This is a genomic window from Vibrio sp. T11.5, assembly GCF_027587155.1.
Classification (GTDB): Bacteria; Pseudomonadota; Gammaproteobacteria; order Enterobacterales; family Vibrionaceae; genus Vibrio; species Vibrio neptunius.
This window is the reverse complement of the sequence record NZ_JAPPTP010000019.1, coordinates 1-57,671: the sequence shown is the minus strand read 5'-3', so window position 1 is coordinate 57,671 and position 57,671 is coordinate 1. Positions and strand designations below refer to the sequence as shown.

The following is a 57,671-nucleotide window of genomic DNA, read 5'->3' as shown; positions in this document are numbered from 1 at the left end:
TGTGTCGCGAGTGGCCATTCTTTTCCACCCGGCTCGGCATGCTCGAAATGGTGTACACAAAATGTAACCTCGAGATCTCACGTTACTATGATGAACGCTTAGCTGATCCTAAACTGCTTCCTCTAGGCGATAAGCTGCGAGCACAGCTTCAGCAAGATATCAAAGCGGTGCTCAACGTTGAAAATAATGAGAACCTGATGCAAAGTGACCCGTGGGGCCAAGAGTCTATTCGCCTACGTAACATTTACGTCGAACCATTGAACATGCTGCAGGCTGAACTGCTTTATCGTACTCGTCAGAACGATACTGCATCACCCGAGCTAGAGGAAGCATTGATGGTGACTATCGCTGGTATTGCCGCAGGGATGAGAAACACCGGTTAAACTTGTAACCAAATATGAAATAGGCTGTCAGATTCGACAGCCTTTTCTATATCTGATTCTAAAAACATCAAATCATTCAGCATCATCAAAATGAAAAATAGGTCTAATTACAAAAAAACAGAATAATTAACCAAAATATTTAATTATTGAGAAAATTATCAGTTTTTTGATTTATTTTACCCTTCTATTCTACTTTATGCTTATTATTTAGATATACTAATGCTCCCTAGCGGTAAACAATAACATCAACATATCGCTCTAGGTGATAAAACGGCTTTTAAGGTGACATGGCCAACTTTGTTGGCGCTGCTTAAAAAATTCACTGATGACAAGTGCCACAGAAGCACAACAGTAACTAAGCAGTTGTTAGTAGTTATTTGACCATTTGGATTGAAGACATGTCATTACCACACGTTATCCTGACAGTTCTGAGCACACGCGACGCAACTGGATATGATATCACCAAAGAATTTTCTGCCACTATTGGCTACTTTTGGAAAGCAAGCCACCAACAAGTATATCGCGAGCTCAATAAAATGGCTCAAAATGAGTTGGTTACCTGCGTTCTAGAACCTCAAGAAGGTAAACCAGACCGTAAAGTATATTCCATCACAGACTCTGGTCGCGTCGCACTGGGCGAATGGTTTGATCAACCAACAGCACATCCGACCGTTCGGGATGAATTCTGTGCGAAATTGATGGCTTGTGCTGTTCAACCTTCCGCACCTTACCGTGAACAACTCGCTGAACTTGTAGAAGAATCGCGCAAGTTGGTTGCTCACTATCAGGAAATAGAGAACGCGTATTATTCGACGCCCTCTACCCTGGACAAACAACAGCGTTTAGAACGTTTAACACTCCGTCGTAATCTACTAGTCCGCCAAGCGTGGGTAGAATGGGCTGATGAAGTACTCCATGAATTATCCTCTCTAGGCTAACGGTACAAAAAAGGGTTGAAGCCAATGCTTCAACCCTTTTATTTTCCTTACCGAGCAGCTTAGTTAAATACCATCACCACCAATAAAGCTCTGTGAGCGACCGTTGAACTGCTGGTCCATATCCAATGAAGGCTTATCTGTTTTAGGTCGACCTACAATCTTAGCAGGCACGCCCGCGACGGTGGTATGAGCGGGTACTGGTTGTAAAACAACAGAACAAGACCCGATCTTCGCACCTTGACCCACCTCAATATTACCAAGGATCTTAGCACCAGCACCGATCATCACACCTTCACGGATCTTCGGGTGTCGGTCGCCACACTCCTTACCTGTACCACCTAACGTGACGTCTTGCAGAATCGAGACGTCATTTTCCACAATTGCTGTTTCTCCAATCACAATACCTGTTGCATGGTCTAGCATGATACCGTGGCCAATTTTTGCTGCTGGATGAATATCAACTTGGCACGCTACCGAAATTTGATTTTGCAGATAAGTGGCCAGCGCAATGCGTCCTTGGCGCCATAGCCAGTTCGCCACGCGATAACCTTGCAAAGCATGATAACCTTTCAAGTACAGCAAAGGCATTGAGTACATGGAAACCGCAGGATCTCGATTCACTGTGGCACAGATATCACAAGCCGCTGCCTCTGTGATCGAATGTTCTGCGTTAAACGCTTCTTCGACCACTTCACGAACTGCCATCGCGGGCATAGACACTGTATTAAGCTTATTGGCCAAAATATAGCTAAGTGCAGCGGCTAGGCTTTCATGCTTGATGATCGTCGCATGATAAAAGCTTGCTAGCATCGGCTCTTGCTCTGAAAGCTCTCGAGCTTCTCGAACGATGGCTTGCCATACTTTCTGTTTTTCACAATGTTTCATTTCTCAACCCTTCACCTAAGCCTGCTTAAGTGTTGTTTGCTTTCCATGCCTTTGGACGCTTACACTTCTGATTTCTTATCACGAGCAAGCAAATCTTTTGCTGCAATATGTGCATCTTTTCCTTGATACAACACTTGATAAATTTGGTCAACAATTGGCATCTCGACTCCCATGCGCTGTGACAGTAGCCAAACTTCTTTAGTGTTACGATAGCCTTCAACGACCTGCCCAATCTCATCCTGAGCCGTATCTACATCTTTACCTTGCCCTAGAGCTAGGCCAAATCGACGGTTACGTGATTGGTTATCTGTACAAGTCAGAACCAGATCGCCCAGCCCAGCCATACCCATAAAGGTTTCTGGCTGAGCGCCTAATGCAGCACCAAGACGCGTCATTTCTGCGAGGCCACGAGTAATAAGAGCTGTTCTAGCGTTAGCTCCAAAGCCAATACCGTCTGACATTCCTGCACCGATCGCAATCACATTCTTAACAGCTCCACCTAACTGCATACCTGTAAAGTCACTGTTGGCATAAACACGAAACGTCTTGCTGCAATGAATTTTCTCCTGCAGTTCAGAAACAAAACTCTCATCAGGAGACGCGACTGAAATCGCCGTAGGCATACCTAGCGCTAGCTCCTTGGCAAACGTAGGCCCTGATAGCACAGCTAAAGAGTACTCTTCCCCTAACGCTTCTATAACCACGTCTTTCAGTAGGCGTCCTGTCTCTGGCTCAAGACCTTTCGTTGCCCAGCAAATGCGTGTGTCTGCTCTGAGGTGAGGTTTAATGTTGTTAAGCACGATGCCAAACACATGACTGGGTACCACAACCAGTAAATCACGACTTGCCTGGACCGCTTTTTCTAGATCTGACTCAACGATCAGTGATTGTGGAAAATCAATACCCGGTAAGAATTCGTGATTCGCTCTATCTGACTGCAAACGTGTCATATGCTCAGGGTCATGGCCCCAAAGCACCACATTCGCGCCATTTCTCGCCAGTGAAATAGCCAGAGAGGTACCGTATGAGCCAGCACCAAGCACCGTCATAGCAATTGCTTTCCCGTAGCCGTTTTGAATGTCTGAGTCCGTCATTAATCCGTCCGATCGTATTAAAAATTTGGAAGTTGGAGCTTCGATTGATTTCAATGTAAGGCACTATTGTAGGCAATAAACAAAAAATGCACATCACATCCTTTGATGCTCTGTGCATTTTGTTGATACCAAGAAACAGCGATAACGTAATTAAGCTTCCGCAGTACCTTCTTGCTGAGCTTGCTGCTGCAGGTAGTTCATAAACAATGCGTCAAAGTTAACTGGCGCTAAGTTCAATTGCGGGAATGTACCTTTAACCACTAGGCTAGAAATCGTTTCACGAGCGTATGGGAATAGAATATTAGGGCAGAATGCACCTAGACAATGCGCAAGCTGGCCTGCTTCCATTTTATCAGCAGTAAAAATACCACCTTGTTGAACTTCACACAAAAACGCAGTTTCTTCTTCGTTCTTCACCGTTACAGTCAGACGTAGAACAACTTCATAAACACCTTCACCTAGCTCACGGCTTTGGGTGTCTAGGTCTAGTTTCACATCTGGGTTCCACTCTTTTTGGAACATGTTTGGTGAATTAGGCGCTTCAAAAGAAACGTCTTTTAGGAAGATGCGTTGAATCGCAAAGTTTTGTGCGTCTTGTTGTTGTGGTGCTGCTTCAGCCATTTTGAAATCCTTTAATAATCAATTTTCTAGGAGACTAGACGAGAGAGATTGCTATTACTAGGCTTCTCATAAAATTCGTGGAAATGTCCACACCTCTCTTTAACAAACGCTGTTTTTCAATCAGCGTTTGCAGAAAAACCACTCAGTTTATTTTTTGCCTTTCACTAACGGCAAGTTTGCTTCACTCCAAGCAAGCAGGCCATTCTTCAGCAAACTGACATTTTCAAAACCAGCTTTGACGAGAAGATTAGCACTCTCTGGCGCCGTATTACCTGTTTTGCATACCACTATGATTGGGTTAGATTTTTGGTTTTCAAGGCTGCCAAAGTTACCGGCTTTGATATCAGAAGGTAAAATGTGAACTGCATCAGTAATATGTCCATTGCGGAACTCATCTTTACTACGGATATCAACAACAACACCATTTTCACGGTTCATTAGGTGCGTCGTTTGTGATGCAGTGATCTCTTTGTACGCTGCTGTCGTTGACTTAACAATATTCATAATAAGTGCAACTAGTAGACCAACCCATACTAGAGAGAGAATCATGTTCTCTTGAAAAAATGTGATGTATTCTTGCATGTCCTGTGCTCTTCAATAATAGAGCTGCTTAATTCTAAGCAGCTCTGGACTAAAAATCAGACTGGGAGTATAGCGGGGATAAGAACTTAAGGCGAGAGTGCCTTAAGTAATACGAAGAATAGCTAGTCATTTTCTCGACGAGATGCGTAGCGAATAAGAACAATCGCAACACCCAGCATTCCCCCAAGCAATATTGATAATATGCATATCAGGGCCCTTTTAGGGCCTACCTTTTCTTCCGGCACTACTGGAGGATCGATTACTTTGAACGCGTATTCATCTTTCACTTCCGCTAGCATGAGAGTTTTTGTTTGCTCTTCAATGAGTTGGTAGAACACGTTCTGCATATCGACGACTTTGGTTCTGTCCAACTGTTGTTCAAGGTATTCAATATTACGATTGGTGTCTGTTAAAGATTCTTCTTTCATCCACAGATTAAGCTCTTTGACCAACCATTGGGTCCACTGCTGCGCTACGTATGGAGATAGATGAGTAATGCTAACAATTACAATCCCCGTATCTTTATCTTCAGAAATATTTAAGAGGCCCTTAAACGCCGAGTAAGCTTGCCAAGCTGTTGGTTCCAATGACAGCTCTGAGTTATCAGGATCACTTAGCCAACGAATACCATCATAAAGTTCTGGGTCAAGTACAAGCTTATTGCTCTCTTTATCCCAAGATTGGGTTGCCATCAAAATAGGTAGCAAAGCATATTTATCAATAAACGCATTGATAAACTTACGAGATTCAAGCGTTGCCAAAGATAAAGATTTATCATTTGTGTTCCCACTACGGACATTAATCCCCGCTAAAGAGGCCAAGCCCCCAAACTGACTTGCCATTGCTGCAAGACCGCCAACTTTTTCATCATTTGAAGCAACCAAAGTGGCAGATGCTTGGTAAGTATTCGGTTGCGATAAAGCAAATAAAACACCGCCTATCGCAAATAGCACGGTGGTAACAATTACCACCCATTTGCCCCTCCATAAGGCAAGGAACAATTCCCCTAAATCTATTTCATCATTAGTAATTGTCAGGTCTTGCACTTGGGTAAATTTTTTTTCATGAATAATTGGCTTGTTCATAATATCTTCTTGAATATGAAAGCCCCCTCAATTTGAGAGGGCTTATAAACTAATTAATTCTTGACAGCACTCCAGGCCACACCAATTTGGTACAAAATTTGTGTCGCTGAAGTCAATGTGCTCAAGCCATCTAGATAATCTGTATCTAGCGGTACGATGATTGTATCCCCAGGTTCCAGAGGGTGAGTTTTACGACTGAACCAAAATGAATTGTTGGGCAACATAACAGAGCCATCAGCCCGAACAACATAAATACGGTCTGTATCCGCCTGCTTTTTGGTCCCACCCGCAGAAGAAATATAATCTTCGATCGTCATTCCAGGAGTAAAAGTGTGGTTCGAGGTAAACTGAACTTCACCCATGACGCTAACAATTGGCTGCCTAGCTGGGACATACAATTTATCGCCTTTCTCTACGATAATGTCAGCATTGATATTTCCAGCTAGCGCTTCAGGCAAGTTGATAACCAAGCGTCCGATGGCTTCCGTAGATGCCAACTCATCAGCAATGGTCATCGCTTCCGTTGGGCTAGTGGTATAAGTAGCGCTTGAGTTCTGGCGACGAAGCGCTAAATTACCTATTTCTTGTTTCAATTGTAGGTTGAGTAGCTTTAACCGTTCTTCCTCTTGGCGACGCAGATTTTCACGACTGAATACAGCTCCTTGTGCGTACGCAAACTGAGTTAATCCACCTGCTCGCTCTATAAGATCTTGAATCGTCTCACCACGTTGGAACGTATAGGTTCCCGGAAAAACGACTTCACCTTGTAATTCAATTGAATTACCGCGCTGCCAGTTTGGTTGAGTCTTGATAACAATGTGATCTTGCGCCTGAATATCAAGTTCTTCTTGACCACCTAAAATCTCATTGGGGGAAAAAGAGTGATGTTCGACAACAAAATCTTGTTTTATCTTCTTCGAACGGCTCAACTCAGCACTGTATAAAAACGCTTGCTCTGCAAAACCACCAGCAGCAACGATTATTTTCTCAAAGCTGGTATTCTCTGTCAGCGGGTAGACACCTGGGTATTTTACCGCTCCAGTCACTTCGATGATTTTAGCTTGCTCGGTAAGACTAGCTTGTGCCTTGAGCCTTTCAATAATTGGTTTTAACAATGATTCTCGACTCGACAAGCGAAAATCATCCGCTGCGGCAAATTTATCATCGTCAGCAATATCGAGTTTCTTTTGCTGCTCTTTTTCTACCAGAGCACCGGTTGCTGAGTCCAGTACCACAACGCTCTTGGAATTATAGGATGGTAATGGCGTTCTCAATTGCGATTGAGCTTGTAGCTGTGTTTGGGCTTGTAATGACTCAGTTGGGAAAGATTGAGCTTGGAATTGCTCGCTAGCGTTTTTCTCAATATCCTCAGTGCGCTTAGTCATTCGTTTTAAATTGGTAGATTTTTGCTCTCTGTACCAGTAGTCAACATTAAGGCCATTGTCAAATACAAATAGTTGGTCACCTTTTTTCAGAGAGAAATTGTCGCTTGTGCTCGGTGAATTGAAAATTTCACCTAAATCAAACTGCCACACGCTGATATGACGACTTTCGGGTTCTTCTCTAACGAGCAAGGCATAAGATAGATCGGCATTCTCTTTAACGTCAACACGACTGATCACATCACTGATCCTAAGACCCTTTTTATATTGATATGCACCTTGGCGGAATAGTTCACCACGAAGCGCAATCGCATTCTCTAGCTTTTTCCCTGTGGGTAATAAAGAGATTTCATCGCCTGCTTGTAGCTTAAACGTTTTCCCATGCTGTGATGATAAGTCTAGTGTCAGCTGCTCAATACCCTTTGAGGTACGTCTTTTTACGCTCACTTTTGATAAATAGGCACTAGGCAAAGCACCACCAGCGATATTGATTAAGTCATTTAAACGACTGTCTATCTTAAGCTCATAATGAGCAGGACGAAGCACTTCTCCTTTGATAACAATATCAGATTTCTTTGCTGGGACGAGAATGGTGTCTCCAGCTTGTAAACGAATATCTTGACGAGAATCACCATAAACTATCAAGTCATAGGCATCAAATGTGACAACCGTTTTGCCAAGTCGTTTTAGTTTAATGTCTCTCAAACTACCGGTTAACTTTATACCTCCTGCTGCAATCAAAGCTTGAGATAGAGTAGTCAACCCATTGACATTGTAGGCGCCCGGCTGCTTAACACCACCTGTCACAAACACCTGCATTGTTCGCATAGCACTTAACGAGATAACCGCTTCTACCCCAATAGACTTGCGTTGAATTAGCGACGCCACATAGGTTTTCAGCTCACTAAAAGTTTGCCCTGCCACATATTCAGGACCGTATTCGGGGATATTGAGTTTGCCCTCTCTATCTACTTTTAACTTTAAGTCGCTATAAGATTTTCCGTAGAGTTGAATTCGGACTTCATCCCCAGGAGCGATAATGTAGTCATGAGGAACAGGCAAATGTTTGACTGGCGTAAAGTCGAGTGGATTACCAGCGAAAACATCATAACCAAAGTGAGGCAATTCAGTTGAACTCCCTCTATTCTCATATTCAATATCAGTTTTAATGCCTTTTTTAAAAGCTTCTGTTGCTCTCTCAGGCTTCTTAATTTCAGGTGTATCGAGTTCTGAACTCGAAGAAGGCACACCAAGAGAATCAATTAACGAAAGATCCACACCCAACTGCCTAGCAAGCTGTTCTTGTTGGGCCTTAGGAAGAGATTTGAACTGATTAATCTGCGCTTGAGTTGGCGTTGCAGCATTGACACTCGCACTTAGGAGTATTGAGCCGGCCAACATGTGTGTATTAAACTTCAATGTTGTGGTACTCATTAAATTATATAATCTTCTCTGGTGTTTGCGACACAATTAAAACCTGAATTCATACATAGAACCAAATACCATTTCACTTCCACGGGTATCTTTATTGAGATAGTCGGCACTAAGGCTAACTCTTCCTTGTAGCGCTGGAAGCTGATAAGCCAATTGGTATTGTTCTTGTTTGTTATTTTTGTCATCCAACAAATGTTTAGTTACAAAGGTTGCGGAAACCTGATGATCATTGGCCAGTTGAAGGTAACTACTAAACGACCAACTGCTGTCATTCAAGTAACTCGACTGAATGTAATTATCAATTTCTTCACTTACAATTAACTTGCGCTCCTCTGAAGTCACTGACTGATATTCAACTGCCACACGTAATGAGTTGTTGAATACAGGCTTATGACCACTCCAGCCTATTAGATAAGCACCTAAGCCATGATCCTTTTGAGCTGACGCTACTTCAGCATACAAACCATGTTGCACATTATGTAGACTTGGCAAAGTGAACTTTACATCAACAGCCGTTTGCTTTTGATGGCTAGAAACTTGCTGCTGGCTCGCATCAAACCAATAATGTTGTGTCAAGCCCAATTCTAACCACGAATTCAGTTTACCAGCATATCTCAATGAAGTTCTGTAATCATAGTCCAAGTCTTCTAACTTTGAAGTCACTATATTCAGGCTCCACACTCCTAGAAAAGGATTGTCTCCTATCCAGCTAAGACCAGCATCTAAATCACTTCCAGACGTTGCTAAAATGAGACTGTGATTCCAACCGTGCCCCCACCACCTAGGTAACATACCCACATCGAATAATGTACGACCAGCATTCAGGGCAATGTATGTGTTTTTAAAAGAAAGCTCTTGATCGCTAGCGTTGTCTAGATACGAAGAACTAAGCCGGAATGCATAGCTGTTAGCGAGATGTTCATAGCTCGCTTCCATCACCCACTTATCTCGGTCCACGTCAGAAAACCAGCCATTGTCTAGATCTTTGTTTCCACCAGAAATAGCAAAGCGACGATTGCCTCGATTAAGCTTGGCGGTCTGTAGAGCGTAGTTAAAGTGGCCAAGTTCAGCATCTAAGTAACCAGAGGTATCAATGACATGATCACCATCGGCAATAGATGACCAACGTAATGGGAATGTACTAGTCACTCCGTTAATCACGCCTCCATCACTTAGCGCCAACATAGAGGACCTTAAAAACGGATCGCTGGCTTCGATCCAAGGAGAAGAATAGACATAGGTATTCATTAAAAAGATAGATGTCAGTGATATGGATACCCTAAGCCTATCAATCCTTCGCATATGCCCTTCTTTTGTCTCTGCATCGATATGAAATACGAGCAATTCAATGTTAACTGCCTTCGTTTTAGCTCATTATAAAGGGCGTTATGGATTAAGCAATCCACCATATTGTGATCACTTTGCATTAAAGAAATTTAAATTTTTACAGATATAACAAAGTGAAATAGAATCAAAAATGGAGCAAAATAATTTGTTCCTACATCGATGTTAAATTGTAAATTTGCAAGGAAGACTCAATGAAGAAAATAGCTCTAACCATGTTAGTTGCATTATGTGCATCAGCTGGTGCTTTCGCTGAAGAAAGTTCTGCTGCAAGCACAGCAGGTAGCTCTGCTGGTGGCTCTGCCGCTGGTGGTACGGCTGCTGGCTCTACTGCTGCAGCTTCGACAGCAGCAGCAGGTGTCGCAACAACAACAGCAGTAGCAGTTGGCGCAGCAGTTACTGTTGCCGCTGTTGCCGTAGCTGCATCAGATAATGATGGGACAGACGGTACAACTAATTAATTTAGTTTAACCAACAAACACCCTTAGCGGAGCTAAGGGTGTTTTTTTTGCGATATTTATTAGTTCGAGCTTTCATCATGACAAATAAACTACTTGCCCTATCTATAGCTGCTCTTTCTGCCTTCTTAACTGGGTGCACACAACGTTTTTCAGATACTAACGACACACTAAAAGAAGCATTCTGGGGCTTTGAGGACGTAATTTTAGACAAAGAAACAATTGAAAAACTTCCCTATGCTAGCAGCTATTTTAAGATTAATGATGGGCCACAAATTTTTATGGTGCTGGCATTTGTTGAAAAAAATCCGCAATCCGGAAAAACTCAGCATAAGTGGCTATCCAGTGACAAAGCGATGATTGTTACCGAAGAGGGCCGTATCGTTAAAACATACAACCTTCCAGACGCAAACCTGAGCAGTAAAACCTCTTCTGAGAACATTGCACATTTTGATAATCCTCAATATTCTTGGACTTCTGTTTATGACTGGCAGCCTGATTATCAATACAATCATCAAGCGAAAATCACCACCGAATCTGTGGCCACATTACAATTGAACTCTGTATTGTGGTCTCAAAAAGTCAATCTCTGGCAAGAATACATTTCATTTGAAAAATTGGATAAGACCATGCAAAGCACTTTTTGGGTGGATAGCAATGGAAATGTTCTGAAATCAGCCCAATGGGTTATTCCAGACCAGCTTTTCATCGAGCAAGAAGTACTCAAGCCATACAAAGGATGATCTTGATGACACGTAGCCTTTTATTTCTTTTCACTTTAGTCGCTTTTACAAGTGCCGTCGCCAGTAGCGTCAAAGTAGAACTGCCCAGTGAGCAATTAGTGATTGACTATACTGCACCCGTCCGCCTTGAGAGAGCCATTGTTGACACTATATTACATAGTGAAAACAATGCTCCATTTAGTTACCCACTGAATAATGCTCTATTCAACATAGACAAGCAAAGAGTCGCCAACAATAAAAAACAAGCCGTATTGAATTTACTCGATAAACTTAAAAAGCAAGATTCAGCACTTTATGAAAGTCTCGGCATCTTACACGAACAAGTGAAAGCTTGGCCTATAGGTTATAGAGAAAACCTTGCACTAGATCTCGACTTTATTCGCCTTACTCCTTCTGCCAACCCTATGCTTTCTGGTCATTATCAATTCGAATATCTAGATCGCCCTAAAACCATAAATATAGAAGGGTTAGTTTTCAGTACCTCTCGACCAGACGCAAAACCAGATTGGACAGTCAAAGATTACTTATCAACGTCTAGAGTGCTTTCTAGTGCCAGTAATAGTTATGCTTGGGTTATCTACCCAGATGGCAATTATAAGCAAGTTGGCTTCGCTTACTGGAATGATGAGAATACCCCACTACCTCCAGGTTCTAGCATCTTCGTGGGATTTAACAATCCATCAACAGAGCTTTCTCAGCTTGAACAAGACATCGTCTCTCTAATTGCCTGGAGAAGAAATTACTAATGAAACTTAATGTCATCACCTCTTTATTCCTCTCTCTTGGTTTCGTTTTAACAGTTCAGGCAAGCGATAGTTTCAAAGTGTCCCAAACTGACTTTGGTGGCGTCGGTCTAATGCAAGTGCCTTCGGGACGTATGGCGAAAGAAGGGGAGTTCAATATAGGCGTCAGTGTAAACGACGACTATCAACAATACACAGCATCAATCCAGTTAATGACTTGGTTGGAGTCTACAGTCCGTTACACAAGGGTGCCAGACTTACTGTTTAGTAGCGATCCGTCTTACAGTGGAGACAATTTATATACTGATAAAGGCATCGACTTCAAAGTCCGCCTTTGGCAAGAAGGTTACTGGTTACCTGAAACGTCAATTGGTGTTCGCGACTTCGGCGGCACTGGCTTGTTTGACGGTGAGTTTGTTGCTGCGACAAAACGCTTTGGCAATTTAGATGTAACCCTAGGTCTCGGCTGGGGCTACTTAGGCCAGCGTGGTAATGTGACCAACCCTTTCTGTAAAGCAAACGATGAATACTGTACTCGCAACGCTGATTTCAGGGGTACAGGCGGCAGTGTCGATTACGAGCGCTGGTTTAAAGGCCCCGCTGCTATATTTGGCGGTTTGGAGTACCAGACGCCTTATGCGCCACTTCGCTTAAAGCTTGAATATGATGGCAATGATTATACAGAGGATTATCCGTCAAGATCAGGTAAACCGATGCCTCAACACACGTCCTGGAACCTAGGGATGAACTATCGTTTAGGAGATTGGGGAGACGCCAAAGTCAGCTATCAACGTGGAGATACCATCACTTTTGGTATCAATCTCTACACCAATTTTAACGATATGAAAGCGACATGGCGTGATGAACCCAAACAGGCTGTCACCAACGTGGATAACAATAATCCTGACTGGCAATCGGCAGCAAAACAGATTGAGTCAAACGCAGGCTTTGAGCAAAACTCGATTACATTGGATGGCGATACCGTCATAGTCAAAGGCCAGCAGAAAAAGTACCGCGACAGAGAAGAAGCTCTTGACCGAACCGCAGCAATCTTATCTAACCATTCAAATGATCTGATTCGCGTATTTAAAGTCGTTGAACAGCAAGATGGTATGGACCTAAAAGAAACCACCATCGATAAACAGAAATACCTTACTGCAGCGAATTACTTATCCACGGAAGCAAAAGCCAAAGACAGTTTTGAAGAATCAGAGCCTAAGATTATTGCAAAAGCACCCGTAGTAGAAAACAAAGAACGCTGGGATTATGGCTTCGAACCCGTATTAAAGCAGAGTATTGGTGGTCCTGAGTCATTCTATTTGTACAGTTTAGGCGTCAGCGCAAATTCGAACTATTGGCTCACTGATAATCTTGAGTTTGGCGGTTCAATCATCTTCAACTTGGTCGACAACTACGACAAATTTAACTACATTGAAAACTCTCCACATGTAAGAAATTACTCAACACCTAGAGTCCGAACCATGTTCCGTGCCTATGTGCATGATAATCCAGTCAGGCTCAACCACCTTCAGCTCACATGGTTTGAACAACCATTTGAAGAAGTTTACACCCAGATGTACGGTGGCTACCTAGAAATGATGTTCGCTGGTGTCGGAGGTGAAGTACTATACAGACCAATGAATAAGAACTGGGCAGTAGGTTTCGATGCTAACCTAGTCAGCCAACGTGACCCGGATTCATGGTTTGGCACATACAGTGAAGATTACTTCTTCTATGATGAGGCCACCTGTAATGACCCAACACCTTCTTGCCAAGCGTATGTTTTGAGCCAAGGTACAACAGGGCATATCACAGGTTACTACATGCCAAATTGGAACTTCCTAAGAGATACGCTATTTAAGGTCAGCGCAGGTAAGTTCTTGGGTGGAGACATGGGGGCTCGCTTCGATTTTTCTAAACAGTTCAAATCTGGTGTGATTGTCGGTGCTTATGCTACCTTTACCGACTTGACAGCAGAAGAATACGGGGAAGGAAGCTACAACAAAGGCTTCTATATCTCAATTCCTCTGGACATCATGACGATCAAACCAAGCACCAATCGCGCAGACATTTCATGGGAACCTATAACCCGAGATGGCGGACAAATGCTGAACAAGCAGTACAATCTGTTCGATAAAACAGACGTTCGCTCTCAGTGGTATCAAAGACCAAGTACTGTTGAGTAGAATGAATAATAAAAAGGCTGACAGCAATGTCAGCCTTTTTACTATTAGGCCCTTGGGAAAGGGAATGCAGTTACCTTATCAATATGATCATTGCTGGTCGCTAGCATGATGAGACGGTCGATACCTAATGCAACACCCGCGCATTCAGGTAAACCAGCTTCTAGCGCTTTGATCAAATGGCTATCAATAGGTTGAGTGGCTAACCCCGTTTGTTCTCGTTTGGTATTATCTGACTCAAAACGTTTAAGCTGTTCTGTTGCATTGTCTAGCTCATGGAATCCATTTGCTAATTCTATTCCTTTAAAATACACCTCAAAACGGTCCGCAACGCGACTGTCTTGGCGGTTTATCTTTGCCAATGCCGCTTGTGAAGCAGGAAAATCGTATACAAATACGGGGACCTGCTGGCCAATTTCAGGTTCAATCCCAACACCAAACAATAGCTGCAACAAAGTGTCTCTATCCTGCTCAAGTTGAGCAATATCACTGAGCCCTAGCTTACCAGCCGCCACTTTAAGCTCTTCCATCGACGCCTCTAAAGGGCAAACATTTAATATTTTCAGAAAGGCCTGCTGATATGTCATACGCTCCGCTGCGCCAACTTTCAGAAGTCGCTGTAACAGGTCATCCATTTCATTCATCAACTGATGATGATCAAATCCGACACGATACCACTCAAGCATAGTGAATTCAGGGTTGTGATATCGACCATTTTCTTCATTTCGAAAAGACTTACAAATCTGGTAGATACAACCACTTCCCGCCGCAAGTAAGCGCTTCATATGGAATTCAGGGCTGGTCATCAGGTAAAGCTTCTTACCGTCCGCATAGCCTGGGCCAATAAATTCGGTTTGAAACGTATGAAGGTGGATATCCGTCACTGTCGCATGACTCATCGCTGGCGTATCAACTTCAAGGACACCTCTATCATCAAAAAACTGGCGCACTTCTCGAATCAAACTAGCTCGCTGCTTTAACTGCTCAACACTTGCTGTAGGTTGCCAATCTGCCTGCATACTTAATCTCTCGTGATGCTTTAATGTGGCGAAAATTAGCATCTTTTGCTCAAAATGAAAATGAGTTGTACTTAACCTGAAGCGCTTAAATAACGTCTTACAGCCAATAATTCATTCAATGAATCATTGATGATATTAATTCCCCGCAACAGCTGGTACGTAGGAGGATTTGAGCCGATATGGATTTGCCGTGATAGTAATCACATAACCTATATTTTCTATGCCCTTGCATGCATTACCGGAGCAAAAACCTAAATACATCAATTTTTCTGCCAATAAGCTCTTCTACACTAGCCCTATCAACTTTGGGGACTTACCCCATGTAATTACAACAAGCGGAACAATCCGCAAATTCACACTGGAGGATAACTGTGCAAACTATCACCACAGATATCGCAGTCATCGGCGCAGGCGGCGCTGGTCTTCGCACTGCTATTGCAGCAGCTGAAGCAAACCCTGATTTAGAAGTCGCACTCATTTCTAAAGTTTATCCAATGCGTTCTCACACGGTCGCAGCGGAGGGTGGCTCGGCAGCAGTTATCAAGGATGAAGATAGCCTAGACAACCATTTCAACGACACTGTTGGCGGTGGCGACTGGCTATGTGAACAGGACGTTGTTGAATATTTTGTAGAAAACGCGACTCGCGAAATGATCCAAATGGAGCAATGGGGCTGCCCATGGAGTCGTAAAGAAAACGGTGAAGTCAACGTACGCCGATTCGGTGGTATGAAGGTTGAGCGCACATGGTTTGCGGCTGATAAAACTGGCTTCCATATGCTTCACACCCTATTCCAGACATCAATGAAGTACGACAACATCAAACGCTTTGATGAGTACTTTGTCGTAGATCTGCTTGTCGATGAAGGCGAAGTGCAAGGTCTTATCGCTATCCATATGTCAGAAGGTGAACTCGTTACGATTAAAGCCAAGTCTGTTGTTTTAGCAACAGGTGGCGCAGGTCGTGTTTACCACTGTAATACTAACGGCGGTATCGTAACAGGTGATGGTATGGCAATGGCTTACCGTCATGGCGTACCTCTACGTGATATGGAATTCGTTCAGTACCACCCAACCGGTCTTCCAGGTACTGGTATCCTGATGACCGAGGGTTGTCGTGGTGAAGGCGGTATCATCGTTAACAAGAATGGCTACCGTTACCTACAAGATTACGGCATGGGCCCTGAAACTCCAGTTGGCCAGCCAAAGAACAAATACATGGAACTGGGTCCTCGCGACAAAGTTTCACAGGCTTTCTGGCACGAACAGCAGAAAGGCAACACCATCAAACACCCTCTAGGTGATGTGGTTCATCTAGACCTTCGCCACCTTGGTGAAGAGTACCTGCAAGAGCGTCTACCGTTTATCTGCGAGCTAGCGAAAGCATACGTTAACGTTGACCCTGTAAAAGAGCCGATTCCAATTCGTCCTACTGTTCACTACACCATGGGGGGTATTGAAACTAACGGCGAATGTGAAACGCGCATTAAAGGTCTATTCGCAGTAGGCGAATGTGCTTCTGTTGGTCTTCACGGCGCTAACCGTCTGGGTTCTAACTCACTGGCTGAGTTCGTGGTGTTCGGCCGTGTTGCTGGTGAACACGCAGTGAAGCGTGCAGCGGAATTCAAGGGCTGGAACGAAGAGTCTATTGCCGCTCAAGTCAAAGATGTTGAGCAGCGTATCGCAGCATTAATGAACCAAGAAGGCGATGAAAACTGGGCTGACATCCGTACTGAAATGGGTCACACCATGGAAGCGGGCTGTGGTATCTACCGCCAAGAAGATTTGATGCAAGCCACCATTGATAAAATCACTGAGTTGAAAGAGCGTTACAAGCGCATCAGCATCAAAGACAAAGGCAAAGTGTTCAACACTGACCTTCTGTACGCTATCGAAGTCGGTTACGGTCTAGAAGTGGCAGAAGCTATGGTTCACTCTGCGATCCTACGTAAAGAGTCTCGTGGTGCCCACCAGCGTCTGGACGATGGCTGTACTGAGCGTGATGACGTAGAGTTCCTCAAGCACTCGCTGGCTTTCTTCCAACCAGACGCAGCGCCAACTATCGACTACAGCAAGGTGACTATCACTAAGTCACAGCCTAAAGCTCGTCTATACGGTGAAGCCGCAGAGAAAGCAGCCGCTGAGGAAGCAGCAAAAGCGGCACAGAATAACGCAGAGGAGCAAGCATAATGTCAGCAAATCGCATCCAAAAAGTAGAGATTCTGCGTTATGACCCAGAGAAAGACGCAGAACCGCATTTCCAGACCTTTGAAGTGCCATTCGACGAAACTATGTCGACCCTTGATGCACTTGGTTACATCAAAGATAACCTAGATAAAGACCTGTCTTACCGTTGGTCTTGTCGTATGGCGATCTGTGGTTCATGCGGCCTCATGGTGAACGGCGTACCAAAACTTGCTTGTAAAAGCTTCCTGCGCGATTACCCAAACGGCGTGAAGATCGAGCCATTAGCAAACTTCCCAATCGAGAAAGACTTGATTGTCGACATGACACCGTTCATTGAGCGACTTGAAGCTATCAAGCCTTACATCATCGGTAACGATCGTAAACCTGAAGATGGCACGAACCTACAAACGCCAGAGCAAATGGCTAAGTACAAGCAGTTCGCAGGTTGTATCAACTGTGGTCTGTGTTACGCAGCGTGTCCGCAGTTTGGTCTAAACCCTGAGTTTATCGGCCCTGCCGCACTGACTCTTGCCCATCGTTACAACCTCGATAGCCGTGACAATGGTAAAGCTGAACGTATGGCGATGATTAATGGCGAAAACGGCGCTTGGGGCTGTACCTTCGTAGGTTACTGTTCTGAAGTGTGCCCGAAGAACGTCGATCCTGCGGCTGCAGTAAACCAAGGTAAAGTCGAGTCTTCTATGGACTTCGTGATTGCTATGCTGAAACCTGACGGCACACCAGCAAAAACAGCAGAGGAGGCATAAGAATGAGTAACCGTAAACCTTACGTTCGTGAAGTGAAACGTACTTGGTGGAAAGATCATCCTTTTTACCGCTTCTACATGCTTCGCGAAGCGACTGTACTGCCTCTGATCCTATTTACTGTCTTCCTGACTTTCGGTTTAGGTTCACTAGTGAAAGGTCCTGAAGCTTGGCAAGGCTGGCTTGAGTTTATGGCCAATCCAGTGGTCATAGCGATTAACATCGTTGCGCTAGCGGGCAGCCTACTGCATGCTCAAACGTTCTTCAGCATGATGCCTCAGGTAATGCCGATTCGCTTAAAAGGTAAGCCAGTGGATAAGAAAATCATTGTGCTGACTCAATGGGCAGCCGTGGCATTTATTTCTCTGATCGTGCTGGTAATCGTTTAAGGAGCTATGACTATGAAACCTAATTTTTCTGTGGATAGAGCCCCTAAGCGTTCTGATGAGCCTATTTGGTGGGGACTGTTTGGCGCTGGCGGTACTTGGTTTGCCATGATTACCCCAGTGACTATTCTGGTTCTTGGTGTACTTGCTCCATTGGGCATCATCAATGCAGAAGCTCTAAGTTACGAGCGAGTGGTTGATTTTGCAACAAGCATCATTGGCGCTCTATTTATCATTGGTACGCTAGCGCTACCGATGTGGCATGCAATGCACCGTGTCCATCATGGTATGCATGATCTCAAAATTCATGCTGGACTAGCTGGGAAAGTCGGCTGTTACGCCTTTGCAGGGCTCATATCGGTCTTGAGCGTGATTTTTATCTTTATGCTCTGAGCAAAACCTGAAGATAAAAGCTGGCTTAACGCCAGCTTTTTTATTGCTCGCAAGCCATCTATTCCATGAAAGTTGCTATATCAGATAAAGGTTTCTTATGAGTCGCATGTTCAGGAATCGTTGCATCTTCAGCAGGATAACCCGTCACAATCAACATGTACGGCCTGTCGACATCGTTATCACGGCCACAAATCTTACTCAGAAAGCTCATTGGTTTAGGGGTATGCGTTAGTGTTCCTAGGCCAGCGTTATGCAATGCTTGGAGTAAAAAGCCCGTTGCTATGCCGACCGACTCATGCACGTAATAATTGGTTTGCTCCCCATCATTGCTCACGCCGCCTTTCTTCTGTGAAAAAACCGCAATTAACCAAGGCGCTGTCTCAAGATAGGGTTTACTGGCGTGAGTCCCTAAGGGCTTTAAAGCATCCAGCCACTCCTGCCCTGCTCTCCCTTCGTAGAAAGAACGCTCTAACTCTTCTGCAGCCTGGCGAATTTGACCTTTCACTTCCGCACGACTGATGGCGACAAAATGCCAAGGTTGATGATTCGCTCCACTAGGCGCGGTTCCAGCTGCAAGGATACAGTTCTCAATGACATCTTTCGCTACTGGTCGATCTGAAAAGCGGCGAATCGAATGGCGGCGTTTGAGCTGTTGGTAGTTTTGCTCAGCACGCGCTGACATTTCCTCGGCAGGAAATTCAATAAAATCATTCAAAGGCGAATGGGATTCTGTGGTCGACATGTTGCTTCCTTGCGCAGTTAGAGTCATTCCAATATAGCGTTATTTGTCTATCTCGCGAGTTAGCAAATGGAGGAAAACCAAAGAGTGAGAGTGAACGCAAACTTCCCTCAACGATTAATAACAAAAAAGCCGATCTTACGATCGGCTTTTTCTTCAAGAGTAGATCAAAGAATGAAACGACTTAGGTCTTCATCTTCTATTGTTTCGCCTAACTTAGCTTTAACGTATTCGGCATCAATCGTCAGTTTCGAACCTGATTTGTCTGTTGCTTCAAATGAAATCTCATCCATCAAGCGCTCCATCACCGTATGCAGGCGGCGAGCACCGATATTCTCAGTGGTTTCATTCACTGTCCATGCCGCTTCTGCGATTTGAGTGATACCCTCTTCAGTAAACTCAACATCGACATCTTCTGTCTTCATTAGCGCAACGTATTGCTCTGTCAGTGATGCTTTGGGCTCAGTTAGGATACGTTTGAAGTCGTGACTTGAAAGCGCTTCTAGCTCGACACGAATTGGCAGGCGACCTTGCAGTTCAGGGATCAGATCCGAAGGTTTGGCTACCTGGAATGCGCCAGATGCCACAAATAGAATATGGTCTGTTTTCACCATGCCGTGCTTAGTTGAAACTGTGCTACCTTCAATCAGTGGTAGTAGGTCACGTTGCACACCTTCACGAGAGACATCAGGGCCAGAACTTTCGCCACGCTTACAAATCTTATCGATCTCATCGATAAACACGATACCGTTATTCTCAACGTTAAAGATCGCCTGCTCTTTCAGCTCTTCTTGGTTCACAAGCTTAGCTGCTTCTTCTTCGGTCAATGCTTTGAAGGCATCTTTGATCTTCAGTTTACGCTTCTTCTTAGTATCTCCCGCTAGGTTTTGGAACATACCTTGAAGTTGGTTAGTCATCTCTTCCATGCCAGGAGGCGCCATGATTTCTACACCCATCTGAGGCGCGGCTACATCGATTTCGATCTCTTTGTCGTCTAACTTGCCTTCACGAAGCTTCTTGCGGAAGATTTGACGTGTATTAGAAGCGCTATCATCTTGCTGCTCGTTTTGCCCCCAAGCATCGCGAGCAGGCGGTAGCAGAGCATCAAGAATACGTTCTTCAGCTTGCTCTTCAGCGCGGAACTTTACTTTTTCCATCGCTTGTTGATGAGTCATCTTAATTGCAACATCAGTAAGGTCACGGATAATCGTTTCCACTTCCTTACCAACATAACCGACCTCAGTAAACTTAGTCGCTTCAACCTTGATAAACGGTGCATTCGCCAGTTTCGCTAGGCGGCGAGCAATTTCAGTTTTACCGACACCAGTAGGACCAATCATTAGAATGTTTTTTGGTGTCACTTCAACACGCAAGCTCTCTTCAAGCTGCATACGGCGCCAACGGTTACGCAGCGCAATCGCCACTGAGCGCTTTGCGTTCTCTTGGCCGATAATATGGCGGTTAAGCTCATGAACAATTTCGCGGGGAGTCATTTCAGACATAATCAAATTCCTTAAATTCAGTAGCCACTATCCGGGGTTATTCAGCGTTAAGTTCAACTGGGATTTCTAGTTCTTCGATAGTGTGGTGATGATTGGTAAATACACAGATATCACCAGCAATTTTTAGTGATTTCTCCGCGACATCACGAGCATCTAGCTCTGTGTTCTCAAGTAAAGCCGTCGCTGCTGCTTGAGCGAAATTACCACCAGAGCCAATCGCAATCAGATCGTTCTCAGGCTGTACCACATCACCATTACCAGTGATGATAAGCGAGGCTGTTTCATCTGCTACCGCGAGTAGGGCTTCAAGTTTGCGTAGTGCGCGATCACTGCGCCAGTCTTTGGCCAGCTCAACAGCCGCTTTGGTTAGATGGCCTTGGTGCATTTGCAGTTTGCTTTCAAACTTTTCAAACAGCGTAAATGCGTCTGCGGTACCACCAGCAAAGCCAGCAAGCACTTTGTTGTTGTACAAACGACGTACTTTACGTGCGTTGCCTTTCATCACAGTGTTACCCAGTGATACTTGTCCATCGCCGGCAATGACGACTTTGTTGTTTCGACGTACAGATACAATAGTAGTCACGAGTAGGGCCTCATAATTGTTTTAATCTCAGTGTTAAAGATTATATGAGGTTATAGCGAGAGGAATTCAAGGGGTGGGATGCGGGATGCGGGATGCGGGATTTTTTATCCTTTCCATAGCGAAGCGTTCCATAGGACGTAGTCCGTTCCAGTTATCCACAAGCGGAGCGTTCCATAAAACGCAGCCAATAAAAAACGAACCCATCAGGGTTCGCTTTTAATATCTTTACTGCGCTTCTTTCCAAATTGCACAAGGTTCAATCTTGGCGCGCTGAAGTTTGTGTTTGTCTCGCTCAGCGTCACGCTTGAACTTATATGGTCCGAGCACTACCCGATACCATTTGCTACCTTCTTTTTTACGGATCTTACTGTTTATGCCTTGAAAAGCGATATCAAGCTTACGTGCTTCAGCCTGCGAGGCATTGGTATACGCGCCACACTGCATTATGTATGGGATCTCAGACACCACCTGCTTTTTGGCTGTCACTTCAATTTCGCGGCTTGGTAAAGACTCAACATAGTCCCATTTTTCCTCCGGAGGAGGTGGCAATGCTTTTTCAGTTTTGGGTTTAGATTTCGGCTTAGTTTGCTTTACTACAGGCTGCGACGGTTGAGGGTCATTACTGAGCGCATATAACCCATACCCAAATCCACACACCAGCAGAATCGCCAGCAATCCACTGCGCCAAGGCCTTCTCTTTGGCGCCGACTTCTTACGCGCTGGTTTTCGCCCACTGTTTCCGCGACCACGTTTTACATAATCTCTATTTGCCACTGCTGTACATCAACATCTATTGCCTCTTTCGCTATGGTAATGCAGTTTGCGCCCTGATTACAGAGGGGAAATGGAAGCGGCGCATCAAAATGCGCCGCGGATAGAGAAGGTTTGGTCAGATGATTCTTGGTGGAGCCGCACTTTCCCTCACAATCAGCTGAGTTTCCAGCAACCTTGAGCCAGCGCGGACGTCATGTCCTCTAAGCAATTCGAGCATCATCAGCATCGCCTGACGACCAATTTCGTAACGTGGCTGAGAGATGGTGGTCAACGGTGGATCACAGTACTGGGCAAATTGAATATCATCGAAGCCCACTACAGAAAGGTCTTGCGGAATACGTAAACCCAATTTCTTGGCTTCCTGAATCGCTCCAATTGCCATCGCGTCATTGTGACAGAAAATAGCCGTTGGTGGCTCAGGCAGGGAAAGAAGCTTGCGTAATGCTTTTGCACCATCTTCGAATGAGAAATCACCATAAGTGCAGTAATTTGGGTTCATCGTGATGCCCGCTCGGCGAAGTGCCTGCTGATAGCCTTGATAGCGGAACTGGCATAACACCGCCGAGTCCGGACCAGATATCTGCGCGATGCGCTTATGACCCATTTGCGTCAGATAATTAACAGCTTCAAATGCTGAAGTCAGATTATCGATGTGGACCGTCGGCAACTCTAACTCCGGAGCAAACTCACACGCCATCACCATAGGTGGTAAGTTTTTCTGCTCTGGTTTGCTTACATCAAATGGGAGATCAGTACCAAGCAGCAACATCCCATCCGCTTGCTTAGTAAAGACAAGATTGACAAAAGAGCTCTCACGCTTTTTCTGCTGGCCACTGTCTCCGAGAAGTACGATGTACCCATGCTCCATCGCCGCATCCTCTATCCCACGGATAATCTCTGTATAATAGGGATCACAGATGTCCGGAATAATAGCTATGATGGTCTTTGACTCATTTCGGCGCAGGTTGCGCGCAAGAGAATTTGGTGAATACCCGGCTTCCAAAACTGCATCTTCGACCCGCTTCCGTGTGGCTGTAGATACTTTTTCCGGGTTCATTAGAGCACGCGATACTGTTGCTGTTGAAACGCCTGCTAGTTGAGCAACATCCTTCATTGTCGCCATATATTAATTACCCTCTTCATTTTCTAAACATGGTAGCGCTTGGTGCCACCTAAACCGATTTTGATGAGCTGAAACTCATTCTTATGTTTATTGCCTAGAGCAATCGTTTACCTGTCTTATATCAATCAATTTATTCAATCGAGCTAATCCATAGTTTATTCATTTCGAAACATAAAGTTACGGGAAGATTAACAAAATTAAACCCGGTGATGAGATGCTAATCACAATTAAATGAAAAAGATGCAAATCAACTCAAGTCCTGCGGCTCAATATCTAGAGACCAGCGAACTCTCTTCGCATTTGGCAACATTTGGATCGCTGGCTTTGCACTCCCTAATAGTTTTTGCATCGTTGATCGAGTTTGCGTCTGCAACATTAGCTGCCAGCGGTATTTGCCTGACCGCTTCGCCAACGGGGATGGCGTAGGACCTAGCACCTGACAGCAATCATCAAATAGTGGGTGCGCTTCCAACGTATGGCGTACTTGACGCAAAAATGCTTCTACATAGTGAGAGTCATTCGCCTCAGCACGGAACAAGGTTAAGTAAGAGTATGGAGGCAACATAGCCAGTTTACGTTCCTGCAAGGCGGTCTCGGCAAAATATCGATAACTTTTCGTCAGCAGAGCTTGAAGTAAACTATGTTCAGGATGATGGGTTTGCAGTATAACTTCTCCTGGCTTACTGGCTCGCCCTGCTCGTCCTGCAACCTGAATAAACAATTGAGCCAAACGCTCTGAGGCTCTAAAGTCACTGCTGTATAGTGATCCATCGACATCCAACAACGCCACCAATGTCACATCTGGAAAATGATGACCTTTCGCCAACATTTGCGTACCAATCAATATTTGGTATTTACCGCTGCGAATAGCTCCGAGAGCTGATTCAAGACTGCCTTTACGTCGGGTACTGTCGCGATCAATACGAATGGTTTGATATTCAGGAAAAATCTCACCAAGCTGCGCTTCGAGCTGCTCAGTCCCTACACCCACCGTGACTAAATTGGACGATCCGCATCCTTGGCACTGATGAATAGTGGGCTGCTGGGAACCACAATGATGGCAACGGATCTCATTGCTGTATTGATGGTAGGTATAGTAAGCATCGCATCGTTTACATTCCGCAATCCAACCGCAATCATGGCACATCAAGGCTGGCGAAAAACCGCGACGATTGAGGAATAACATCACCTGGTTACCGGCACTGAGATGATGACGCATCTCCGCAATCAGAGAGGCGGATAAACCGCTCTCCAGATACTGGCCTTTCACATCCAGTACCTTGTTTGTCGTCGGAACAGCATTACCAGCGCGCTCGGTCAGTGTCAGATGGTGATACTTGCCAGATAAAGCATTATGTAGAGTTTCCAGAGCTGGTGTTGCCGATCCGAGTACAATTGGAATTTGCTCTTTGCTAGCTCGCATCACAGCAACATCACGCGCATGATAGCGAAGGCTGTCTTGCTGCTTATAAGAAGCATCGTGCTCTTCATCAACAATGATGATGCCGAGATCAGCAAAAGGCGTCAGCAGTGCTGAACGTGTACCAATAACGATGCCAGCAGCTTGATCTCGGGCACTTAACCAAGCATTCAATCTTTCGCTGTCGTTAAGCCCCGAATGAATCACTTCGACTGGCACATCAAACCTGTGGCGAAAACGGTTAATGGTTTGTGGTGTCAAGCCAATTTCAGGCACTAATACTAGGGCTTGCTGCCCTTTCTCCAGCACTGGCTTGATAAGGTTAAGATAAACTTCCGTCTTACCTGAACCGGTCACTCCGTCCAGTAAGAAACAACCAAAGCCATCAAAGCTATTAACAGTCGCAATAGCGATAGCCTGCTCTTCATTAAGCTTTGGCTTATCCACATCAGCTTCAACCTGCCGGCTCCAATCGCGAATCTCCGGTTTACACTTTATCGACTCAATCCAGCCTTTCTCCTGCAAGGTTTTGAGAACGCTAGAGCTGACTTCTTGATCAATGAAATGCTGGTGTGGTACTGAACCACTTTCAAGCATATGCATGACCTTAGCCTGCTTGACTGCTCGGCCAAAACCTAACATCAGTTGGTTACGCCCAGTATTAGTCAACTGCCACTCCACCAGCGTTGCAAAATCGGCTTCTTTACCTTTACGAAGTGCACTTGGCATCGCATTGATCAGGGTGTCTCCAAGAGGGTACTGATAAAACTGACTGCACCATTGCAACAACTCATAGAGGCTATCTGGCCAAACAGGCTGAGAGTCCAGCACTTTTTTTAGCGGTTTGAGCTTGTCAACACTGAACTCGGACTGATTCACCAACGCCGTGACCACGCCGACCAGCGTCTGACGACCAAACGGAACAGACACACGCCCACCAATAATAGGAAACAGGTGAACAGGAATCTGATAATCAAACTGTTTGTCGAGTGGTACAGGTAAAGCCACTCGGGCAATTGTCGGTCGCATATAGACTTAAAGCACAATGAAAGGAACTCAGTTAGTCTAAGGGAAAAGCACTAAGCGCGAAAGTCACAGCATTGCTAACCCGATTTCTAGCACGGATAAAGACCAGTGGCTAAAAAAGTAGCAATTTTCTTAGTAAATCAGTTGATCCCTAAGTCTGTATTCATTACTATATCGCGCCTTAGAGATATGGCTTGCTTTTGAGCAGCGGTATCCAAAGGAAATTTTATTAACTACGTGTGGTGTCCGGCATAGAATCGGATAGCGACACGGCCTATTTTAGAGGTTCTCCCATGAAAGCTGGTATCCACCCAGAATACAAAGCCGTTAAAGCAACTTGTTCTTGCGGTAACTCTTTCGAGTTCAACTCAACTCTAACTAAAGAGTCAATCCACCTAGACGTATGTGACAAATGTCACCCATTCTACACTGGTAAGCAGCGTATCGTTGATACTGGCGGCCGTGTAGATCGCTTCAACAAGCGTTTCGGTGCTCTTTCTTCTAAGAAGTAATTTCTTTTTAGATGAAGAGAAAAGGACGCTACGGCGTCCTTTTTTGTTCCCTACATCCCCAGCGAATCATTCAGAGTAATATCTTCCACTGTTTGATATTCGCCAGCCACATCTCTAACCATCTGGTCTTATCTCCTGTCATTTAGCACATTTTATTGCTTTAGCTCGCATTCTGACCTTTGCAGCTTGACTTAGTTACTCTAGAATGGGTTCCCCCCTATCCTAATTATTAATAACGAGTACCTACACCTATGTCCGATGACAATCACCAAGAACTATCCCCTGAAGAACAATTCCGTCAGCAAGCATTGGATTACCATGCCTACCCTACAGCAGGCAAGATTTCGGTTGAGCTGACAACACCAGCTGAAACGGCAGGTGATCTAGCGTTAGCATACAGCCCAGGCGTGGCTGAGCCAGTACGTGAAATTGCTCAGAATGCAGATAATGTCTACAAATATACCTCTAAAGGTAACATGGTAGCGGTTATCTCCAACGGAACAGCTATTCTTGGTCTTGGAAACTTAGGTCCGCTGGCATCTAAGCCTGTCATGGAAGGTAAAGCTCTCCTGTTCAAACGCTTTGCAGGTTTGGACTCTATCGACATTGAAGTCAAACACCGCACGATCGAAGAGTTCGTCGATACCGTCGCTAACATTGCCGATACCTTTGGAGGTATCAACCTCGAAGACATCAAAGCACCAGACTGTTTTGAGATTGAAAAACAGCTGATCGAGCGCTGTGATGTACCGGTTTTTCACGACGACCAGCATGGTACAGCTATCGTCACCGCAGCAGGTATGCTTAACGCAATTGAACTCCAAGGCAAAAAGCTAGAAGATGCTACGATTGTTTGTCTTGGCGCCGGTGCTGCAGCAGTGGCTTGTATGGAACTACTGATTAAATGTGGTGCGATGCGTGAAAAAATTTACATGCTTGACCGCAAAGGTGTTATCCACACTCGCCGTGATGATCTCAACGAATACAAGCAACTATTTGCCAACAACACTGACAAGCGTACACTGGAAGACGTAATTGAAGGTGCTGACCTATTCTTGGGCGTATCTGGCCCGAACTTACTCGCACCTGAAGCACTAAAACTGATGGCTGATAAACCTGTGGTCTTCGCATGTTCAAACCCAGACCCGGAAATCAAGCCAGAGCTGGCACACGAAGTACGTGATGATTTAATCATGGGTACAGGCCGTAGTGACTACCCGAACCAAGTGAACAACGTGTTGTGTTTCCCATTCATCTTCCGCGGCGCTCTAGACGTTCGAGCTAGCGAAATCAACGATGAAATGAAGCTCGCTGCCGTAGATGCCATTCGTGAACTAGCGAAAGAAGACGTTCCAGCAGAAGTATTGAAAGCCGCTGGCGTAGATAAGCTGGAATTTGGCCCTGGTTACATCATTCCTAAACCGATGGACTCTCGCCTATTGCCACGTGTCGCAAAAGCGGTTGCTCTTGCAGCAGTAGAGTCGGGTGTGGCTCGTATTGAAATGCCCGAGAATTACATGGAAGCGTAGGCCTTCCTCTCTAGCAACAAAAAACCGCTGAACATTCAGCGGTTTTTTAGTTTTCAGCAAAATAAAAACAAGGCGCGCCGCCAGTTATTACTCTTCGTCATAGGCTTCGAATTCAATACCCATCTCAGTCATGAGTTTTTTTACTTCCGCCGGGATATCATCTGGGCGATCTTTACGCAAATCTTCATCAGTCGGTAATGGTTGGCCAGTATAAGCATGTAGAAACGCTTCACACAGCAGCTCACTGTTTGTCGCATGGCGCAAGTTATTGATCTGACGACGCGTTCGCTCATCAGTTAAAACCTTCAATACTTTCAATGGAATAGAAACTGTAATCTTCTTTACTTGCTCGCTTTTTTTTCCATGTTCAGCATACGGACTTATGTATTCGCCGTTCCAATCTGCCATTGCGCACCTTTATGATTCATTATGTATAAAGTTAGAAAGCGTAATTTTAGCGGGATTCATGTCCACAAGCAAAGACATATAGACGTCTAGAAGTGTTGACGTCTCAAAAAATGAGAAGTAAAGTGAAGGGATATACGATTGGAATAACATATATCTAACATCCGGCAATTAGGTATAGTGTAGTCTCCAGTCAAGTCACTACAGTTCGAAAGGAAACACTTATGAGCGCCCGTAAACCAGCCACAATCGCGGTACGTACTGGTATCGAGTCAGACACTCAGCATCATGCCGTTGTGCCACCTATTTACCTCTCGACTAACTACGGATTTCCCGCCTTCGGTGAAGTGCCCAAATATGACTATACTCGCTCAGGTAACCCAAACCGTGGTTTGCTAGAAAAAGCGCTCTATGAACTGGAGTCTGGTAGAGGCGCAGTAGTAACCAACTGTGGAACCTCAGCATTAAACCTGTGGGTCTCCGCATTTCTTGGCCCAGATGACCTGATCATTGCGCCACACGATTGCTACGGCGGTACGTACCGTTTGTTTAACACCCGCGCTCAGAAAGGTGACTTCAAGGTTCAGTTTGTCGATCAGTCTGATCAAAAAGCCTTGGACGACGCCATTGCAAAGCAGCCTAAATTGATTCTGTTAGAAACACCGTCCAATCCTCTGGTTCGAGTCGTCGACATAGCCGCAGTATGTGAAAAAGCCCGTCAAGTTGGAGCATTGGTTGGCGTCGACAATACCTTTTTGACTCCTGTGTTCCAAAAACCTCTAGAGCTAGGGGCTGACTTCGTCATTCACTCAACAACCAAATACATTAACGGCCATTCAGATGTGATTGGTGGTGTGGTAATCACCAAAACTGAGCAGCATGCTGAAGATCTTGCTTGGTGGGGCAACTGCATCGGTGCGACTGGTACACCATTCGACAGCTATATGACATTACGCGGTATTCGCACCTTGGGTGCACGAATGAAAGTGCATGAAGAAAGCTCGGCACAAATCCTCAATTACCTGCAGTCTCAGTCTCTGGTGGGGAACATCTATCACCCTAGCTTGCCGGAACACCCTGGTCACGAGATTGCGAAAAAGCAACAGTCTGGATTCGGCTCTATGCTTAGTTTTGAGTTTGCAGGCAGCTTTGAACAGCTCAAGCACTTTGTTAGTGAGCTAGAGCTGTTCTCACTCGCCGAATCACTTGGCGGTGTAGAAAGCCTGATTTGCCACCCAGCGTCAATGACACACCGAGCTATGGGTGAAGTCGCATTAGCAGAAGCTGGTGTTTCACAGCAACTGCTCCGCCTTTCCGTCGGCCTCGAAGATGCGGATGACCTGATTGCCGATCTTGAACAAGCATTCAGTAAAACTCGGGAGGCGTTGTCATGAGTCAGCAGCGCCAATTGCATAAATTTGGCGGTAGTAGCCTCGCAGATCCAGACTGCTACCGCCGCGTAGTCAATATTCTCAAAGAGTATTCTGATAAAGAAGACTTAATTGTCGTCTCAGCGGCAGGCAAGACCACCAATCGTTTGATTGAGTTTTTAGACTCTCTTAACAAAGACGGTCGCCTCGCACACGAAGCATTGCAGTCATTACGCCAGTTTCAGGTCCAGCTAATCGAAGACCTGTTACAAGGTGAAATCCAACAGCAGCTTCTTGCCACACTCAACGACGAATTCACCACACTGGGTGAGCTAACAGCTCCCTTAAAAACTGCCGAGCGCGCAGCCGTATTGGGTCATGGAGAGGTTTGGTCTTCTCGACTACTGGCAGCATTACTAAATCAAAATGACCTACAGGCCGTTGCTCTAGATGCAAGAACCTTCCTGCGTGCCGAAGCAGGTACACAACCTGAAGTCGACCGAGGCACCTCCTATCCGCTGCTCAAGGAAGTACTCGCTCAACACGCCCATCATCGCGTTGTGATCACGGGCTTTATGGCACAGGATGAGCAAAGCCATACCGTACTGCTTGGTCGCAATGGCTCGGATTACTCCGCTACCGTTATTGGTGCACTAGCCGAAGTGAAACGTGTCACAATCTGGAGCGACGTGGCCGGAGTCTACAGTGCAGACCCTCGTTTAGTCTCTGATGCATGCCTTCTACCATTACTTCGCCTTGATGAAGCCAGTGAGTTAGCCCGACTTGCTGCGCCAGTCCTGCACAGCCGTACTCTTCAGCCAGTCGCGCAAAGTACGATGGACTTGCATCTACGTTGCAGCCACGAACCAGAGGACGGCTCCACACGCATTGAACGTGTGCTGGCCTCAGGTCGCGGTGCGAAAATCATCTCGTCGCTGAAAGAAGTACTGCTGATCCAACTAAATTTTGCCTCTGGACACGATTTCAGCCGCCTTGAACAAGAAACCCTAACCGGTCTGAAGCGAGCTCAACTTGAGCCACTGACCTATGAAGCACAAGAAGATCAACAAACACTGCGTTTAGCGTATACCGCAGAGATTGCAGGCGGTGCTCTCGAGTACCTGCAAGACGCTGCAATAGAAGCTGAAATTAAGCTCAAAGAAGGCTATTCGTTAATTGCAGCTGTCGGCGCAGGCGTCACTAAAAGCGCCAACCATTGTTATGGCTTCTACCAAAAGCTTAAGTCTTCTCCGGTGGAGTTTGTTTCAGAATCCCAGTCCGGATTAAGCTTAGTCGCGGTGCTGCGTCGTACGGATACTTCTGTTCTGGTCAAGTCAATTCACAGCCAGTTGTTTCAAGCTCAGAAACGTGTCGGCATTGCACTTTGTGGCAAAGGCAATATTGGCTCGAGCTGGCTTGAACTTTTCGCTGAGCAAAAAGCAGAGCTAGAAAAACGTCGCGGCATGAACTTCGAATTGGTTGCTGTTGTTGGCAGCCAAAACTACTGGTTCAATCCTAAAGGGATTGATGCCAGTACCGTAAGCGGCCACTACGAAGAAGAAGCCATTGAGTATCAAGGCGATGAGTGGGTAAGAAAACTTGGCGCGATTCAGGGCTACGATGACGTCGTTGTGCTTGATGTGACGGCCAGCCAGCAACTGGCCGAACGTTACCTGAATATAGCAGAACAAGGTCTGCACCTTATCTCAGCCAACAAAGTCGCTGGCTCTGCATCGAGTGATTATTATCATCAAGTGCAAGATGCTTTTGCCAAGATAAACCGCCATTGGCTTTACAATGCAACGGTTGGAGCTGGTTTACCGATCAACCATACGGTGAAAGACCTACGGGAAAGTGGCGATGACATTCATGCTTTGTCGGGTATTTTCTCTGGCACGCTTTCTTGGCTGTTTCAGCAGTATGACGGTAATGTACCTTTTGCAGAACTAGTGGATCTCGCTTGGCAGCAAGGTTTGACTGAACCGGACCCGCGCTGCGATCTGGATGGCTCTGATGTAATGCGTAAGCTAGTTATTTTAGCGCGTGAAGCCGGGCTCGATCTGGAACCAGAAGCGGTTAAAGTGGAAAGTCTGGTTCCTGCTGAGCTTGCCGATCTGTCGCTGGACGACTTCCTCGATAAAAGCCAACTATTAAGTGAGCTGTTAGCCGAGCGTTTAGAGAAAGCTCAGCGCGAAGACAAGATACTGCGCTACGTTGCAAGACTGGAGAAAAATGGTTCCGCAACAGTCGGCGTTGAAGCGCTTAGCAAAGAGCATGCTCTGGCTAACTTGCTGCCATGTGACAACATCTTCGCCATCGAAAGCAAATGGTACAAGGATAATCCACTGGTCATTCGCGGCCCCGGCGCAGGCCGAGAGGTTACCGCAGGTGCAATTCAGTCTGACCTCAACCTGCTTTCCAGCTTGTTATAATTGAATAAAGCGCAGCCCTTAGCTGCGCTTTTTCTTTCTCAGTTATACCATTACCTTTCAAGTTGAAAACGTCTAATATTTAACTTGAGAAAAATTCATAATCGTACTGTTGACTTTAAATCGTATTCAATACATTCTGTGGACATATAGACGTCTAAACGTCGATTTGAGGATTTGAGTTTTGTGGTCTAGTAACCACATGGAGAGAGTAAGATGGGATATACGCACGCCGGCCATATAGATGCCTTAAACCAGAATATTGCCGAACTTTCTGACAACATCAATGTGTCATTCGAGTTTTTTCCACCCAGCAGTGAAAAGATGGAAGAAACCCTATGGAACTCAGTCCATCGCCTCAAAACGCTAAAGCCTAAATTCGTTTCTGTCACTTACGGTGCGAATTCAGGTGAACGTGACCGCACACACTCCATCATTAAAGAAATTAAAGCTGAAACAGGGCTAGTTGCCGCTCCCCACCTAACGTGTATTGACGCGTCACGTGAAGAGCTAGCACGTATTGCTGATGATTACTGGGCGAACGGTATTCAGAGCATCGTCGCGTTGCGTGGTGACATCCCACCGGGCGGCGGTAAGCCTGAAATGTACGCCTCCGATCTGGTGAAACTGCTTAAAGAGCGTCACGATTTTGATATCTCCGTTGCCGCTTTCCCAGAAGTGCACCCAGAAGCCAAAAGTGCGCAGGCGGATCTACTCAACCTCAAACGTAAAGTAGATGCAGGCGCAAACCGCGCTATTACTCAGTTCTTCTTTGACGTTGAAAGCTATCTTCGTTTCCGTGACCGCTGTGTTGCAGCAGGCATCGACGTTGAAATCGTACCGGGTATTTTACCTGTTTCGAACTTTAAGCAAGCCTCACGCTTTGCCGCTCAGAACAACGTTAAAGTACCAAACTGGATGGCGAAACAGTTTGAAGGCTTGGATGATGACCCAACCACACGTCAGCTAGTTGGTGCGAGCCAAGCCATCGATATGATTCGAGTGCTGAGCCGAGAAGGTGTGAAAGACTTCCACTTCTACACACTAAACCGTGCAGAAATGACCTATGCGCTGTGCCATACCTTAGGCGTGCGACCTGTGGTGTAATCTCAACACTAATGACCCCTCTAAAAATGCAAAAAGGGTAGCCATGGCTACCCTTTTTATCATTAGACTATGATTACTCTACTTCGTCCATCTTACCTAGCAGATTACGAATACGATCCTGCCAAGCTGAATGTTCTTGTTGCATCTGCTGCGCTTTTTGTTCGATCTCTTCACGGCTAGAACGCAGTTCATTTGCTTCTACTGCCAGCTTCTCTTTTTCTTCTTTCAGCTCTTCCACTTCCATTTGTAGAAGTGCAATGGTGTCAACTGCAGTTTGGATTTTCGCTTCTAGTTTTTCTAGTACTTCAAAAGACATCTTAGCCTACCTTGTATTGTCCGGTTATTGTGAAGAGCTTTCTCCACCTAATGTACTCATTCTACTCAGGCAGAGAGTGATAAACACGCCCTATATTCTATATTTCGCACCATTCGGTCAAAAAAGCAGCATACATTGACAATGCACTGACGGAGAAGCTCTGAGAGCACATTTTTTATCGATTTCCCCCTGATTTTGATCGAGTTCAATTTCGCTTGGCGAAAGTGGCAAACGTTTACTTGCAACTATGCTAAAATCCTGCGCGTTTAATTCATTCCCCTATTCTCTAGATTTGGAGTCATTATGAAACGCGATTTAGCAATGGCATTTTCCCGAGTAACAGAAGGCGCCGCATTGGCTGGTTATAAATGGCTGGGACGTGGTGACAAAAATGCGGCTGACGGCGCTGCCGTTGAAGTGATGCGAACCTTGCTCAATAAGACCGATATCAGTGGGGAAATTGTGATTGGTGAAGGCGAGATTGACGATGCGCCTATGCTGTATATTGGAGAACACGTCGGAATCGGCGGGGATGCAGTCGATATTGCAGTCGACCCAATTGAAGGTACGCGCATGACGGCTATGGGGCAATCCAATGCGTTAGCCGTACTCGCCGCAGGTGAGAAAGGCAGCTTCCTAAAAGCACCTGACATGTACATGGAAAAGTTAGTCGTTGGCCCTTGTGCGAAAGGCTGTATTGACCTCAATAAGCCACTGAAAGAAAATCTAGAGAACGTCGCCCAAGCGTTGAATAAAACGCTAGATACGCTAGTCGTCATTACACTAGCTAAGCCACGCCATGACCAAGTTATAACAGAGATGCAGGCAATGGGGATACGTGTGTTTGCTGTTCCAGATGGCGATGTGGCCGCTTCGATTCTAACATGTATGCCTAACAGCGAAGTTGATGCAATGTACTGCATTGGCGGCGCACCCGAAGGGGTGGTGTCTGCTGCAGTGATCCGCGCTCTGGATGGTGACATGCATGGCCGTTTACTGCCCCGTCATGAGGTCAAAGGTGATACGGAAGAAAACCGAATTTATGGGACTGCAGAGCTAAAACGCTGTAAAGAAATGGGCGTAGAAGCGAATACAGTACTCACGATGGAAGAGATGGCCAAGAGCGATAATGTGGTCTTCTCAGCAACGGGGATTACTAAAGGTGATCTTCTCGATGGCATCACTCGCCAAGGTAACATTGCGACCACAGAAACACTGCTTATCCGTGGTCGTTGCCGTACCATTCGTAGAATTAAGTCCACTCACTATCTTGAGCGCAAAGACGCTGAAGTAAGAGAGATCATTCTCTAGCACCTAGTGGCGTTGCTAGAAGGGGGAGCTAACCTTCTGATCCTGTAAACACAGCCCATTAGATACGAAAACGGAGCCTAACGGCTCCGCTTTATTTGGCTAAGTAGCTAGGGATGATTACATCATACCACCCATGCCACCCATACCACCCATGCCGCCCATATCAGGCATTGCAGGAGCATCTTTTTGTGGTAGGTCTGTCACCATGGCTTCAGTCGTAATCATTAGACCCGCTACTGATGCAGCAAACTGAAGTGCGCTGCGAGTAACCTTAGTTGGATCTAAGATACCCATTGCGATCATGTCGCCATACTCACCAGTTGCAGCATTGTAGCCGTATGAGCCTTCACCGCCTTTCACGTTGTTCGCAACCACTGATTCTTCATCGCCTGCGTTCATAGTGATTTGACGGATAGGAGCCTCCATTGCACGTAGAGCAACGCGGATACCCACGTTTTGTTCTTCGTTATCACCTTGAAGTTCAGTGATCTTAGAAGCCGCGCGGATTAGCGCTACGCCACCACCAGCAACTACGCCCTCTTCAACTGCAGCGCGAGTCGCGTGTAGAGCATCTTCTACGCGATCTTTCTTCTCTTTCATTTCAACTTCAGTCGCAGCGCCAACTTTGATCACTGCAACACCGCCTGCTAGTTTAGCAACGCGCTCTTGTAGCTTCTCTTTGTCATAATCTGAAGTTGCTTCTTCGATTTGTTGACGGATTTGAGCAACACGACCAGAGATCATGGCTTCTTCACCAATGCCATCAATGATCGTTGTGTTTTCTTTAGTGATAGCAACGCGCTTCGCTTGGCCTAGGTCTTCTAGAACCACTTTCTCTAGCTCTAGACCTACTTCTTCAGAAATCACTGTACCGCCCGTTAGGATAGCGATGTCTTGAAGCATGGCTTTACGACGATCACCGAAACCAGGTGCTTTAACCGCCGCTACTTTCACGATGCCGCGCATGTTATTCACGACTAGAGTTGCTAATGCTTCGCCTTCAACGTCTTCTGCGATAATTAATAGAGGGCGAGAGGCTTTAGCGACTGCTTCTAGAGTCGGAAGAAGTTCGCGGATGTTTGATACTTTCTTGTCGATTAGAAGAATGAAAGGATTCTCTAGATCAACAGAACCTGCTTCTTGGTTGTTGATGAAGTAAGGCGATAGATAACCACGGTCGAACTGCATACCTTCAACCACGTCTAGCTCGTCTTGTAGAGCCTGACCTTCTTCAACAGTGATAACGCCATCACGGCCAACTTTTTCCATCGCTTCAGCAATGATATTACCGACACTTGAATCAGAGTTCGCAGAGATAGTACCTACCTGAGCAATCGCTTTAGTGTCTTCACATGGAACTGAAAGCGCTTTTAACTCTTCAACAGCAGCAACAACCGCTTTGTCGATACCACGCTTAAGATCCATTGGGTTCATGCCAGCTGCAACCGCTTTTAAGCCTTCATTTACAATAGCTTGAGCAAGTACAGTTGCCGTTGTTGTACCGTCACCCGCTGCATCGTTTGCTTGAGACGCGACTTCTTTAACCATTTGCGCGCCCATGTTTTGGAACTTGTCTTCCAGTTCGATTTCACGCGCAACAGATACACCATCTTTAGTAATCGTTGGTGCACCGAAAGATTTGTCTAGAACCACGTTACGGCCTTTAGGACCAAGTGTTACTTTTACTGCGTCAGCTAGAACGTTGACACCCTCTAGCATTTTTACGCGTGCGTCGTTACCAAATTTAACGTCTTTAGCAGCCATCTTTAGTTTCCTTTTCTAAATTCTTTGTTTTGATTTTCAGCTGAACTTGAGCAAAAAATTACTCAATGATTGCTATTATTCAACGATTGCCATGATGTCATTTTCAGACATCACTAGCACTTCTTTACCGTCGATTTTTTCAGTTTTAGTACCGTAACCTTCAGCGAAGATAACAGTGTCGCCAACTTTCACGTCCAGTGGCATCACAGTGCCATTTTCTAGAATGCGGCCTTTACCTACAGCTAGAATTACGCCGCGAGTAGATTTCTCTGCAGCAGAACCAGTCAGAACAATGCCACCTGCTGATTTAGACTCAACTTCTTGGCGTTCTACGATAACTCGGTCGTGTAATGGACGAATGTTCATCGGTCGTCTCTCCTGATTAGTTTCCATATTTGACATGATGAATGGCTATAAAAGCCCAATGCTGTCTATATGAGGCACAAAGAGAAGAAACCCAAGGGCAAAGAGAAAGTTTTTGTGTGATCTGGTTCTTAGATGCTAGTTGGAATGGAGAAAGCCGGATTCATTGCGAAATGAATCCGGCTAAAAGTTAGTTAGTCTTGCTCTCTACGAAAAACAAAGCATATTAGAGCTATAACTACACCTAACATACCGCCAATGAGCGTACCAATGGCCGTAATTAATGTGCGCTTAGGTTTATCACGTGTGATTGGTTGCTCAACATCCTCTAATAAACGGAACGTTTGAAAGTCAATACTGCGTTCAACGCTTAGAGTTTTGAGCATTTGTAATTTTGCGTCAATTTGTTGAAGGCGAGGTTCAATAATACTTAAGTTTTCTATCGAATTTAAAGCTTCGACTTTAGCCGCTATAGCTTTTGAGCCCATATCAATCCCGAACAACTCTCTACTATCATTGGTTTGAATCGGAGATGTGACACCCGCTGCTTTCGCAATGCTGAGTGCATATTTCGCTCTATCGGCTTCGATTGTAAGGCGATTTTTAGCTTGAACTTCTAAAATTCTCTTTTGCTGTGTCAATTCATTTTTTTTTGCGGAGACTATTGCTTCTAGATTATTTAAAGCATCTTGGTGCGTCTTTGTTTTGATTGTTTTTATATAGTTAACCAACAATAAATAACTACTTTCACTACTGGTAGACTGAAAGCCAATGTTGTAGGGGGTTAGCTCACTATCAGGATTTTCAGCTTTGATTGTGATATTTCCGAACCATTGAGAGTACAATGCATGTCTGGCTTTTGTAAGCTCGTCTTCATCTAACTCCGTATTTAGCTTCTTTTTAAACTGTTGAAATTCCTTACTAGATTCTAAGAAGTTACGTTTGTTATTATTTGAATTAAAAGCATCAACAAACCTCTTAAACAAGACTTCTGAGTCAATCAAGTTATCGAGTTCTTCACTGACTAAAACCGTCCCATCATCTTGATAAATATTAAAAACAGGCTGAAACTGCTTAACTTGTTGCCTATATGCTGCCATATCATACGCTTGTGCTGGACCTACTTTTGCTTTTGACGACCACCACTCTTGAGAGTTAATTGCGAAGATAGCCGCAGCAATAGTAAAAGACAACGTAGTAGCAATAATTAACCATTTACTATACCAAAGTCCTGTAAGTAGTTCTCTAAGATCAATTTCACCTTTGTTGTATAAAGGGGGAGAAATTTGAGATGAGTAATGGCGATCTATGGATGATTGCTGTGTTTGCACGCTCACGTTTAGTCCTTCTAAGGTGACAACACCTTAACTATTCTAATAATTCTATATCAGCGCGGGATTGTAACATAGCGAATATACAGTGAACAGGGCTTCGGCTTAACTTGAACAATTGATTACACTAATTATCTTAACGCCATTCATCTAGCAGAATTAGTTCTCCATCTTGAACAGATTTATCTCGCACATCCCCTTCGAGGGCCTCGTGAAATTTACCTATCTGACTAACTAACTCTCTCATCAACACTACATTAGTATGGTTAGGGTTTTTGCAATGACCGACTACCCTGTCAATATGACTTTGCTGAGCCCACAATCTATCTCGCATTTCCTCAGAAGCAGACTGAATCATTTCTTGGCACATCTCTTGTTTAAATCGATTAAAAGCTTCTGGATTATCTTGTGCCAGAACCATTAGTTCGTCAAAAGTAGGTAGGGTTTGATTGATTAATGTTGCACTCATAATTGCTCCTTAGTGGTGATAATTTTATCAACACCATAAAAAGAGCTTAGGCGAAGGATATGAGAAATGAAATAGACCGACCCGAACTTCTCAGTTATGAGACAGTCCATTACATCATCTTGGCTCTATCAAAAGGGAAAGCACGCTTCGCGAACCTATGCCCTACTAGCACGAACGTTGCAAACGCCTCACCGAGATGGTTTAACGTACTTCATCGCCACGAGTTGCTTCTTAAGGCTATAACGTTCAAACAGTCCTTTTAGCGAATTAGGTAACTGACTTGCGTCAATCGTCTTGAAGTTATGTTGAGCATAAAATGTTTCTAGATGACTGTATGCAAAGCAGAAGTCATGCTCAGATAAAACATGCTGAACACAGTAACCCATTAACTGATGACCCAAGCAGCTTCCTCTATGTTCTGGTAACACTAGCATTCCCGTTAGCAATCGGAATTGCTCAATACTTCTAAAACGAACCAATGAGACAATCTGTTGCTCAATAGTACCAACAATTGTCAGCTCATCCTTTTTCGCCTTACCTGAAGGATAGTGAGCTTTGTACAAACGCGAGACAAGGGGGAGTTTTATTGGGTCTAAGGTTTCAATCTGCATTGGGCTCATTATCACCAAACTTCAATTTAGGGTAGAATGCAGGCAGTTTAGATTACTCGATAAATCCGATGCAAATATTAGCTAACGCCGATCTTAGTCGCTCCCACACTTTTTCTATCTCGCAAACCTGCTCTTATCTGGTTGAGGTTACCACCGTTGAAGAAATCAAACATGCCTACCAAAAGCAAGAGTGGTTAAACCTTCCTAAACTAATTTTGGGTAAAGGCAGTAATGTTTTGTTTACCCAGCCCTACCAAGGCGTGGTGGTAATCAATAAGTTGTTCGGTAAGTCGGTCCGTGAAACCGACACGCATTGGCATCTGCATGTCGCTGGCGGTGAAGATTGGCCAAGCTTGGTGGAATGGAGTGTTGAACAAGGTTACTTTGGATTAGAGAATCTCGCTCTCATACCCGGATGTGCGGGCAGCGCTCCTATTCAGAACATCGGTGCTTATGGCGTTGAACTGAAAGACATCTGCGAATATGTCGACGTACTTTGTTTAGAAACTTTCAATACAAAGCGCTTGAGTGCTGAAGAGTGTCAGTTTGGCTATCGAGACTCCATTTTTAAACATGAGTTGTTTGAGAAAGTTATGGTTGTAGCGATCGGCTTAAAGCTCCCAAAGCAGTGGTCAGCAAATATCGAATATGGCCCGCTTCAATCTCTTCACAGCGAAACGCTCACCGCGCAGCAAGTGTTTGAACGAGTGTGCCAAATCCGAATAGAAAAGCTGCCAGACCCTGCCAAGCTTGGCAATGCAGGGAGCTTCTTTAAAAACCCGGTTATCTCCAACCAGCATTTCGAAATGTTAAGTCAACAGTTCTCTAATATTGCAGCGTACCCAACACAAGGTGGTATAAAAGTCGCCGCAGGCTGGCTGATAGATCAATGCCAGTTAAAAGGCCATCAAATCGGTGGTGCTCAGGTCCACCCGAATCAAGCGTTGGTGATAGTGAACACAGACAATGCGTCAGCAAACGATGTGATCAATCTAGCCGCAAAAGTCTGCCAAACCGTATTAGAAAAATATCAGATAGCGTTAGAACATGAAGTGAGATTTATCGGTTCTCATGCAGAAACAAACCTAGAGACAATATTGGAGAGTCAGCAATGAAAGAGCATTCAGCAAAACTTTCTATCTTGAAGGCTTTATCTCAAGGTGGCTTTCATTCCGGAGAAGAACTAGGAGATCAACTTGGTGTATCTAGAGCCGCGATCAGCAAGCATATTAAAGGTATCCAAGCTTGGGGGGTTGATGTGTTTAGCGTACAGGGCAAGGGCTACCAACTCGCCAAGCCTATGCAACTGCTCGATAAAGACCTACTGCAAAAAAGTTTAGCTAACCGCGTCGAGCTAATGCCTGTTATTGACTCAACCAACCAATATCTGCTCGACAGAGCCGATAGCTTAGAGTCAGGGTCTGTGTGCCTTGCAGAGTATCAAGCCAAAGGCAGAGGTCGCCGCGGGCGCGAGTGGGTATCTCCTTTTGGCTCAAACTTATACCTATCAATATTTTGGCGTTTAGATGCCGGTATGGCTGCCGCAATGGGATTAAGTCTGGTAGTTGGTGTGGCGATCGTTGAAGCTCTCGAAGAGATGGGGCTGGCCGGGGTAAAACTAAAGTGGCCGAATGATCTCTACTATCAAGACAAGAAGCTCGCAGGTATTTTGGTAGAAATGTCAGGCCAAGCGGGTGCAGCGGCCAACCTTGTTATAGGAATGGGGCTCAACTTGATGATGTCAGAAGCAACAGAGGGCATTACCCAACCTTGGGCTAGCTTAGATGAAGTTGCCGATAATCAAGAGATTGATAGAAACCAACTTGCGATTACCATGATAACCACCCTTCACAAAGCTTTGGATGACTATGAGCTATGCGGAATGGCGGGGTTTGTTGAGAGATGGAATCGTCTGGACAACTTTATCAATCGTCCAGTGAAACTCATTATGGGGCCTAGAGAGATTTGTGGAATCGCTAAAGGTATCAATGGCCAAGGTGCGGTCATTTTAGAAACCGAGGATGGGTTACAAACCTACATCGGCGGTGAAATCAGTCTTCGTTCTAATCAGTAAATCACAGGTTTTACAACCAGTATTGCGGAACTAGGATCTAGCAACTAGGAACTACTAATACATTTTGCTAATATCCTTGTCCACTTTAAGTAAAGGTAACCCATCCAATATGATGACTAATAGGAACTTATTCGAACAACTTCCTACTTTGGCGCAAGATCCTACTCAATTTGAGACACTTTATGCGGCTAAAGATTTTCGAATTCGCTTAATTGAAGCGATTCGTCAGGCAAGTAAACGAATCTACCTGGTTGCTCTTTATTTGGAGGATGATGAGGCGGGAAGAGAAATCTTGACCGAGCTCTACGAAGCGAAGCAACGTAACCCTGGCCTCGAGATCAATGTATGTGTCGACTGGCACCGAGCTCAACGTGGCTTAATTGGTGCTGAACCTGGCGAAACCAACGCCTCTATGTATAAAAGCTTCGCGGATAATTACGAGCACAGAATTCCAATCTATGGTGTTCCGGTTCGAGGACGTGAAGTATTCGGCGTTTTGCACTTAAAAGGCTTCATTATTGATGACCAAGTTATCTACAGTGGTGCAAGCCTTAACAATATCTATCTCAACTACAAAGAGCGTTATCGTTTCGACCGCTATCATGTGCTAGATAACAAGGCACTATCCGATAGCATGGTCAACTTTGTTCAAAAAGAGATGATCGACCATCCAGCTGTGCACAATCTCGCTTGTTCAAATAAGCCTGAGACTAAAGAGATAAAGCCTCAAATTCGCCAATTACGAGCGTCTCTTGCTAAATCCTCTTATCACTTTGAGTCACAAGAAGTCTCTCAAGAACAGGTTGCTGTTACACCTATCGTAGGGGTTGGAAAGAAACGCAACAAGCTTAATCAAGGCATTAATCAATTACTCTCACAAGCCAAAGATGAAATATTCATCTGCACCCCTTATTTTAATTTCCCTCGCAGCGTAGCTAAGGAAGTAAAAAAAGCGCTAAAGCGTGGTGTGAAGGTGACTATCGTCGTTGGTGACAAAACTGCCAATGACTTTTATATCTCACCTGAGGAAGAGTTTAAAACCATCGGTGGTTTACCTTACCTTTATGAACGTAATTTGCGTCAGTTTGCTAAGTCAAATGAAGCCAACATCGCCAGTCGCAAACTGTCTATCAATTTATGGAAGCACGAAGAAAACAGCTTCCATTTAAAAGGTATTTGGGTAGACAAACGCTATATGTTGATTACGGGTAACAACCTCAACCCTCGAGCTTGGAGCTTAGACTTGGAAAACGCTCTCTTTATTCAAGACAACTTTCACCATTTAACACCTCAGTTTGAAAAAGAAGTGGAAAATATTCTTCAGCACACTCAGCTGATTTGTACTTACAGGCAGTTAGAAAAAGCAGAAGACTATCCAGATGCAGTACAGAAGCTAATACGAAAGATTACTCGTGTGAAAGCAGATAGAGTGTTGAAGCAGATTTTGTAGTGTTTAGTAAATAATTTAAAAGAGCAGCTAGGCTTAAACGTGTTAATTACATTTATAGATTTATCTTTCTTATTCTTCTTTTCGTTGGCTACAACATTTACCATGCGGAAAGTAGCGAAAAAAATTGGCTTGGTTGACAAGCCTAATGCTAGAAAACTTCACAATGGAGCGATACCCTTGGTTGGGGGAATATCTATTTGCATTTCAATTATCTACTTCCTTTTTAATAATCCTTATGTTCTACCGAATACTCCATTGTATGCAGCATGTATATTGACTCTTGTTGTTGTTGGCGCTGTAGATGACAAATATGATTTGAGCTTTAAGTTAAGGTTTGCCATTCAAGCAGGTCTTTCTATTGCTATGATGACTCTTGGAGGAATAGAACTAAACACCATAGGTGATGTGTTTGGTACAGGAGAGATCATCACTCTGGGCTGGCTTGGTTACTTCGTAACGATACTAGCAGTTGTTGGAGCTATTAATGCCTTTAATATGGTTGATGGTATTGATGGCTTACTAGGTGGTCTGTCAGTCGTGACGTTTGGTGGTTTAGGTATTATGCTTAGTCATGATGGTCAAGACAACTTGGCTTATATCTGTTTAGTTCTAGTAGTAGCGATCATTCCCTATATCTTGCTTAATTTGGGGGCATTTGGCCGCAGAAGAAAAGTATTTATGGGGGATGCTGGCAGTATGCTTATTGGGTTTACAGTTATATGGCTCCTATTACATTCTAGTCAAAATGGTACAGCTCCCCCACTTAGACCTGTAACTGCACTGTGGTTAATCGCTGTCCCATTAATGGATATGACTGCAATTATGATTCGTCGCGTACGTCGTGGTGATTCACCTTTTAAACCAGATAGAGAGCACCTGCATCATATTTTCCAAAGGCTAGGGTTGAGCTCGACTCAAACTCTTATTACTATTTGTCTTATTTCAATTTCTTATGCGGCATTTGGTATATACGGTGAAATGATTAACCTTCCAGAAAGTCTGATGTTCTATTTATTTGTTGTGTTCTTTTTGCTTTATCTAGTGCTTCTTAGCAATATATGGAAGATAACGGCTGCAATCAGAAGTACATATAGCTAATAGAATTGAAACTGCATTGCTCGTGATGTGCTCTTCTTCTCCTCATATCTGACGCTTCACCATAATCGCTTAATTGTAAATAGGGAGTCTAGTTCCATATTTTACTATTATCCGTGATGCTGAGTGTAGCGTTAAATAAAAATTGGCTACAGTTATATAATTCTGATAAATAAGCACTCTGATTCAAGTTAAATTACCATCATATTGATGGTAATTTGACTACCAACAAAACCACTTGATTCTATGACCAGCGCTCTATTGCTCACTACCATCCATAAGACCATATATTTCGAAAAAAGATTCTGCTATCTTCTCCTTAGAATACCTCGAAATAGCTAAGTCTCGACTTTTTCGCCCCATTGATTCCCGTGTATCCCTATCATCGAGTAATCGTTTAATTGCTTTGGCCAAGGATATAGCGTCTTTTTCTGGAACAAGTAAACCAGTGGATCCACCGTGAACCATTTGTCGACAACCAGGGACATCTGTTGTAACGATAGGTAGCCCACATGAAATAGCCTCAATTAATGATTTTGGTAGTCCTTCTCTATACGATGGTAAACAAGCTATATGTGCTTCCTGATAACAGTTTGCAATGTCTTTTCGATATCCTTTATAAAGAATATATCTATTATTGTGGGCAAGTTCGATCTCATAATCAGTCATAGAAGAAGGATTTGCTAGATCAGTTTTCCCTATTAATTGTAGTTCAACATCTTCATTACTTTCTTTTAAGATTCGTCCTGCTTCTATATACTCTCTAATTCCTTTATCTTTCAATAATCGGGCAACTAGAATAACCGTCAGCTTCTCGTTTTTATCATTAGATGGAGAAAACTCTGATATATCTACACCTGCACCATTTACAATTCTACTGGTATATTTTAAAACGTTGATTGATTCTGAGAAAAAATTCCTGTCATCATCATTTTCAAAAACTGTTAGAGAGTTACCACATTGAAGAACAAACTTATATACGATTTTTATACATTTCCACAAGAGCCTTCCACTAATATCTTGAGACATTGAACTAGATCCTAATCCAGTGATCGAGAATATCACTTTCTTGGGCCTTTTATTAATAAAAACTCGATTAACAATGCCTCCATACAAAACAGGTTTAATTGTAAGCATATGAACACAATCTGCATTGCATGTGAAAAGTAAATGCTTTAGAGATATAATAGCCTTTATTTCTCCTATTATACCTTTACCACTTCGCGTCATCGGTAGAAGATAAAATTTCATTCCAAAGCTTTCAAAAAATTTCTTTTGGTCATCATTACCGGCTGCAATAGTAACATCGTGTCCATTTTTCCTTAATGAAAGAGCCAAGTGAAAAAAATGAGACCTAAAAAAATTTGAACAGTTTATAATATACAAAAACTTCATATAAGATATAGATACCAAAGATAAATTATTTTATTTACACACCAAGGATTAATAAAAGACTATTTGAAAAATTTCAACTAAATTTTTAACTATAGCACTAATTAAAGTTAATGTCTTCAAAACATTTAAGAGTTATAAATAAACGCTCTCGGGTTCGTTTAGTTGCTAAATCTAACTATAACTATAACTGATGATATTATTTCATTAGCTCGAAATATAAAATTAAACACGTGCTCAAATTTTTCATTCCTTTAGTCAATGAATTTTATATCAATTAAATTTAATTCCAAGATATTGTACCCGTTAAACAACTCAATTTCTCTACTCAAACATATAACACTTAATGTGATATTGATTAGTATGGTTAGATTTGACGGTATCGTATCTTCTGGCGAATTGTAATCTCACAGTATCTGTTTTGAGAGGATCAACCACTTATACAGTATAACAATGAATGCAGGTTAATTTATAGAACACCATATAGACACCATAAAAATAAATGACTTGAGGCCACGCCATAGATACATCAATTCCAACAATTATAACTCAGCTCTATATCTTCTAGCCATTAAATAACCCAGTATAATTTGCCCTGGTAAAAAGAAAATCACAGGATAATGAAACGTCGAAAATAACGCTATAAGAAGTGGAATTATTGTTTCTTTGGTTGCCTTGCTCAAAATGAAAACAATCAGAAATAGCAAAGAAAGTAACCCATAAGCCTTTAAGAAATACAACCAAGCAAAATCACCACCATAACCATTTTTTATGGAATCTAAACTTCCAATCAAATAATCTAACGTATTAAAGCCATCAAAATGACGGTTAATCTGCTCAAGTTTATAATCAACAAGAAAATGTATATATTGAGAGTTTACTTTTAAACCAAAAGAATCAATAGTGTTAATAATTTCTGAATGAAACAACCCAATAAAAGCAAAAATAAACACAAAGAAAATAGCGAATAGCTTAGCTCTTCTCAGCAAAGTTAATAGAAACAGACTCATTAAGCCACTTCCAGAAGAAAATATAAAAACCACACCTATAGCAGCATATTTACGGATACTTGAAAAATAAACCATACTTAGCAAAATAACAAAAATACTACTAGAAACAGAAGCATTCCCCCCAAAAGAGTAAGGGCGTTGATATCCATTTACGTTAAAATGGCTATATGCCTCTGGGCTAGGGAAGTTAGGCATACTATGAGGTGAAATAAATGTATTTATCAAGACAGCTTCAAGAGGGACAAGAAATATTAGTAATAACAATAATTTTTTTACAGGAAAACTCACTCCAGATTTAAAATAGAGATAAAAAAATATAAATCCAAAGTAAAATCTAAATGTGGTAACTAATAGTACAATATCAGAAATAAGGACTTTTATTAGAAATATCGTAATAAGAAACAATAAGAAAAGTGAATCCATTAGGCTAAACTTTATATTACACGCTCTGAGTCCACAAAGGTAACTCAGCATGCCTAAAGGACCGATAAAAGCACTAAAGAAGCCTAAATATAGAAAAAAATTAAACATAGGTGGTAGGTAGATAATCATTGTAAGACAGAAAGCATTTATGTGGCCTCTTAACTAAATTTCAGAAACGTCCTATGAAATGTCCTAATTCACATTTTAAAATATATACAAATATATTAGGATATTTAAAACCATTAACTTTAATAAATTCTCGATATTGTTTTCTCATTTCAATTATCCATTTGCCCTTATTTTTATTCGTTGTACTATCTTCATGAAGTCGACAAAGGAATAGTTTATCCGAAACAAAATCTGCTCGTGTGAACATAGATATTTTAAGCCAAAAATGATGATCTCCCAATAAATTATATTCACTCACGAAGCGACTTTGTTTAAATACCGACGCACGAACCATTGATGATGATATAGCAATAAAGTTTCTTAATAATAAAGACTGAGTTATAACTCCACGCTTCAAAGTAGGATGCTTACGTTTGATTTTATCGCCTTTATTAGTTATATAATCAACGCCAGTAAAAACAAAGCCTACATTAGGATCATCAAACAAGGCTATTTGTCTTTCCAACTTATCTTCTAACCACAAGTCGTCTACATCCAAAAACGCAACAAAATCTCCAGAAATAAAATCTAATGCAAAATTACGAGCAGCATATAAAGGAATGTTTTTTGTTGTTTTATAATATTTTATCTGATTGCCGTATGACTTTGCTATTTCTGCACTTTCATCAGTTGAGCAATTATCTATAAATATAATTTCCCAGTTTTTATGGGTTTGCCTAAAAATGCTATCAATAGCCTCGCTCATGTACTTAGCACCATTAAAGCAATTCATTATAACTGAAACTTTAGGCCCACTATTATTTTTACTTACATACACTTTCTATATACTCTCGTAATCTAACTTGCCATGTTGTATTAAGTTGCACCCCATAACTATTGAGCTTTTCATTAACAGCCATTTCATTATTTGATACTTTCGCGACTCTAGAAAATGATGATGCTCTTACTGGTTTTACAGTATGGCGGAAATTTATAATCTTTCCGATTTCATTTACGTAGTCAAACCTAGAAGCACTCCCTAAATTAACACAATTGAATATTCCTGAAGCACTCATTTTAATTAAGCGAAATGTGACATCAACTACATCTAAAACATAAGTGGGAGAACCATACTGGTCACTATTGGCTGACACATCACCTTCGGCGTTATGAAAATCGTTAATCCTATTAATAACAAAATTCTTTTTAGAGTTAGGGTTACCACCAAATAACCATCCAACTCGGAGAATTAAATGATTAGGGATTAAGCTCTGAACCTTTTGCTCAGCTATATACTTGCTAGTATGGTGTACAGTAGTAGGGCTAGGAGAAGTGAATTCAGTGTATGGAACCTTCTCTTTGGTTCCATAAATTCCTGTGCTACTAAAAAAAACAAACTTGGAGTTGAATGATTGACTTAAGTTGCCTAACTTCTCAGTTATCAACACATTATCTCTGTAACAATCTAATTCATTGCTTTCGCACCATTCAACATCCGTATTCGCGGCACAATGTAAAACAATACTAGGTTGAAAGTCTTCAAAGATAAGCTTTAAATAACTATAATCCTCACATAATTCAGAATAAGAGATGGTTTTATAATTTAAATCATTTTCCGAGCAGTAATTTACAAACTCTGAGCCTAAAAGGCCATTGCTTCCTGTAATAAGCACTCTCATCAGCTTTTCCAATCATAAGGAATTTCATCTAGTGGAACCGAAACAGCTTCATTAGGGTCGTGTTCAACACTAGCTATATTCAGCAATAAGTTAACGTCTGAGGCTATACCTTGGAATGCCGTCCATATGCCTGGAGGAACGGTTAATCTAACATAGTTACTCTCACAAATTACAGTTTCAAAGTACCTACCTTGTGTAGTACTGTTCGGTCTACCATCAAACAATACAAACTTAATCGAACCTATTGGTACGACGATGTTCATTGTCATTTCTTGATGTTTTTTCCAACCTTTAACATCCGAAAAATTGATAGTAGAAAAATAAGCTTCCCCAAAAGATGAAAAACTCTCTTCTGAGCTTTTCATCGCATGATAGATATCTCCTTTTTCATGATAGATACGCTTCAAAGGAGTTATTGAAACACCAGCAAACATTATTTACTCCAAGCTAGTTTTTTGCTTTTAGCCTTACGTTGATATTCCTCAATTTGAAGCAACGTAAAGTCCATCATGTTTTTTCTTCCTTGATAAAACTCATAATACCACTCACTTACAAACTGAATACACTGCTCATAATTAAGGTTTGCTTCCCATTTTAAATTGAATAGTGCTTTGTCACAATTAAGTTTCAACAACCCTGCTTCGTGAAAGGGAATATTATCAGTAATAGCATAAGCACTATTCAGATCAGTAAAATCCCAATACTTACTCAGATCAGATAATAAGTCTTTTACTGTATGGTTTTGCTCTGCTCTTGGCCCAAAGTTGTATTGTTCTCCATGGTTACTCGAATCATCAACCAAACCTTTCCCAAGAGTCAGATAGCCACTTAACGGTTCTAAAACGTGTTGCCAAGGTCTCGTTGCATCCGGACAACGAATCTCCACTCGTTGATTGTTACTCCAAGCCCTCATACAATCAGCTACAATACGATCACTGGCCCAGTCACCTCCTCCAATGACGTTACCTGCACGACCTGTAGCCAAGCGAACTTTACTACTTGTATCCTTAAAAAAAGATTGTTGATATGCATGAAATATGACTTCAGCGGCTCCTTTTGAACCACTATAAATATCTTTACCACCCATATGATCCGTTTCTTTATAGCCCCAGACCCATTCAACATTCTCGTAGCACTTATCACTTGTAACTATGACGGCATTGCAAGGGTGCTTAACACTTCTCAAAGCTTCGAGAATGTTAGCAGTTCCCATAACGTTGCTTGAAATTGTGTCAAGAGGGTCCGAGTATGAGAGTGAAACTATAGGTTGAGCCGCTAGATGGAAAAGAAAATCAGGCTTAAAGTTCAGAATAATTTCTCTTATCTTTTCTAGATCTCGTACATCAGCAATGTGGTGCTCAATATTATTTTCGAGATTAAGCTCTTCAAACATAGAAGGATATGTAGGAATATCTTTCGAGATGCCGCAAACATCTGCGCCTAAATTAAGCAACCATGTGGTCAACCATGATCCTTTAAACCCAGTGTGACCAGTAATCAGAACTTTTTTGCCTTTATATACACCACTAAACATTTTTAATCACCATGACTTCCAAGGAGCTTCTTCATTTTCCAGCATTTTATTAAGTTGCTTTTTATCATTCAATGAATCCATACATTTCCAAAAACCATGATGTTTGTAAGCCATCAACTCTCCGTCTAGAGAGAGGTTTTGCAATGGACTTTGTTCAAAAACAGTCTTATCACCCTCTTTAATATACTCGAAAACTTTTGGCTCACAAACAAAGAAACCACCATTAATCCACGCACCGTCGCCTTTTGGCTTTTCAAGGAAATTGGTTACATTGATTCCATCAAGTTCTAGTGCTCCAAAGCGACCTTCAGGTTGCACTGAAGTCATCGTAAGTGCTTTGCCATGCGAGTTATGGAACGCAACAAGATCCAAAATGTCAACATCGGACACGCCATCCCCATATGTCAACATAAAGGGCTCATTGCCAATGATTTCTTGGGCACGCTTCACCCTACCACCAGTCATTGTGTGCAAACCTGTATCTAGCAAAGTTACACTCCAAGGTTCTGAGGTGTTTTTGTGAATTTTCATCTCATTTGTCGATAAGTCAATTGTGACATCGCTCTGGTGGAGAAAGTAGTTAGCAAAGTACTCTTTAATGTAATAGCCTTTATAACCAAGTAGCACTACAAACTCATTGAAACCATGCTGTGAGTACATCTTCATTATGTGCCACAAAATTGGCTTGCCTCCAATTTCTACCATAGGTTTCGGACGAACGTCTGTTTCTTCACTAATTCTTGTTCCAAAACCACCTGCTAGCAGTAACACTTTCATAAAAAATTCCTTGTTGAACAAATATAGGCCAAATCTAATTTAGATTTAGCTAAAATTTAGTAGCTTACGCCACTTGTCTAAAGATAGGTCTAAGCATATATAGTTATTAGGAATGCTAGATGAATTCACACCCGTTATTGCTTTTTTTAGCTCTAAAGCACTAGCGATGAAAGAGACACTATCATTACCCCTAAGCGGAGACATGTTAAAAGATTCTGAACTATAACAGATCACGGTAGGTAACTGCATATACGCTGACTCTAGTGCCGCCCCCGTAACATTACTTGTATAAACGATATCAGCCTCAGACCATAGCTTATCCAATGATCTTTTCTCCACAACAATTTTGCCTTCGTGAGCAAGATCATACTCTTCTAAAATATCCTCTACCGGACAACTAGGGTGGGGCTTAATAATAATAGAGTCGAAGCTTTCATCAACATCATGCCACGCTTCTGACAACAGCTTAAGTTGCGCTCTCGTCGCTGATGATAGGTAGTCCGTGACAACTAACAGTGTTCTTAGATTCGTATTGTTCCTTTCTGACAATGCATTAAAGTTAAATTTTTTTAAATACAAACTTCTAAGAGATTCAGCAATATAGACTCTTTCCTTAGGGAAGCCATAAGCAACTAAATCCTTATACGCTCCTTCACCTGTAACTATAACTTTGTTGGGTAGTGGCGATTCATCATACGCGTTCCATCTCTCGGACTCAGTACCATCGAATGGTCGTAAGTCATAAAATTTACCAGAGACATGCTGAAAGCCGAATATTGGATGGGAAGAGTTTCGTTTCCAAATAAAATTCAGAGCTCTTTCCCACGCCTGATTTTCGTATAAATAAATAGCTGTTCCTTGGCCAGAAGTTATTTCGGGGAGCGCTGATAAGGCTTCTTCTAGAATCGAATATCTTATACAAGCATCTGTTGCCACGATTCCCTTGACGGATTCGCTCCAATCATCTTCTAAGAAAACCATGACGTCAGACGAACAGCCTATAATATCTCTAAAGTTTGGCGCTTTTTTTCGTAATTCTATATACCTCTTGATAGAACGACAAAGAACTTTAAATGAAAAAAATTCTTCAAACACCAGTAATCTGTTGTTAGACTGACGACTATATTGAGCTTTGGCTTTTAGCAAAGCTGAAAGTGAAGGGAATTCTTTGCTTGGTATAAACCACGTAATCCAGTTCATACTAGCAGAGTTATGGGTAATTTTGTCAATTAGCTCCCCCCAATACTTTGACTGCAACTGCCCCTCTGTAAGTTTGTTCGGTTCAAAACCAACGGAATAGTCAATTATAGTACATATGTTACTATAATTTTTATCAGTTATAGGTTTAACAGCAGGCTTAGAAAAGAGAGATTTTCGGCACCGACTTATCTGGCGAAGTACAAACAAAATCGATAATATGGTTTTAGGGACTCGGCGCTTCCATAGAAATCGTGTTGAGGTTTTGTTACCCAATGGTGACTGATGCGTGAAGCTCTTTTCACATTTCTCCGTTATTTTAGAAAGCCATTTTATTAGCTTTGTATCATGGGAGACTAAAAACACGTCGTCCCCTTCAAACCCGCTCAACAATTCTTCAAGTAACATGGCTCTAAAAACGGAAAACATCTCACCACTCTTCCAGGGACTCTTCTCTGAAAGCAAGCTCATCCACCAAAATGAAAAGCCATTCTTGTCTCTTAAAGTATCAATAGTTGAAGATCCATTGACTACCTTATGAGCTAACCTATCAACTCTACTTATATAAGATCTTTTGAGTTCATCTCCAAATTTATCCACAAGTAAAGGTAAATACACTACGTTAATGTCTGACCCTACATCTTCCCAGTAGATGATATTAGCGGAATCACCAGTCCAAGTCTGATTTTTATCAAGTACGACTAGTGGTAATCCTGGAAAAAGTTTAAAATCAATCATTTCAACACTATCTGGTTAATATCACTTTATTCAGCCTTTTTTAACGCCCAATGTAACATATTATCAAGGCCCGAGGTTAAAGAAGTATATTCCATATCTAAAACCGAGTTTAGTTTTTGATTATCAGCATATATTCCATGCACATCCCCGGAAGTGCTACCAGAATATTCAACTGTTACAGGTTGTTCATACTTGGCAATTAAAGAACCAATAAGATCTTTAACTGTTGTTTTTATCCCTGTCCCAACATTAAATATCTGTCCATAGGTACTTAACCTTGTTTCAGAAGTTGTGAAAATGTTTACAACGTCATCGATATAAACCAAGTCTCGAAACCTTTCTGCACTGCCTTTTACATGTATATGACTTGAATTAATCATTTGAGATAAGTAAATACTAACCATACCTTGACGCATATTATCCAAATTTTGACCAGGTCCATATACGTTAAAAAGTCTAAAACTTGTAGAGTTTATCCCGTAGTTTTGATATATCTTAAGATAATGTTCGCTTGCTAGTTTTCCGACACCATAGAAGGATTTGGGGCAAGTATGTGCATCTTCAGTTACTGGCAAGTCAGGTTGTTCGCCATACACAGACACGGTGCTCGCATATAAAAACCTATCACAACCATTGGATAAACAAAACTTTAGCATAACCAAAGTTGACTCAGCATTAGTCCTCAAGTCATAACACGGTTCATCAAAACTTACCTCTCCGGAGCTTTGGCCAGCTATATGATAAATGGCGTTATATTTTTCTTGAGGAATAGCTTTATAAATGTCAGGGTCTTGGCAGTCCCCCTCATAGAATTCACAGCCTTCAGGAATCGCTGATACACACCCTGTAGACAAGTTATCAATAGTTACAACTCTGTGGCCATCTGCTATTAATTTTTTTGCTATGGCAGCTCCTATAAAACCAGCTGCTCCAGTCACTAAATACAATCCCATATCAAACTGTCTCTATTAGCTTTGAATAATCATCAACAATACTAATGTTTTGTTCTCTGCAGACATTATATCCAGCTTCCCACTCACTGACATTATTAACAAAAACAAAGTCCATATTGAAAGCTTTAGCTGCCACTAAATCGCTATACGCATCACCAAAATAAATCATCGGCCCTGTAAGCTTACCAGTCGACTTCAGTTCAGCTAGGTTCTCAATTTTAGATTTAGGACTACCATAAATCTCATCAAAGTATTGACTTAGCTCCCTTAGCTTCAAAACTTCTTGGACTTCTTCTTGCGCGCCTCCAGATGCAACATAGCAAGGAATATTATTAATCCTAAAGTATTCCAAAAGTTCACGTATATGTGGCACTTCAGAACACTTTAAAAGTCCTTGAAAACTCAACTCTCCGTATCTTTTTAAAGCCTGCTCTAAGTCATGATGGTAGTCTTTTTGCTTTTTTAGCTCTTTAAAAAAGTATTCAAACTTGACATAACGAGAAACACCACCATTTAACTGATGGTACTCGACAAAGCGAGATACTAGTTCAGGTGGTTCTCCCTCTAAAGCAAGGGAAAAAGCTTCCGATTTTACTTTATTAGAGTCAAGTATAACCCCGTCACAATCAAAAACTGCCACACAGTATTTACTTAAATCCATTTGATATAACCTCTTCAACGCGAGAAACATCTTCAGGAAAGTCAACCGCTATTGAAGCTGAAGACACTTCAATCATACGAACGTCATACCCCAGTTCCAAAAAACGTAAAATCTCAATATCTTCTATACTTTCAACAAACGTTTTTTGTTTCACTGAAGCAAATACCTTCAGAGCCTCTTTAGGAAATGAATAAATACAAACCTGTTTTGAAGCTTTCGAAAATTCAAGTTTTTTTGTTGTAGGTATTGAAGCTCTGCTCATATAAAGAAGACGCCCATCGGGTCTAACTACAACCTTAGGGACGGAGGGACTTCTAAAATCTTCCTCATCGTAAATAGGGCACATCGCATTTATGACTTCATTAGGTCTCTTATTCGCTTCTACAACAACATCTAAAATGTCTTGAGGATCTAACAAAGGCTCATCTCCTTGTACATTCACATAAAATTTGGCATCTATTATTTTAGAAGCCTCATAAACGCGATCTGTTCCTGTCAAACATTCTTCTGAGGTCATTAAATATTGCATTCCGTAAGCAGCACAATGGGCTGCAATCCTATCATCATCCGTCGCAACATATACTCGTTGTTTATCCACCGCGAGGCAGCAACGTTCCCATACTCGCCGAATCATTGACTTGCCACTAATATCAGTTAAAGGCTTTCCAGGGAAACGCGATGACTTATATCGCGCTGGAATAACTACAATAAATTCTTCTTGCATAAACAACCTTACTTCTTAGGAGAAAAAATCGACATTTGAGTTATAGGATAAGTCGTTGGTGTTAAAGCGATAATCTCATTCTCTCTGGCCAAGCCGTTATACATATTACATATCTCTATCATCTCAAGCTGTCTAGGGTCATTTGATGGATATCCATCAATACCAACAACCTTGATTGCAGCAGCATTTGCACAAGTTGCAACCCCTAGAGCATATGCAAAAGTCACATCATAAGGTGCTTGGCAATATGTTGGTTGCACCGAGAATATTGCTGGCACTACTTCAAAGCCGAAATCAAGTGCCTTCACACCGTGACCTTCCATCACATTCTTCTCAGATTCAGAAAAACGATGTAATGGCGCGATAATCGGTTTAGATAACGAGGAGTATAATTTAGACTGGCTAACAAACTTAGAATTGTGCGACACACAATAATAGTCAATAAAGTCTTCCGAAAGAGGGATGGAAACATTAACAGCAATAACTACTGGGTTGTGGTTTCTTATATATGCCTCTATATCCTTCAAGTATCGTTGTGTGCTTGGTCCACTAGCAATAATAAGAACTTCTCGCTCTTTTAACAAACCTTCAATATCAGTAGATCCAGTAGGATTATTTTTTGAACCCGAGAAGGATATTGCAGTAGTCAATAACTCACTATTGTAAGATGATGTACCTTCAACTTTACTTAAATACTTAATCGCATCAATAACCTCATCTTTGCCATAAACCTCACTAGAAATGAGGGTTTGAATATATGTAGGATGTATATCCGCCTTTGCGCCTAAAAAATAAGGTAAGCTTGCGCCCCACCCATATTCTTTTTGCATATCTTCAAAGTATCTAATAACAAGATCATAAATTGGTTCAGGCTTATAGCTCTCACTATCTAAAGTTGCCAATAGAGTTTCAGTTTGTGCATTTCCTGCTCCTCGTCCCATACCGGTAATCGTAACATCTAGCCACGTAACCCCCGAATCCTTCGCCGCTAAAGTGTTATTCAAAGCTTTCCCCATATTATTATGGGTATGAATCCCAATATCTCCTAGCCATGATTGCTTTATAGCACTAGTAATCCTTACAACTTCTTCAAAATCCATATTGCCTAAAGAATCCGCAAAATATAACGCGTCAACACATTCCCATGAGTTTACGCATGATGCCATCTCAGAAATAATCTCTGTAGATTTACCCCCTGCTTGCATCATATTTAAGCCAACTAAGTAGCCTTTTTCTTTTAGCTTTCTAGCAATATTTTCTGAAGCTTTTACTTCGTGAAAATGTGCAGCAATTCGAACTAAGCCTATTTTGCTCAGTTTAGCATCGACAAAAAGCCTATCTACTGCATCAAAAATACTTAGCTCTGAACCTAAAATTGTTTTAGCATCAACCATTACACCATAGATGGGGCCATCAGGCAGGGTAAGGCTATTAATATACTCTTCTGTTGTATAAGCAAACGCTCCATGAAATCCTGCTTGAGAAAAGTTACGTAAGCCTAATTCAACAAAATCTATATTCGCTTCAGCAACCGATTTTAAATAACTTTCGATCACTTCAAAGTCAAAATCCCAGTTATTATAATAGCCTCCATCTCGAAGAGTACAGTCCAGAATTTTAATAGAGTTCTTCATTTTTAAATCCTTAAATTTTATGATAACAATGCTTTCAATGTTGATAAAATATAATTAAAACACTTGATCGCACTTAATTAATTTTATTACCTAAGATGTTTTCTATTTTCATAGCCACTATTTTAGCCGGGTTTTTTTGGACATTCATATATTTTTCTTTTAGACCTTTATAATGTTCATCTACAAAATCACTTTCTGATAACAATAAATTCAATCTATCTTCAAAAGCTTCATAAGTCGTATTTGAAGTCATTACGTGCATATCTTCAGCGTCTGTATTAAAATTAAATATATCACAACACCCGTCATAGTTTATCCATAAAACTTTTTTATTAAGTCCGTAACTTTCAAAACCAACAGTAGAATACATATTAATTATTACTTTACTACGTGAAATAAAATTAAAAGTTTCTTTTCCGTTTGTTTCAACAAATAGTATATTTCCTGTATCTTCAAAGGTTTCTTTGTCATTGACTGTAGGTTGACTATTTCCATACCCTGTCTTTGACATATAAATAGCTTTAATGCTTGGATTATTTTTAAGATAAGAATGAAAATTGGCAACCAGCGTTTGGTAGGACTTTTGCAACTTACTCTGGTCAAGTCCTTTGCAGTTTGAAACTAGATTATCGAAAACAGTTTGACTGACAAAAACGATGTCATATTCAAGGTCATTATCAGTTATATAAGGAATCAATTGAAAACTACCAACGTTAAAAAATTCCGCATCGCCACAAAATGCATGTTTGTCAATGGACTGCTGCGAATGGGCGTAATAATAATCGCAATATTGAAACATTCTAACATGTAGATAGTCATCACAATGATTATGTTGTAACAATATTATATTTTCAATGTTTCTCTTGTACATATGATACTTTATTGGGTTCCAATAATAATCGCCAGCTGAAACCA

At 42.6% G+C, this 57,671-nt stretch carries 54 protein-coding genes (1 of these 54 running past the window's edge); 20 read left to right on the top strand and 34 right to left on the bottom strand.

Translation table 11 applies throughout. The annotated features are described in order from the left end of the window. Positions 1-383, top strand: partial view of a phosphoenolpyruvate carboxylase gene (ppc, locus tag OH455_RS17290; RefSeq protein WP_269982238.1) — the final stretch only. It extends 2,251 nt beyond the left edge of the window; the window shows 383 of its 2,634 coding nt (coding positions 2,252-2,634); its start codon lies beyond the left edge, outside the window; the stop codon is at positions 381-383. A gap of 398 nt (positions 384-781) precedes the next feature. Beyond that, positions 782-1,321, top strand: coding sequence for a PadR family transcriptional regulator (locus OH455_RS17285; protein ID WP_045977722.1), 540 nt, complete (start codon positions 782-784; stop codon positions 1,319-1,321). Between the two features lie 63 nt (positions 1,322-1,384). Here the strand turns inward: OH455_RS17285 and cysE are convergent, their stop codons facing one another. The 7 genes from cysE to OH455_RS17250 all read right to left on the bottom strand — a co-directional run bounded on the left by cysE (position 1,385) and on the right by OH455_RS17250 (position 9,706). After that, on the bottom strand, positions 1,385-2,206 hold the full coding sequence (cysE, locus tag OH455_RS17280) for a serine O-acetyltransferase (protein ID WP_045975814.1): 822 nt from the start codon (positions 2,204-2,206) through the stop codon (positions 1,385-1,387). A 59-nt stretch (positions 2,207-2,265) separates the two neighbouring features. Further along, positions 2,266-3,300 carry an NAD(P)H-dependent glycerol-3-phosphate dehydrogenase gene (gene gpsA, locus OH455_RS17275; RefSeq protein WP_269982237.1) on the bottom strand — a complete coding sequence of 345 codons (1,035 nt, stop codon included), beginning with the start codon at positions 3,298-3,300 and terminating at the stop codon, positions 2,266-2,268. A gap of 150 nt (positions 3,301-3,450) precedes the next feature. Beyond that, complete coding sequence (gene secB, locus OH455_RS17270; protein ID WP_045975816.1) at positions 3,451-3,921, bottom strand: protein-export chaperone SecB; 471 nt, start codon at positions 3,919-3,921, stop codon at positions 3,451-3,453. A 147-nt stretch (positions 3,922-4,068) separates the two neighbouring features. After that, positions 4,069-4,503 carry a rhodanese-like domain-containing protein gene (locus OH455_RS17265; RefSeq protein WP_269982236.1) on the bottom strand — a complete coding sequence of 145 codons (435 nt, stop codon included), beginning with the start codon at positions 4,501-4,503 and terminating at the stop codon, positions 4,069-4,071. Between the two features lie 122 nt (positions 4,504-4,625). Further along, positions 4,626-5,588: a Wzz/FepE/Etk N-terminal domain-containing protein gene (locus tag OH455_RS17260; protein ID WP_269982235.1), complete on the bottom strand. Its 963-nt coding sequence runs from the start codon at positions 5,586-5,588 to the stop codon at positions 4,626-4,628. A gap of 53 nt (positions 5,589-5,641) precedes the next feature. Beyond that, positions 5,642-8,404, bottom strand: a complete 2,763-nt coding sequence (locus OH455_RS17255; RefSeq protein ID WP_269982234.1) for an SLBB domain-containing protein — start codon at positions 8,402-8,404, stop codon at positions 5,642-5,644. A 36-nt stretch (positions 8,405-8,440) separates the two neighbouring features. Then, a complete protein-coding gene (locus OH455_RS17250; RefSeq protein WP_269982233.1) occupies positions 8,441-9,706 on the bottom strand; it encodes a capsule assembly Wzi family protein in 1,266 nt (421 codons plus the stop codon). A gap of 236 nt (positions 9,707-9,942) precedes the next feature. Between OH455_RS17250 and OH455_RS17245 the strand changes: the two genes are divergently transcribed. The 4 genes from OH455_RS17245 to OH455_RS17230 all read left to right on the top strand — a co-directional run bounded on the left by OH455_RS17245 (position 9,943) and on the right by OH455_RS17230 (position 13,878). Further along, positions 9,943-10,209 (top strand): hypothetical protein, encoded by a 267-nt coding sequence (locus OH455_RS17245; RefSeq protein WP_269982232.1) that lies wholly within the window; start codon positions 9,943-9,945, stop codon positions 10,207-10,209. A gap of 77 nt (positions 10,210-10,286) precedes the next feature. Next, complete coding sequence (locus OH455_RS17240; RefSeq protein ID WP_269982231.1) at positions 10,287-10,949, top strand: YjbF family lipoprotein; 663 nt, start codon at positions 10,287-10,289, stop codon at positions 10,947-10,949. A 5-nt stretch (positions 10,950-10,954) separates the two neighbouring features. Continuing rightward, complete coding sequence (locus OH455_RS17235; protein ID WP_269982230.1) at positions 10,955-11,695, top strand: capsule biosynthesis GfcC family protein; 741 nt, start codon at positions 10,955-10,957, stop codon at positions 11,693-11,695. After that, positions 11,695-13,878: a YjbH domain-containing protein gene (locus tag OH455_RS17230; protein WP_269982229.1), complete on the top strand. Its 2,184-nt coding sequence runs from the start codon at positions 11,695-11,697 to the stop codon at positions 13,876-13,878. The genes OH455_RS17235 and OH455_RS17230 overlap by 1 nt, the downstream gene beginning before the upstream one ends. A gap of 44 nt (positions 13,879-13,922) precedes the next feature. Here the strand turns inward: OH455_RS17230 and epmA are convergent, their stop codons facing one another. After that, complete coding sequence (gene epmA / locus OH455_RS17225) at positions 13,923-14,894, bottom strand: elongation factor P--(R)-beta-lysine ligase (RefSeq protein WP_269982228.1); 972 nt, start codon at positions 14,892-14,894, stop codon at positions 13,923-13,925. A gap of 371 nt (positions 14,895-15,265) precedes the next feature. Here epmA and frdA point away from each other — a divergent pair, with 371 nt between their 5' ends. From frdA to frdD, 4 genes are read left to right on the top strand one after another with little or no spacing between them, the layout of a single operon-like run. Then, complete coding sequence (gene frdA / locus OH455_RS17220) at positions 15,266-17,083, top strand: fumarate reductase (quinol) flavoprotein subunit (RefSeq protein WP_269982227.1); 1,818 nt, start codon at positions 15,266-15,268, stop codon at positions 17,081-17,083. Then, entirely contained in the window at positions 17,083-17,847 is a 765-nt protein-coding gene (locus OH455_RS17215; RefSeq protein WP_269982226.1) for a succinate dehydrogenase/fumarate reductase iron-sulfur subunit, read from the top strand. Before frdA ends, OH455_RS17215 begins: the two co-directional genes overlap by 1 nt. A gap of 2 nt (positions 17,848-17,849) precedes the next feature. Next, positions 17,850-18,233, top strand: a complete 384-nt coding sequence (gene frdC / locus OH455_RS17210) for a fumarate reductase subunit FrdC (RefSeq protein ID WP_239827320.1) — start codon at positions 17,850-17,852, stop codon at positions 18,231-18,233. Between the two features lie 12 nt (positions 18,234-18,245). Continuing rightward, entirely contained in the window at positions 18,246-18,623 is a 378-nt protein-coding gene (gene frdD / locus OH455_RS17205; RefSeq protein ID WP_269982225.1) for a fumarate reductase subunit FrdD, read from the top strand. A 58-nt stretch (positions 18,624-18,681) separates the two neighbouring features. On the opposite strand, the gene OH455_RS17200 is transcribed toward frdD, so the two are convergent. The 6 genes from OH455_RS17200 to priA all read right to left on the bottom strand — a co-directional run bounded on the left by OH455_RS17200 (position 18,682) and on the right by priA (position 25,793). Then, positions 18,682-19,365, bottom strand: a complete 684-nt coding sequence (locus OH455_RS17200) for a nitroreductase family protein (protein ID WP_206375817.1) — start codon at positions 19,363-19,365, stop codon at positions 18,682-18,684. A gap of 164 nt (positions 19,366-19,529) precedes the next feature. Continuing rightward, positions 19,530-20,864: an HslU--HslV peptidase ATPase subunit gene (gene hslU / locus OH455_RS17195; protein ID WP_269982224.1), complete on the bottom strand. Its 1,335-nt coding sequence runs from the start codon at positions 20,862-20,864 to the stop codon at positions 19,530-19,532. A 37-nt stretch (positions 20,865-20,901) separates the two neighbouring features. Beyond that, on the bottom strand, positions 20,902-21,447 hold the full coding sequence (hslV, locus tag OH455_RS17190; RefSeq protein ID WP_206375816.1) for an ATP-dependent protease subunit HslV: 546 nt from the start codon (positions 21,445-21,447) through the stop codon (positions 20,902-20,904). Between the two features lie 225 nt (positions 21,448-21,672). After that, entirely contained in the window at positions 21,673-22,221 is a 549-nt protein-coding gene (locus OH455_RS17185; RefSeq protein WP_269982223.1) for an SPOR domain-containing protein, read from the bottom strand. Between the two features lie 115 nt (positions 22,222-22,336). Further along, positions 22,337-23,344 carry a DNA-binding transcriptional regulator CytR gene (gene cytR, locus OH455_RS17180; RefSeq protein WP_045975831.1) on the bottom strand — a complete coding sequence of 336 codons (1,008 nt, stop codon included), beginning with the start codon at positions 23,342-23,344 and terminating at the stop codon, positions 22,337-22,339. Between the two features lie 247 nt (positions 23,345-23,591). Next, positions 23,592-25,793, bottom strand: coding sequence for a primosomal protein N' (gene priA / locus OH455_RS17175; RefSeq protein ID WP_269982222.1), 2,202 nt, complete (start codon positions 25,791-25,793; stop codon positions 23,592-23,594). Between the two features lie 290 nt (positions 25,794-26,083). Between priA and rpmE the strand changes: the two genes are divergently transcribed. Next, positions 26,084-26,302 (top strand): 50S ribosomal protein L31, encoded by a 219-nt coding sequence (rpmE, locus tag OH455_RS17170; protein WP_006963341.1) that lies wholly within the window; start codon positions 26,084-26,086, stop codon positions 26,300-26,302. 251 nt (positions 26,303-26,553) lie between these two features. Further along, positions 26,554-27,831 (top strand): malic enzyme-like NAD(P)-binding protein, encoded by a 1,278-nt coding sequence (locus tag OH455_RS17165; RefSeq protein ID WP_269982221.1) that lies wholly within the window; start codon positions 26,554-26,556, stop codon positions 27,829-27,831. 87 nt (positions 27,832-27,918) lie between these two features. Here the strand turns inward: OH455_RS17165 and metJ are convergent, their stop codons facing one another. Further along, positions 27,919-28,239, bottom strand: coding sequence for a met regulon transcriptional regulator MetJ (metJ, locus tag OH455_RS17160; protein ID WP_006963343.1), 321 nt, complete (start codon positions 28,237-28,239; stop codon positions 27,919-27,921). A 221-nt stretch (positions 28,240-28,460) separates the two neighbouring features. Here metJ and OH455_RS17155 point away from each other — a divergent pair, with 221 nt between their 5' ends. From OH455_RS17155 to metF, 3 genes are all read left to right on the top strand, one after another. Beyond that, complete coding sequence (locus tag OH455_RS17155; protein ID WP_269982220.1) at positions 28,461-29,630, top strand: O-succinylhomoserine (thiol)-lyase; 1,170 nt, start codon at positions 28,461-28,463, stop codon at positions 29,628-29,630. Then, entirely contained in the window at positions 29,627-32,038 is a 2,412-nt protein-coding gene (locus OH455_RS17150; protein ID WP_269982219.1) for a bifunctional aspartate kinase/homoserine dehydrogenase II, read from the top strand. Before OH455_RS17155 ends, OH455_RS17150 begins: the two co-directional genes overlap by 4 nt. A gap of 213 nt (positions 32,039-32,251) precedes the next feature. After that, a complete protein-coding gene (gene metF, locus OH455_RS17145; protein WP_206369904.1) occupies positions 32,252-33,142 on the top strand; it encodes a methylenetetrahydrofolate reductase in 891 nt (296 codons plus the stop codon). A 73-nt stretch (positions 33,143-33,215) separates the two neighbouring features. Here the strand turns inward: metF and zapB are convergent, their stop codons facing one another. Then, complete coding sequence (zapB, locus tag OH455_RS17140) at positions 33,216-33,458, bottom strand: cell division protein ZapB (protein WP_045975837.1); 243 nt, start codon at positions 33,456-33,458, stop codon at positions 33,216-33,218. A 303-nt stretch (positions 33,459-33,761) separates the two neighbouring features. Between zapB and glpX the strand changes: the two genes are divergently transcribed. Next, positions 33,762-34,769 carry a class II fructose-bisphosphatase gene (gene glpX / locus OH455_RS17135; RefSeq protein WP_269982218.1) on the top strand — a complete coding sequence of 336 codons (1,008 nt, stop codon included), beginning with the start codon at positions 33,762-33,764 and terminating at the stop codon, positions 34,767-34,769. 117 nt (positions 34,770-34,886) lie between these two features. Here glpX and groL read toward each other — a convergent pair whose 3' ends face one another. From groL to OH455_RS17110, 5 genes are all read right to left on the bottom strand, one after another. After that, the gene (gene groL, locus OH455_RS17130) at positions 34,887-36,533 is read right to left on the bottom strand and encodes a chaperonin GroEL (protein WP_206369906.1); all 1,647 of its coding nucleotides are present in this window, start codon (positions 36,531-36,533) and stop codon (positions 34,887-34,889) included. 75 nt (positions 36,534-36,608) lie between these two features. Next, positions 36,609-36,899, bottom strand: coding sequence for a co-chaperone GroES (locus tag OH455_RS17125; protein ID WP_043009484.1), 291 nt, complete (start codon positions 36,897-36,899; stop codon positions 36,609-36,611). A gap of 191 nt (positions 36,900-37,090) precedes the next feature. Then, positions 37,091-38,233 carry an LPS O-antigen chain length determinant protein WzzB gene (locus OH455_RS17120; RefSeq protein WP_269982217.1) on the bottom strand — a complete coding sequence of 381 codons (1,143 nt, stop codon included), beginning with the start codon at positions 38,231-38,233 and terminating at the stop codon, positions 37,091-37,093. A gap of 130 nt (positions 38,234-38,363) precedes the next feature. Further along, the gene (locus tag OH455_RS17115; RefSeq protein WP_269982216.1) at positions 38,364-38,696 is read right to left on the bottom strand and encodes a DUF3135 domain-containing protein; all 333 of its coding nucleotides are present in this window, start codon (positions 38,694-38,696) and stop codon (positions 38,364-38,366) included. 188 nt (positions 38,697-38,884) lie between these two features. Further along, complete coding sequence (locus tag OH455_RS17110) at positions 38,885-39,307, bottom strand: GNAT family N-acetyltransferase (RefSeq protein WP_269982215.1); 423 nt, start codon at positions 39,305-39,307, stop codon at positions 38,885-38,887. Between the two features lie 68 nt (positions 39,308-39,375). Here OH455_RS17110 and murB point away from each other — a divergent pair, with 68 nt between their 5' ends. The 4 genes from murB (at position 39,376) to wecA (ending at position 43,929) form a co-directional block, all read left to right on the top strand. Then, complete coding sequence (murB, locus tag OH455_RS17105; RefSeq protein WP_269982214.1) at positions 39,376-40,422, top strand: UDP-N-acetylmuramate dehydrogenase; 1,047 nt, start codon at positions 39,376-39,378, stop codon at positions 40,420-40,422. Further along, positions 40,419-41,381 carry a bifunctional biotin--[acetyl-CoA-carboxylase] ligase/biotin operon repressor BirA gene (gene birA, locus OH455_RS17100; protein WP_269982213.1) on the top strand — a complete coding sequence of 321 codons (963 nt, stop codon included), beginning with the start codon at positions 40,419-40,421 and terminating at the stop codon, positions 41,379-41,381. The genes murB and birA overlap by 4 nt, the downstream gene beginning before the upstream one ends. A 109-nt stretch (positions 41,382-41,490) precedes the next feature. Further along, complete coding sequence (gene pssA / locus OH455_RS17095) at positions 41,491-42,831, top strand: CDP-diacylglycerol--serine O-phosphatidyltransferase (protein ID WP_269982212.1); 1,341 nt, start codon at positions 41,491-41,493, stop codon at positions 42,829-42,831. Between the two features lie 39 nt (positions 42,832-42,870). Next, a complete protein-coding gene (gene wecA / locus OH455_RS17090; RefSeq protein ID WP_269982211.1) occupies positions 42,871-43,929 on the top strand; it encodes a UDP-N-acetylglucosamine--undecaprenyl-phosphate N-acetylglucosaminephosphotransferase in 1,059 nt (352 codons plus the stop codon). Between the two features lie 255 nt (positions 43,930-44,184). Here the strand turns inward: wecA and OH455_RS17085 are convergent, their stop codons facing one another. The 13 genes from OH455_RS17085 to OH455_RS17025 form a co-directional block, all read right to left on the bottom strand. Further along, the gene (locus OH455_RS17085) at positions 44,185-45,321 is read right to left on the bottom strand and encodes a glycosyltransferase family 4 protein (protein ID WP_269982210.1); all 1,137 of its coding nucleotides are present in this window, start codon (positions 45,319-45,321) and stop codon (positions 44,185-44,187) included. Positions 45,322-45,860: 539 nt separating this feature from the next. Next, positions 45,861-46,751, bottom strand: a complete 891-nt coding sequence (locus OH455_RS17080) for a hypothetical protein (protein ID WP_269982209.1) — start codon at positions 46,749-46,751, stop codon at positions 45,861-45,863. Between the two features lie 169 nt (positions 46,752-46,920). Then, positions 46,921-47,697, bottom strand: coding sequence for a glycosyltransferase family 2 protein (locus tag OH455_RS17075; RefSeq protein WP_269982208.1), 777 nt, complete (start codon positions 47,695-47,697; stop codon positions 46,921-46,923). Next, positions 47,684-48,538, bottom strand: a complete 855-nt coding sequence (locus OH455_RS17070) for an SDR family oxidoreductase (RefSeq protein WP_269982207.1) — start codon at positions 48,536-48,538, stop codon at positions 47,684-47,686. Before OH455_RS17070 ends, OH455_RS17075 begins: the two co-directional genes overlap by 14 nt. Beyond that, on the bottom strand, positions 48,538-48,972 hold the full coding sequence (locus tag OH455_RS17065; RefSeq protein ID WP_269982206.1) for a dTDP-4-dehydrorhamnose 3,5-epimerase family protein: 435 nt from the start codon (positions 48,970-48,972) through the stop codon (positions 48,538-48,540). The genes OH455_RS17070 and OH455_RS17065 overlap by 1 nt, the downstream gene beginning before the upstream one ends. Continuing rightward, a complete protein-coding gene (rfbG, locus tag OH455_RS17060) occupies positions 48,972-50,072 on the bottom strand; it encodes a CDP-glucose 4,6-dehydratase (RefSeq protein WP_269982205.1) in 1,101 nt (366 codons plus the stop codon). Before rfbG ends, OH455_RS17065 begins: the two co-directional genes overlap by 1 nt. A gap of 6 nt (positions 50,073-50,078) precedes the next feature. Continuing rightward, on the bottom strand, positions 50,079-50,849 hold the full coding sequence (gene rfbF, locus OH455_RS17055; RefSeq protein ID WP_269982204.1) for a glucose-1-phosphate cytidylyltransferase: 771 nt from the start codon (positions 50,847-50,849) through the stop codon (positions 50,079-50,081). A 45-nt stretch (positions 50,850-50,894) separates the two neighbouring features. Continuing rightward, complete coding sequence (locus OH455_RS17050; protein ID WP_269982203.1) at positions 50,895-52,784, bottom strand: TIGR04326 family surface carbohydrate biosynthesis protein; 1,890 nt, start codon at positions 52,782-52,784, stop codon at positions 50,895-50,897. 26 nt (positions 52,785-52,810) lie between these two features. Continuing rightward, on the bottom strand, positions 52,811-53,737 hold the full coding sequence (locus OH455_RS17045; RefSeq protein ID WP_269982202.1) for an NAD-dependent epimerase/dehydratase family protein: 927 nt from the start codon (positions 53,735-53,737) through the stop codon (positions 52,811-52,813). Between the two features lies 1 nt (position 53,738). Next, positions 53,739-54,398: an HAD family hydrolase gene (locus OH455_RS17040; RefSeq protein ID WP_269982201.1), complete on the bottom strand. Its 660-nt coding sequence runs from the start codon at positions 54,396-54,398 to the stop codon at positions 53,739-53,741. Beyond that, on the bottom strand, positions 54,385-55,122 hold the full coding sequence (locus OH455_RS17035) for a 3-deoxy-manno-octulosonate cytidylyltransferase (RefSeq protein ID WP_269982200.1): 738 nt from the start codon (positions 55,120-55,122) through the stop codon (positions 54,385-54,387). Before OH455_RS17035 ends, OH455_RS17040 begins: the two co-directional genes overlap by 14 nt. Before the next feature lie 8 nt (positions 55,123-55,130). Then, entirely contained in the window at positions 55,131-56,756 is a 1,626-nt protein-coding gene (locus OH455_RS17030) for an aldolase catalytic domain-containing protein (protein ID WP_269982199.1), read from the bottom strand. A 73-nt stretch (positions 56,757-56,829) separates the two neighbouring features. Beyond that, positions 56,830-57,671: hypothetical protein (locus OH455_RS17025; RefSeq protein ID WP_269982198.1), on the bottom strand; the 842-nt coding region annotated here is incomplete at its 5' end.

Coding starts and splice junctions, on each gene's coding strand:
- OH455_RS17285 (WP_045977722.1), top strand. CDS start 782: ATGTCATTACCACACGTTATCCTGACAGTTCTGAGCACACGCGACGCA.
- cysE (WP_045975814.1), bottom strand. CDS start 2,206: ATGAAACATTGTGAAAAACAGAAAGTATGGCAAGCCATCGTTCGAGAA.
- gpsA (WP_269982237.1), bottom strand. CDS start 3,300: ATGACGGACTCAGACATTCAAAACGGCTACGGGAAAGCAATTGCTATG.
- secB (WP_045975816.1), bottom strand. CDS start 3,921: ATGGCTGAAGCAGCACCACAACAACAAGACGCACAAAACTTTGCGATT.
- OH455_RS17265 (WP_269982236.1), bottom strand. CDS start 4,503: ATGCAAGAATACATCACATTTTTTCAAGAGAACATGATTCTCTCTCTA.
- OH455_RS17260 (WP_269982235.1), bottom strand. CDS start 5,588: ATGAACAAGCCAATTATTCATGAAAAAAAATTTACCCAAGTGCAAGAC.
- OH455_RS17255 (WP_269982234.1), bottom strand. CDS start 8,404: ATGAGTACCACAACATTGAAGTTTAATACACACATGTTGGCCGGCTCA.
- OH455_RS17250 (WP_269982233.1), bottom strand. CDS start 9,706: ATGCGAAGGATTGATAGGCTTAGGGTATCCATATCACTGACATCTATC.
- OH455_RS17245 (WP_269982232.1), top strand. CDS start 9,943: ATGAAGAAAATAGCTCTAACCATGTTAGTTGCATTATGTGCATCAGCT.
- OH455_RS17240 (WP_269982231.1), top strand. CDS start 10,287: ATGACAAATAAACTACTTGCCCTATCTATAGCTGCTCTTTCTGCCTTC.
- OH455_RS17235 (WP_269982230.1), top strand. CDS start 10,955: ATGACACGTAGCCTTTTATTTCTTTTCACTTTAGTCGCTTTTACAAGT.
- OH455_RS17230 (WP_269982229.1), top strand. CDS start 11,695: ATGAAACTTAATGTCATCACCTCTTTATTCCTCTCTCTTGGTTTCGTT.
- epmA (WP_269982228.1), bottom strand. CDS start 14,894: ATGCAGGCAGATTGGCAACCTACAGCAAGTGTTGAGCAGTTAAAGCAG.
- OH455_RS17215 (WP_269982226.1), top strand. CDS start 17,083: ATGTCAGCAAATCGCATCCAAAAAGTAGAGATTCTGCGTTATGACCCA.
- frdC (WP_239827320.1), top strand. CDS start 17,850: ATGAGTAACCGTAAACCTTACGTTCGTGAAGTGAAACGTACTTGGTGG.
- frdD (WP_269982225.1), top strand. CDS start 18,246: ATGAAACCTAATTTTTCTGTGGATAGAGCCCCTAAGCGTTCTGATGAG.
- OH455_RS17200 (WP_206375817.1), bottom strand. CDS start 19,365: ATGTCGACCACAGAATCCCATTCGCCTTTGAATGATTTTATTGAATTT.
- hslU (WP_269982224.1), bottom strand. CDS start 20,864: ATGTCTGAAATGACTCCCCGCGAAATTGTTCATGAGCTTAACCGCCAT.
- cytR (WP_045975831.1), bottom strand. CDS start 23,344: ATGGCGACAATGAAGGATGTTGCTCAACTAGCAGGCGTTTCAACAGCA.
- priA (WP_269982222.1), bottom strand. CDS start 25,793: ATGCGACCGACAATTGCCCGAGTGGCTTTACCTGTACCACTCGACAAA.
- rpmE (WP_006963341.1), top strand. CDS start 26,084: ATGAAAGCTGGTATCCACCCAGAATACAAAGCCGTTAAAGCAACTTGT.
- OH455_RS17165 (WP_269982221.1), top strand. CDS start 26,554: ATGTCCGATGACAATCACCAAGAACTATCCCCTGAAGAACAATTCCGT.
- metJ (WP_006963343.1), bottom strand. CDS start 28,239: ATGGCAGATTGGAACGGCGAATACATAAGTCCGTATGCTGAACATGGA.
- OH455_RS17155 (WP_269982220.1), top strand. CDS start 28,461: ATGAGCGCCCGTAAACCAGCCACAATCGCGGTACGTACTGGTATCGAG.
- OH455_RS17150 (WP_269982219.1), top strand. CDS start 29,627: ATGAGTCAGCAGCGCCAATTGCATAAATTTGGCGGTAGTAGCCTCGCA.
- metF (WP_206369904.1), top strand. CDS start 32,252: ATGGGATATACGCACGCCGGCCATATAGATGCCTTAAACCAGAATATT.
- zapB (WP_045975837.1), bottom strand. CDS start 33,458: ATGTCTTTTGAAGTACTAGAAAAACTAGAAGCGAAAATCCAAACTGCA.
- glpX (WP_269982218.1), top strand. CDS start 33,762: ATGAAACGCGATTTAGCAATGGCATTTTCCCGAGTAACAGAAGGCGCC.
- groL (WP_206369906.1), bottom strand. CDS start 36,533: ATGGCTGCTAAAGACGTTAAATTTGGTAACGACGCACGCGTAAAAATG.
- OH455_RS17125 (WP_043009484.1), bottom strand. CDS start 36,899: ATGAACATTCGTCCATTACACGACCGAGTTATCGTAGAACGCCAAGAA.
- OH455_RS17115 (WP_269982216.1), bottom strand. CDS start 38,696: ATGAGTGCAACATTAATCAATCAAACCCTACCTACTTTTGACGAACTA.
- OH455_RS17110 (WP_269982215.1), bottom strand. CDS start 39,307: ATGCAGATTGAAACCTTAGACCCAATAAAACTCCCCCTTGTCTCGCGT.
- murB (WP_269982214.1), top strand. CDS start 39,376: ATGCAAATATTAGCTAACGCCGATCTTAGTCGCTCCCACACTTTTTCT.
- birA (WP_269982213.1), top strand. CDS start 40,419: ATGAAAGAGCATTCAGCAAAACTTTCTATCTTGAAGGCTTTATCTCAA.
- pssA (WP_269982212.1), top strand. CDS start 41,491: ATGATGACTAATAGGAACTTATTCGAACAACTTCCTACTTTGGCGCAA.
- OH455_RS17085 (WP_269982210.1), bottom strand. CDS start 45,321: ATGAAGTTTTTGTATATTATAAACTGTTCAAATTTTTTTAGGTCTCAT.
- OH455_RS17080 (WP_269982209.1), bottom strand. CDS start 46,751: ATGGATTCACTTTTCTTATTGTTTCTTATTACGATATTTCTAATAAAA.
- OH455_RS17070 (WP_269982207.1), bottom strand. CDS start 48,538: ATGAGAGTGCTTATTACAGGAAGCAATGGCCTTTTAGGCTCAGAGTTT.
- OH455_RS17065 (WP_269982206.1), bottom strand. CDS start 48,972: ATGTTTGCTGGTGTTTCAATAACTCCTTTGAAGCGTATCTATCATGAA.
- rfbG (WP_269982205.1), bottom strand. CDS start 50,072: ATGTTTAGTGGTGTATATAAAGGCAAAAAAGTTCTGATTACTGGTCAC.
- rfbF (WP_269982204.1), bottom strand. CDS start 50,849: ATGAAAGTGTTACTGCTAGCAGGTGGTTTTGGAACAAGAATTAGTGAA.
- OH455_RS17050 (WP_269982203.1), bottom strand. CDS start 52,784: ATGATTGATTTTAAACTTTTTCCAGGATTACCACTAGTCGTACTTGAT.
- OH455_RS17045 (WP_269982202.1), bottom strand. CDS start 53,737: ATGGGATTGTATTTAGTGACTGGAGCAGCTGGTTTTATAGGAGCTGCC.
- OH455_RS17040 (WP_269982201.1), bottom strand. CDS start 54,398: ATGGATTTAAGTAAATACTGTGTGGCAGTTTTTGATTGTGACGGGGTT.
- OH455_RS17035 (WP_269982200.1), bottom strand. CDS start 55,122: ATGCAAGAAGAATTTATTGTAGTTATTCCAGCGCGATATAAGTCATCG.
- OH455_RS17030 (WP_269982199.1), bottom strand. CDS start 56,756: ATGAAGAACTCTATTAAAATTCTGGACTGTACTCTTCGAGATGGAGGC.